Below are 57,671 nucleotides of genomic sequence, written 5' to 3' on the forward strand. Positions count from 1 at the left end.
GCTGCCATTCTATACCAATAATCTGCCACAATAGTTATTTCATCCTTTGTGATCCACCGTGTTTCATACATCCTAAATCCCCTTTACACATTTTTTTAACAATGGATATTAAACTTTCATATCTAAGTCAAACTTATCCAATATCGCTGGACAACTTCATTTGTGTCCGAGGATAGCACTTCATTTTCCAATATGCCCCCTACTTTTTGAATTGTTTTTGCAGAAGCAATATTGGTTTTATCACATGTAATCAATACTTTCTCCATCCCAAACTTTTTGGCTTCTATTAAAGAAAAGTGTAGTTGCTTAGTAGCATATCCCATCCTTCGTAAATCGGGGTGTACGCTATAACCGATATGTCCGCTTTCCATCATCAGTTTCGGTGTTAATTGGTGACGTATATTCACTAAACCGATTAACTCTCCATTATCAATACTAAGAAACTGTGTTGCGGGAACTCGATTAGGTGGTAAGTTTTCACCTATTTCCTGATCTTTCACTTTCTCAAGCCACTCTTCAAACTCCTCAAAGTTTTGTAGCGAGGAACCCCCATATAGATGCTCTCCTGAATAAAAAAAAGCTTTCCGATATGCCATGATTTGTTCTTTATAAATTAAAGATGGTTTTACTAATTTCATCATTACCAACTTTCTTCCATTAAGTATTTTGTGTAGTTGAAATTATGATTTATAGATTTCTAGATAAACGAACCATATCCCTACACTGTATCCCATTCTCGAAGATTTCTTCTGGATAGTTTCTAATAAAGAAGTCTTGATCAATACTCGTCATTCTAAAACCACATTTTTGATAGAAAGCCAACTGTCCTATACTTGAATTTCCTGTACCAACATCTATGGTTTTATATCCATTCCTTTTAGTAGTTTCAATCGCATGCATGACTAAGCTTCTTCCAATTCCTTTCCCTTGATGCTCGTCTGAAACAGCAATATTCACCAATTCCATCGTGCCTGGACTAGTTGGAAGAACTATATACGCGCCAAGAATCTGAGCATCACTTTCTGCAACAAAACATTCTCCAGCTGTTAAATATTCCTCAACGAGTTGACGAGAAGGATCTGCTAGCAACAACAGATTCATCGGTGGGGTTTCATCCTTACCTATTCTTCTAATATTCACACTCTCCACCCCCCTATTTATTCACTTGAAAAAGCTCATAATAACGTTCATCATCTAATCCTTCTAAATCCAAATCAAATTCAAACCAATTCAATGTTGTTTGATCCATTTCTCCGACATTAAATGGAATCTCATATTCCCTAGCTATTGCTGCTATATCTATCATTTCTTCTAAATTTTCCTCTGTCATGAATGAAAAATGGTATATTTCATTCTCTAGATGAGTAGGTTGAAAGATTAATTCCCAAGCAAATCTTGTTTCATCGGAAGGCAAATTGAGATTCGCAAAATGTGTATATGGTTTAATATGAATACTCTCAATCTCACCAAACGATATCATTTCCTTCTCACCATTCCAGTTGCTCGACACTAAGCCCTGTTCTTCGTGTACTCCCCTATAATCATTGAACATGACATAATTGAATCCAACAACGAATAGAACCATCCCCGCTATGATCGTATTTAATAACCCTTTTCGTTTGATTTCTGGACTAAGAAATCGAAGCGCAAAGAGGATAATCAAAATCATAAATAGAAGGACTGACCACTCTCCTAGTGAACCTGATGAAAATTCAAATAGAATAAACTGTTCATCTATAAATGTACTTTTCTTCAAATCAGTATAACCTTGTTGTAAATTAAGAATGAGAGGGAGAATAAAAAAGAAAAAGATATAGATCAATACCCATCTTTTTCCGCGGTACTTAAATTCAGCCTTTGAAGTTCTCATTATCTGACCCAGAATATAGAGAGGAAAACTAATCAGCCATAACAGAAAGTTAGCAAAAACTAAATCGTTTCGAAAGCTCAATGCACAGCCTAAAGCTATTAATAAACTAAAAATAATGATGGCAATCCCAGCCACTTTTTTCATAATACCCCCCCTTTTCACACAATACTCGCATAATAATGTTAGCATTATTTTCTTATACTGTCATTTTACTTCCAGTCATAGCTTTGAAAACACGTAGAATAATCCTAGCCGGGAGAAGCAAACTAAGAAAAAGGATGTGTTACTATGACTAATGATGTAATTGTAGAAGAATTAAATACTCTTCTAAGAGGAACTTACATGGGTGTACGTTCTTTTGAGCATTACATACAAGAGCTAGATCATGATGATTTAAGGGCAAACTTCCAAGATATGCAGCAGGAATTAAAGCAAAATGCCTCCAAAATTGCTGAACGTATTCAGAACCTAGGAGGAATCCCTGCTGATGATGAAGGAGTTTCTGGTTCAATGCATAGTTTCATGCATAAAGTCATGTTACCTCATGATAAGACCAAAATCATCGAGGATGCGATAAAAGGAATCGATAACTATGGCATACATTATTCAGAGGAACTTGTAAAAGGGGATTTAGATACAACGAGCAAACAGATTGTTGAAGATGTTATTAACACAAACAGAGGACATGTTGAAAAATTAAGGCAACTACTCCATTAATGGCCATCAAACTTTTGGTGGTCTTTTCTATATCTACCGCACTTTTACAAAAAATTAATTAGAGCTTTACAAAAAACAAGAATTTACCTGCCTTTATTTAAGCCATATATATCCTAAGTTATGGGGAAATTACCCTATTTCTATTTCTTCGTTTCATTTATCCGTACTTTGTACTCCCTCAAACGCACAAACCACATCCTATTTTTTCCATAAAAACCAATCCTTTTATCTATTTTTTGACGTTAACACTACTTTAATAGTGTTTTCATTATAAATTTACCTTCATCTTATAACTTAGTTAATAGATTCAAGGCTTCATGCTTTGACATCCTATTAAACTATTACATTTACGGAGGCAATCAAATGGAAAAGAACGGGTTAAACAGAAGAGATTTTTTAAAGGTAGGTGGCATGAGTACACTTGCGTTGACTTTAGGTACAACTGGACTTTTGTCAGTAGGTGAACAATCTAAGGCTTCAGCTGCTGGCAAAGGAAATAATCCAACTAGTGGCTTTGGAGGTTATGGTCCACTAGTTCCTGATCCGAACGGAATCCTTGATCTTCCAACAGGCTTTCATTACAGAATCCTGTCCCGAGAAGGCGAGTTAATGACAGACGGTAGCAAAATCCCTGGCGCATTTGATGGAATGGCTGCATTCGAAGGTCCGAATAATACGACTGTTCTTGTGCGCAATCATGAATTATCAAGAGGACAAGCATTTGGACGCAATCCATATGATGCAAATGCTCAAGGTGGAACAACCGCTCTTGTTGTAGGAGCGAACCGCAAAGTTCAGAAAGAATATGTGACCTCTTCAGGAACCATTCGAAATTGTGCTGGTGGAGCAACCCCTTGGGGCACATGGCTAACTTGTGAAGAAGACCGTTCTGAAGGACATGGATATGTATTCGAGGTAGATCCTCAGCAGCCAGAAAATGAGTTATCGAGAACGCCTATTAAGGAGATGGGTCGCTTCTCTCATGAAGCTTGTGCGATTGACCCTTCAACAGGCTATGTATATTTGACTGAGGATGCTAGCCCAAGTTACCTTTACCGTTTTATACCTAATGACTTAAGCCAAAAGCCTGGTTCACTCCAAAAAGGCGGTACGCTTTATGCAGCAGCAATTGAAGCTGTAACAGATCCAGCTGCAAGCAATTTCAAAACAGGTCAAACATTTAAAATCGTTTGGAAGCAAGTAGATCCTCATTGGTGCCGTGAAGAGGCTGATGCACAAAACTGCATTAAATTCTCAAGACTTGAGGGAGCCTTCTTCCAAGAGGGAGTGTTCTGGTTTGATGATACCTCTGCTGGTGAAAAGAAGCTTGGACGCATTTATCGTTATGTTCCTCACACGAATACATTAGAGCTTTTCTATGAAGGAAATGATGCTCGAGACATGGAGTATCCGGATAATATTTGCTGTACTCCTTGGGGTGACCTTTGGTTTGTAGAAGATGGCGCTGGACAAGACCGCATTATGGGAGTGACCCCAGAAGGCAAAATCTATCCGTTTGGTGCCAACCGTTTAAATGATAGTGAATTCGCCGGTCCTACCTTCTCACCAGACGGAAATACACTATTTGTCAATATTCAAACACCAGGCATTACCTTTGCTATTTGGGGACCATTCCAACGCAGAAACTCTTCTCGCGCGAGAGAAATGTCCTTTGCTGCACCTGCAAATCTTGCACCAGAGATTTCAGAAAAGGTAGCTAAGGCGGCAAAGGAACAAGGGATGTCTGTTCTAGAAGCGGCAGCATTTGAGCGTCACGGAATAAACTTATAATTTTTCACATCAAAAGGAGGTTCAACTATGCTTCAAAACATTGGAATCCCTGGATTAATTCTCTTATTAGTCCTTGCACTTATTATTTTCGGTCCATCAAAACTACCTGAAATTGGCCGAGCATTCGGAACAACCTTAAAGGAATTTAAGAAAGCAACTCGTGAATTAGTGAATGGTGACGATAGCCAATCAAAAACAGAAGAAAAATCAACACTACATACAATTGATCAAACAAACAAAAAAACAGGAAGCTAACAGACAGATAGATGTAGGTAGCTCACTTACCTATCTACATCTATCTTTTCTAATGGAAGGAGGTACCTAAATGGAAAAAGAAGTAATGCAACTCACTGACCATTTAGCAGAATTACGCAAACGAATTATGATAACGTTACTTATATTTATGTTAGCTCTGATTGGGTCTTTAATTTTTGTCAGAGATCTCTATGATTATTTAGTAAAAGACTTAGATGGAAAATTAGCTTTACTTGGACCTGGGGATATCCTATGGGTTTATATGGTCATTGCAACTGTTATTGCTGTTGCTATTACGATTCCTGTTGCTGCCTATCAGGTATGGAAGTTTATCAAACCCGCTCTATCAATTGAGGAACAACGACCAACCTTACTGTTTATTCCAGCTTTGTTTTTTCTATTTATTTTAGGGATATCCTTTGGTTATTTTGTTCTTTTTCCATTAGTTCTCTCCTTTTTATTAGAAATAGCTGGAGATCAATTTGAAACATTCTTCACCGCGGAAAAGTATTTTCAATTCATGCTTCATTTGACCTTACCATTTGGATTTTTATTTGAAATGCCAGCTGTTGTTATGTTCCTTACCAGACTAGGCATTATTAATCCAGCAAAGCTAATCAAAGGAAGGAAATTTGCCTATTTTCTCCTTGTAGCCATCTCTGTACTCATCACACCACCTGACTTTATCTCGGATGTGTTAGTCATTATTCCTTTATTTATTCTGTATGAAGTAAGTATTTCTCTAAGCAAAATCGTTTATAAAAAACGAAGCTCAACTGAAGCTGCTGCGGCTTAAAGAGGAGGGAAATGAATGGTAGCGGTTTGTCCAAGACATGTAAAAGACGGACTTAATACTCTTGATGTTCCGCATATAGCTAAATTAAATAACACTCAAGAGAAATCAACCACATGTAAATGCGCATTCTGTCATGTAAGTGCGGATTACAGATTATTTAATGAAAGACCCTATAATAAGAAGAAATGAGCCAAACTGGGTTTGGCTCATTTACGACCTTCAATTTAAGTTAATAGCAAACGATTTACTGACTTTCCTTAGAACAAAAAATGCAATGATTAAATAAACCATATAGCCTATTGCTGCCCCAAAGATATTAAATATTAGCGGAATGGTTACTAGTAGAATTTTCACAAAGGCTCCAGCATACCAATTTGTAATAAGAAGAAAAGCAAGCAAACTTACAGAAAGCAAAATCAAAAATCCCAATTTGTGATTGTTGAATTTTTTTGTCACAATCACTCCTACCACCCCACAAACAAGAGCAGTGACAATTAATACAATGATATACGTGATATTAAGAGATTGGATATCCAAATATGAATCCTCCTAACTTGAAAAGCAATTCTCTAATAATATTCATCTACTTTCTTAAATCTCCTGCTATTTATTAACGAATAAAAGCCGACATCTGATTCGATAAAGCATCCTTTAACCACCTCGGATGCATCGTTAATAAGTCTTGCGGTAGGTGGCCTAGATCAAAAAACTTTATTTCTAACGACTCATCTGGGTGACATTGAAGTTCTCCCCCAATAATCTCAGCAAGAAAACAAGTTGTGATAAAGTGCACGATTTCACCATTTGGATATTCAAATACCTGTGATAGAGGATCCGAATATACACCAATCAGCTTCTTTATCCTGATATCTAGATTTGTCTCTTCTTTTACCTCCCTAATCGCAGCTTCGGAAACAGTTTCCCCAATTTCTATATGCCCAGATGGAATTCCCCAAAGACCTACATCTGACCTTTTTTGCAACAATACTTGATCCTTCTCCTTATTCAAAATAATAATTGCTACACCCGCTTTTAAAGCATCAATTTTTTTCATATAAACCTCCTTATAAATAAAAAAGGTCCAAAGAGAAAGATGTCAACGCATAACAAATACGCTGAACCTTTCCCCTCGGACCTTTTATGTCAATAGGTGCCTTTTACTTTTGTAAAAGAAATAGCCCTCGGTCACTGCCCTACCTTTGGTAGCGGAACCCTAGCTACAAATTTCCAGTTCACTTTTATATTACAATTATTTATTTAACGGAACAAGTCATTCTAACTCTTTAATTGTGTAATTTAGGTAATTTGATTGTGATCGTTGTTCCTTTATTTTCGACACTCTCAACTGAGATTTTTCCATTATGATTATTTTCAATAATATTCTCAGTCATCATCATACCCAGACCTGTCCCATTTTCTTTTGTAGAATGGAAGGGAGTCCCTAATTTTTGTAATTCTTCTTCTGACATCCCTTTCCCACTGTCTTTAATCTTTAGGATAATCTGATGTTCTTCATTATGTACTTCGATGAGAACTTTCCCACCATGATCTATGGCTTCAATGCCATTTTTAATTAAGTTCATCACAACTTGCTTAATTTGGTGTGGTATGCAATACAATGTAATGGGATGATCCTGAAACTCTGTCTTAATTTCAACATTATTTAAGGCAGCCTGGGGCTCCATTAAAAAGATAACTTGTTCAATAAGCTCAATTAAATTACAATCTGAGTATTGTTCTTTTTGGGGTTTTGAAAAGATAAGTAAGTCTTTAATGATAGATTCAATGCGATTGAACTCCGAATTCATGATAGAAATATATTCTTCGTTCACCGCCGGATTTGAAGCAATTAATTGTAAGAAGCCTTTAAGTGAAGTCAATGGATTCCTTATCTCGTGAGCTATTCCTGCTGCCATTTTTCCAACTAAGGATAATTTCTCCCATTGAAGAAGTAATTCATCCGTCTTTCTTTTTTCTGTCATATCGCGGAAGGTCAATACTGTTCCAACATGCTTGCCATGCTCGAACATGGGATTTACGGTGTATTCTACAGAAAAGCTAGTCCCTTCTTTCGTCCAGAAAATATCATCATCAATAAAGAGTTTGCTTCCACTATTAAGAGCATGATAAACAGGACAGCTAGTAATTGGGACAAATTCTCCTTGTCTATTAGTATGATGAATCAATTCATGAAGGTTGTTCGTTTTGAATTCTTCAATCGTAAAACCCGTAAGATTCTCCGCAGATTTGTTCCAAAAAATCACATTGGCATCAAGATCAATACCATAAATGCCTTCCGCAACGGAATCTAGGATTAATTGATTGATATGGCTTACTCTTTGTAACTCCTGATATACACTCTCTAAATTGTCCACACTATTATCCCTTTTCCCTTTATTTAGTCTATTTCAGACTAACACTAATTTGAGAATTTTTCCAATTAATCTATCTTTTGATATTGTCTGAAATACATTTTTTACAATTCATTGTTTTTCATCCGCAATATTCCATATATTCTGTTATTATATATCTAATACACTTATTTATTTTTCTAGGAGGGATTATCAATGGATGTTTTAACGGTATTTATTGATTTAACTAGAAATATTAAAGGATTCTTTTTTAATGAAGATGGTGCACTTGATAATACCAGAGTTGTTTGCGGTTCAGCAGTTGTTTTATTATCAATAGGCGCCATCTGTTATGGGCTATATGTATATTAGGAAAATAAACGTTAGAATAGTATAGGGAATTTCATATTCGTAGTCACAGTCTATAATCCTGCCTTTGCAAAAATAAAAAAAGAGCTGCCGAAACAGCTCAGAAATTTTAAATAATTTATTTTTTTACGACTGGAATCCAAATCTCTGTTTTTACTGAAGTTGAATTTAAATCTCTACTTTTAATCGACAAAATTTCAGGTCCTTTTGTTACTTCATAATTAGAAGTTGGCAGCCACTCAGAATAAATTCTCCCCCAAGTTTCCTGTAAGGTGCTAGGGAAAGGACCAGTGGATTCAAATACCGCCCATGTGGAGGCAGGAACTACTAGATTTGAAAAGTTTTCGGGGCATTCTTCTGTTGTTGCCACCCCTATATACTGATCAAGCTCTCCCTTTTCTTCCATTCGTCCTTCTGAGAAATTTGTTGATGCTTGTATCATCCCTTCAGGTTCAATATTCGAGAGTTTCTTTAATTGTTCTATTCTTTCCATAGTCAAGGATTGCCACATTTTTGTGATTTCTGGATTTTCTCCTTCAAACTTAATTCGAACCCTTTTCATGATACCTACTATGTTAAATGCCTCTTTTTGTTCGATTCGGTAATTCATCTCATCCCCACCTCTAATTGATAGTTGAAAGGTCATTAGTGGATAGGCTTTTAAGTGCATTCCATTGATTCTTGATTCAGAAGGTGTTACTCCATGTAAATTGTGAAAGGCTCTAGTAAAAGAGTCCGGAGAACTATATCCATATTTAATTGCCACATCAATGACTTTTATATTACTGTTGGTGAGCTCAAATGCGGCCATACTGAGACGTCTTCTGCGGATGTATTCAGATAATGTAATCCCTGCGAGAAAAGAAAACATCCTTTTAAAATGATATTCAGAACACTGTGCAACCTTTGCCACCATGTTGAAATCAATTTCGTTTGTAAGGTTATCTTCTATATACCTCATTGCATCATTCATGCTCTTAAGCGTATCCATTTCCCAACCTCCTTTCATCTATAGAATAGCAAGAGTTGACATCTACCGTCCGACATTTGATGCACTGTTTTGTAGCATCAGACTCATCGTTACTATTATTTATAAGTACGATATTCTAGCATCACAATAAAGCCCTACTAATCCATCTAATGATTAACTGCCCCAGTATAACAATAAAGAGAGACTGGATCACTATTGATATCCAGCCTAGATTGTATAATTGTTTCAGAAAAATATAGTTTATATCCTATACAATTGTGTGGAATAATAGTATAAATTCAAATCATTTTATACATATTCTCATTTTGGAGGTTACATATGAGTTCTGTCATATATTTTTTATTAAGTGTTATTATTTGTTTTTCGCTCTTATCTCTAAATGTATATATTACCAATACAAGTATTAAACGTAACTACAAAGAGTCAACAATCGCATTTTTTTCAGCAGTTATATGTGGCAGTTTACTTTCACTAACCACCTACTTTATGTATATATCTGCAAGTAAAATCGAAGTAACTTTTGATAATCTACTGCATTTATTAAGGGCGAGTTTACTCAGCATGCTTTTTTACTTCCCTTGTTTTTTTCTACTAAATATTATGTCAAAAATTCCGATTAAACAATTCAAAAAAAGAAATAAAAAAAAACAGGATGCATCTACCTATTTGGCATTAAGCATAGCCCAAGCCTTATTTAACTTAACATTCAGCACTTTATTCATCAGTTCATTAGGTGTTCCAATAGTCTTCATAAAAGAACTGGTAATTAGTTCACTTATCCTATTAGTTGCTGCTATTTATACGTTAATAAGAGTTTATCAACATCTTTACATTGATAAATTGGTATTAAAAAGAAACGCATCCAAAATTATCGTGTTTTTTTTATTTCTATTGTTCAGTATTTCATTTAATTCTAGTATCTATATTTTTATCATTAGTTTATTGTTCAAAACCAGTTTTATCATGGGGACTGTAGTATTAACTAGTACCGTAGCATTGTTTATATTAACCATTTATTATGTAGAAAAGCAGCTCTTATATCAGCAAGAACAGTTAGAGTATAAAAACAATATATTAGACATCAGTGAGCAACAGTATCGTTCTATTTTTGATAATACGCCAAATGCGGTGTTCACTCTAGACTTAGCAGGGAATTTTACGGCAGTTAATCCAGCTGTTTTTCCTAAAACAGGATTTACATTCAAAGAACTTGCACATTCTAAGTTAACTGATTTCATTATCGATGAGAAAAAAGAAGAAATACAGCTGATTCTAAATGACGTATACAAAGGAAAAAATGCTAATTTCGAGACTGTAATGAGAACCAAAAATAACCAATTTATTCAACTAAAAGTTACTGCTCTACCTATTAAAATTAATAACAAAATTACTGGAGCCTATTTCATTGGGCAGAATATCACAAAACAACTTGAAATGCAGAAACGAATTCAATTGTTGGCGTATCATGATGATATTACAGGATTATTAAATAGATCAGGATTTTACCAGAAAGTAGAGAGTCATATTAAATCGAATACCCTATCTGTAGCTCTAATATTAGATATCGATGGTTTTAAGGACATCAATAATCACCTCGGGCACAGTGTAGGAGACGAGTTCTTAAAGCTGATTGCCAATCGATTATCAAACTCTATGGGTTCAGATGAAATCATTGGTCGAATAGGAGGAGATGTATTCGCAATATATCTTACAGGCAATTATCCTCAGCACAAAGTTATAGAATATATTGAAAATATTCAACGAAAAATGAAGGATCCATTTACGGTTCAAGAATCTATAAAAGAAATTTCATTTTGTATCGGTGTCGCTTTTTATCCGAAGGATGGAGTTGACTTCTTCACCTTATTTAGGCATGCAGACATGGCCATGTATCGAGCAAAACAATTTGGTAGAAGTCAATTCATTCTCTATTCACCTGAATTGGAGGAAGAAAAACTAAAGCAAATCAACATGCTTCAGGAAATGAAGTTTGCTCTTCAAAATGAGCATTTTTCACTAAATTTTCAACCTAAGCATAGCTCTATTGACCACAAAATAGTCGGTGTAGAAACATTAGTAAGATGGTATCATCCCACAAAGGGATTTATTCCGCCCGATGAGTTTATTCCTCTTGCAGAAAAAAATGGTCTTATCATTCCAATCAGTAATTGGATTATCCAAGAGGCATGTAAGATATTTTCTAAATGGCTCAAGATTTATAATGTTAACTTTCATTTATCCATTAATATATCTCCAGAGCATTTCCTAGACGAAGATTTTATAGATACATTATTACAGCATTTGCATAAGTATCAAATACCAGCAAATATGATAGACCTAGAAATAACTGAAAATGTTGCCATCGATAATACAGAATTGACTAGCACAAAAATCAATCTTCTAAAGAAAAATGGAATTCAAGTGTCCATAGATGATTTCGGCACTGGCTATACCTCCTTAACCTCTTTATCTAAATTTAATTTAGATCGGATAAAGATTGATCGTTCCTTTATCAATGGTTTACCAAACAATCATAATGATGTAGCCATTGTACAATCTTTACTATCCGTAACTAAACATCTGAATATAATTGTAACGGCTGAAGGAGTAGAAACCGCAGAACAATTGAACGTTCTGCGTGAGTGGGGCTGTGATGAAATACAAGGATATTATTTCAGCAAGCCATTACCACAAGAAAAACTAATTGCATATTGGCTTGAATTTCCATACAAATGAGATTGAAAATAAAAAATCCGAAGGTGTTCCTGAAAAAGGGAACACCTTCGGATTTGGATTAATATCAGATCTATCCTGTGTTCCCTAACAATTTCAAGGCTAGGGCATCAAACTCGGCCTTAAATTTTATTAAAGGCTTGACTAATCCATCTAATAATTAATTGCCCTAGTATATAAATGATAGCTATAAATAGAATGGCTCCATCTCTTCCAAAAGGTTTAAACCAACTCCCATCATCCTCTATAAAGAGGTATCCTAATATCAAAGAGAGGATTACCATTAGTATGTTAATTCCGAGAGCGGGAATCAGTCTAAACCTTCGCAACTGTACTCCGGTCATTATAGTGAAAAATAGAAACAATGGAAATAAGAGAGTAGCCTCCTCTCTTTCAAGATAACTATTATATTCATAAAAATGAAACAAAAACGGAATTGGAAGTAACAAGGATACCATCTTAATCATTTTCACTTATACAAACCCCTTTAGAACTTATTATAGTTGATAGATCATCTTGGTACTATTACTTATCCACTTGCCAATCCCCTATTATAAATTGTCCAATTTTTTTAATATTTTTCTTAACAAATAGATAATATAAATGCAAAATGGAATACTCCCAAATAATATCAATAGTTCTAGAGCACCTGCTATAAGATCTAATGGTGTAATAATACTCATTGAACTGAACCTCCACTTACTAATTAAATAAATACCATCTGTTCCACCCCGAAAAAAACTTAAATGAGCACAGATAATCATATATCAATTTGGGTTTTTAATATATTTTAATTCGAAGTTGTCATTTGAGTTTTATTCCTACTTTTGTAGAAGAATAGTACCCACCATACTAATAAAAATAAATAACCTATAATTGTAAAAACAGACCAACTAGCTCCCTGTTGTAATTGACTTACTAAGTGTTCAAATTCATTCATTTCTTCTGCTCTACTAATGCCATTTACGATGGAAACTATCGGAATTGTTAAAGCAATTACAATAGCTAGGACGGACAATATCTTACTTTTCACTTTTGCAAAACTAAATATGGCAGTTCCTATTGTTGTTACTAACAATAAATAATATATAACCCAAAACCAAGCAGGAAGGGTTTCCCCATACATGTCATCGCCTCCTAATGTTTAAAGCAAATAACCAAAAACAACAGTCTTTTAGAAAACAACCTATGTAGATTAATAATTCCTCTAGTAAAATCTGTGAAGGATCAAAAATAGACTATTAATCTAAAAACCTATAATCCCTCTCTCGAATTTCAAATTAATACCATAACTGTATCAACGACCCAATTAATTGTCAATATTTGCGGAAAATTTGATATTCTAAAACCACATATTCATCACTTTTTTATATGTGATTAATGTCCTGGTATATGAAATAATCCTCTTGTCCACAAAAAAGTCACATGACTATGCTACGATTGAAGTCCACGTTTAACTCAATTACCCACTCGGATAAGTGAGGACATAGTCAATGAGACTATTTGATAGGAAACAAGGGGTAAGAAGAACTTAGCGGTGCTAAAGATTAATTATTATGGAGGGATCACTATCTATAGCTATTGTTTCCTTTGTACAAGCTCCGCTTTTCTAAACACTTTTGCCTTAACGATCCGTTTCTCATCCATCTCCTCCACATGGAAGACAAAATTCTGGTATTCTATTGTTGGTTTTTGGTTCAAAGTTGGGATATAACCAAGCTTGCCAATTAAGAATCCGCTTAATGTATCATATTCTTCTATAGGAAGTTCAATATTTAGAAGATTCTCTACTTCGTATAAGTTGGTCGTACCAGGCATGATATAAATATTGTTTTCTAACCATTGAATGTGTTCATCATCCATCTCAGGTTCATCATATTCATCAAAGATATTACCAACAATTTCTTCAATTAAATCTTCTATTGTTACAATACCGTCAGTTCCTCCATACTCATCAATAGCAATGGCTAAATGTACATTGTTCTTTTGCATGTCTTTAAATAAATGGTCAATTTTCTTTGATTCCAGTACAAAATATGGGTCACGCAATAAATCCTTTAGTACAAAACGGTCTACCTCACAATTTTCGATAAACTGGATTAAATCCTTTACATGCAAGATCCCAACGATATTATCAATATGGTCTTCATACACAGGAAACCTCGTATATTTTTCAGCATTAATAATCTGAAGAGTCTCTTTTAACTGGTATGAAATAGGAATCGCAACAATATTTGTTCGGTGTGTCATTATATCTGAAACAGTCTTATTATCAAATTCGAAGATATTATTGATCATCACCTTCTCTGTTTCCTGAATCGTACCTTTCTCTTTACCTACATCAATCATCATTCTTATTTCTTCTTCTGTTACATTCTCATCCTCTGCATTTGGGTCAACCCCAAAAAGGCGCACAATGATATTTGTTGACCAAGTTAACAATTTTACAAATGGGGCAGATACCCTTGATAAAATCGTTAAAGGTACGACTGCGATCATGGAGATTTCCTCCGCTTTTTGCAAAGCAAGTCGTTTTGGAACGAGTTCTCCTAGAACTAATGTAAAGTATGATAAAATCAGTGTAATGACGATAACAGAAATGGTTTCGAGAAGCGCTTCTGATAACGGAATGCCCAATGAATATAGGGTATTAGCTAATCTTCCTGCAAAGCTTCCTGCTGCAAATGCACTGGCTAAGAATCCAGCTAGTGTAATCCCAATTTGAATTGTAGCTAAAAATCGACTTGGCTCAGATAGAAGATTGTATAGCATTTTTGCTTTCTTATCTCCCTTATCCGCCATCATTTTTACTTTATTATCATTTAATGAAATTAAGGCGATTTCAGATGCTGCAAAAAATGCATTTAAGACAATCAGCACCCCAAGTACCACTATTTCTATACCCAACGATAAACCCTCCAAGTTGTAATAAATCCTTATTTTTTCTTTATTTTCCTTTAAATACTCAGTTATTATTCAAGCGGAGAAAAGGAGTCCTTTTAGTGGATCACTAAAGGTCTCCTTCAACATACCTAGCTGTTTAATTTAACCTCTTCATCAGCAGATGCTTCTACTTTCTCCTTAGACAAGAACCAACCTCCAACAGCAATTGAAATTAAGACTGCATAGAATATAATTTTCCAAGTGTACGAATGAGCAAAGCCATCTGGAATCATCGCAATGTCAGGGTGTGATAATGTTAGAACCGCTAGCTTAACCCCAACCATTCCAACAATTAGGAAAGCTGCTATTTCGAGAGAAGGTCTCTTTCTCAACAAATCCACGAAAATATTAGCAGCAAATCGCATAATAATTAATCCTATGAAACCACCAAGGAATATAACGATGAAATGTCCTGCGTTCATTCCACCAATATCTCCAATTGGAAGGTGAGGTAATGTTACAGCTAATGCAACAGCAGCTAAAATTGAGTCAATAGCAAACGCGATATCTGCTAGCTCTACCTTGATTACTGTTCCCCAGAATCCTGATTTCTTTTTATCCTTTGCACTTTCATCTGTCTCTTTTTTCTTAATTAACGTTTTTCTTAAGATATGATTAGCCGCAATTAACAATAAATATAAAGCTCCTATTGCCTGTACTTGCCAAACATCAACAAGAAAGGAGATCATGAACAATGAAGCCAATCTAAAGACAAATGCTCCGGCTAATCCATAAAATAATGCCTTTTTCCTTTCTTCTTCAGGCAGGTGCTTTACCATGATTGCTAATACTAAAGCATTATCAGCCGCTAATAAACCTTCTAATAGAATTAAAACAATTAATACCCAACCATACTCCAATAATATTGAAAATTCCAATTATAACTACCCCCTAATTATCTAACTTATATTTTTCTTTTAATGATTGTGGTGCGATTTTCACCATTCTTTCTATTACGAATGTTGCAATGACAACTTCATCGTTGATTCCCAAATAGGTGAAGAAGTCAGGAATCAAATCAAAGAGGAAAAATGCATAAGTTAGAATGATAAGTGCTCCAAGTGCCTTACTTCTTTTGATAGTAATAAGTATTAAAAAAAGGATGAGTTTCCAAAATTTCAAAATGAACTTCATCCTTTTTAACAATTTAATCCAAAGTATACCTTATCAATTAAAAATACCTACCTCGTATATTAAACGATTTGAATTAGATCTTGGTCTATACTTTTAACGCCTTCCTTAAAATGTAACCTTGTTTTGAAACGATAAGTTATTTCAGAATCAGACGGTAACAGCTCTGATGGAAGTTTGAAAGAAAACGGGATTTCATTAGACTCTTCTGATTGAATAAAAGTAGAAGTCAAGATGGTTGTAGAATCTAAGATTGCTTCTTCTTCTACCGTTTCTCGAATCCTTACAAAATCACATTCTATTCGTTTAAGCTGTTGTTCAATAATTCCTCCTTTTAAATAGAAATAACCCTTAATATGTTCACCAGAAGTGTAGGATTCTTTAGATAAGACAAGATCAATTTTTGCTGAACCTATTCCTAAAAGAGACATGTATTTCCTTAGTATCAATTTATATGCCCTCCATATTTATTTTGTTTTGTTTGTTAAAATTCGATCTTCAATTCGCTTTTCAATTTGTTCAATTCGTTTTTTATCTCTTAATAATTCTTCTTTGTTTCTTAGAATTAACATTGATAATGATTGATGGCTTTTCTTCATTTTAAGTACTCCCCTCGATCAAATTGATATTTCCAAAATCAGTGTATCTAGCTTCTGCTTTGTATGTGTGAAGCCATTTTCTTTAACATTTGTAGCCAATCTTACTGTTTCCTTCGATATAGCATCTAGTAATATCTTGCATTATTCATACTGTTAGTCTCCTTGTCGAAGTCTAAAATATAATAAAAAAACCTTTACCACATAATTGGCAAAGGTTTTAAAGATACAAAAAGACCTCTACCGATTGGTAAAGGTCTTGCTAACAACGTCATGGTTGCCAACAAAGCCGAGAGTTATACACTCCGAAATGACGACTCTGCTGTAAAAGCTACTCCCCTTTAGGAGAAACATATTTAATTGATTAAGATTATAATAAGTTATAACTTATGAACTGTCAATAAGATTTTTAGATCTTGATTTTACGATTGAAAAACCGATTGATATCGGAACTACTGCTGCACTTCACACTTCTTTTGCCGGTTGGATACCAACTATTTAGCAGTAGGTACCGACTTTTTAGCTTAGGGAAGTGGAAAGTAACAGCTACATAAACTTGTCCCAACAATAAAATTACGTTCCAACGCCCTTCCTCCGCTCCATCCCCCTCAATCCCTTCTCCTACAAGGGCTCCCGCCATCTTTACCATTCCACTCTGAATTCCTCCATAAAATAATTACGTTCCAGAATAGACAGAGCAGAGGGGATACCGAATGAGTGTCTAATCTATCTTCCGCTTGAAAAATTAACGAAAAAACGCCTGGAACCACTCGACTCTATTACATGTGGAAACCAACTGAATAGGTATACCCCTGTAACTTTCCTCTTCCCTCACCAAATCCCCCTCAACCCTACTCCCTCTTGACTCTACGCCCTCTTCACTTCGTTATGTAATGGAACTAAGTTCTTCCCTAAACTCCCCGTTTTTCCCCTCTTTTTTCCGTTTCGGGTTGTATAGAATATTCGGACATTGTAACTAAGTTGGTACCCGTAATGGAGAGAAGAATCAGGATAAAAGAATGGAAAAACTAATGAAATGATATTGAAAAGGCATGAAAAATCCTACGGATTTATACGAAATACCTCTCGAATTTTTCCTCTTTATTCCTCCCCCTCTTCCTTCTGTTATCCTTATTGGACAAGGGATTGAGTGGATATTGGAAATAAAAAAAGACTGAACCCTGGTATCGGATTCAGCCTGAATTTGTATTGATTTTTGATTGAAAAAACCGATTGAATAATGATTGAAAACCATCCGAGTACATATTGTATCTCCTGTTCTTCTCATCGTTCTTTTCCCGCTCAGAAACCAACTTAGTTACAGCAGGGAAGAACAAAGTTACTTGCGAACCGAGAAAGTTACAGGGGCATATAATAGAAATAAGAATTAAAGAGCAAAAAAGAAATTGTAATAGACTTTGTAAATGAAAATCCTTTTAAACAATAATACTTATAACCCACTCTTTTCCAAAATTCTTTTATCCGTCGGGAGTTTTGCAATCACCTCTTTATTAAATTCAGAAAGTAGGCTGCCTATAAGGTTATTGAAATATTCCTGTAAAAAACCATCCTCATAAGTATATTTAAAACATGCTTCACATGCTTCATTAAAACCACTTAAAGCATTAAACCATAATATATATCCATATTTTTTATATTCAATTTCTCTACCAAAAAGACCTTTTCTCCACTCAGATGTATCTATAATGTCAATTTCACTTGTGTCATACTCGAAGTAATCATAATGTTTTACTTTACCACCAGAACCAATGATCTTATTATCTATCATATCTCGAATTTCCCAATTAACATTTGAAGAGCAATCTTCAAAAGAAGAAAGGTCAACAGAAATTAGCTGTTTTTGAGCAGTAGCACTTATTGAAACCTTTGGATACTCTAACTCATACTTATCAAAAATTGCTTGAACATTTGATTTGAAATCATTAATAATTGATTCAATCTGATGCTGGTACTTCTCACTTAGATCATTACTAATCCTTGGATTATGCCCTGTCGATAGATAGTTTTGGCAATTATTATAGAATCTCCATAACCTATTTTCTGCAGCTTCCCTACTTTTACTTTCAGAGGTAAATCTATAATCCGAACTATAATCAGTATCAACACTTTTAAAAACAGTCTCTTGTTTAAGAGTTTTCCGTTTTACTTCTTCTATTAGTTCGATTAATTCGTTCTTAACAGCGTTATAAGGATCAGCACAATCTTCACTAAATTGTGGGCAGTCTTTTAAAGCTGAGGAAATAATGACAACTTTTTCACTAATCTTCTTTCTAACCAATTCTTTAAATGGTTTAACCGCTTCATCCACCCATTCATATATAGGGCTCCCTAGTTTAAGCGAAACCTCAAAAGGAATATATTCCCTAAATTTTTGTTGAACTTCATGCAGGTCGAACCTATACCTATCTCCTAACTCATCACAATTTATATAACTATCAAAATAAGTTGCAGGTTTCACATCTTTATCCCAGACATCTAATTTCTCAATATTTCTTAACTTGTAACAGTAAGCATCCCCATCATATCCATTATCGGGACCTACTTCAAAAAGTGTAAAGTCTCCTGGTAAAGAAACCTGACCGTTAGTTATATCTTTTGCCCTTACTTCAATTTCCGTTAAAATCTTAGAAATTTCTTTGCAGACATCATAATAATAGTTCCCTTCTTCTTCTTTATAATGGGAAAATCTTGATAGCTGCTTTCCCTTATAACTAATTAGTACGGCTTGAGTTAAAGTTTTTCTTTGGGAATACATTGATCTTTCAAACTCTTTGAATCCTTCATTGTGTGCCTTATCATATGTAGAATATTCGTAATTTGAAGAGCAGTTACCAACAGTTAATGGAGGAATATGTTCGTTCTCTTCAAAATTGAAATCATTGGTGTTAGGGCTATTAACCTTGTAACCTTTCAATTCCTCACCTATCAATTTTTTCAAAGCCAAAACACTTGTGATTCCTCCATCTTTTGTAATGTCATCACTCACGACTGATATTGATTTAACAGGGCATTTTTTAATCACATTTATCAATGAAGTATATTGACTATCTGTAATCATACCCGTGCCCGCTGGTATAGCCTTCCCATTTGGCAATTCTTCAAATAAATTGCTTTCAACAAAGCAATAGCCACATGCTACGCAATTATCAGATACAGTAATTCTTTTCATTATTTAATAGATCCCCTCAAATTTTCATTTTGTTATTTATTTCTTCCAAAAAACTGTTACCATGTTGAATAGCCTTTATTAACTCCTGAGTAATATTTCCTTCCATATCAAGTATTGGAGTATCTATAATCTTTTTCACGGTAGTAGCAGCATTTATACAGGTCATTAATTTTTCTTTATCCTGTTTTGTATATTTCTGTTTGTCTATCCCTTTTTCACTAATTATAGCTGAGGTTGTATCAATTGTTTTTATTAAAATCACATTTAGCTTTGCTAGTAGGTCAGATATTTTATTGACCCTTACTTCAATACTTTCTAATGCCACACAGATTGTTTCAGCTTGTGCTAAAGCAACATCAGCTTGTCTGTTTCTTATTGATGCAAGTCTAGCATTCATTTCGGCCTCTTTAGCAATTACCCCTGAAATCCCACCCTTTATGAAATATGCAGATAACATTTGCTCAGTATTTAATTCTTTTCTATCCAAATCGAACCATGAATTTATGTAGGAGGAATCAATTGGTGTAGACATATTCATTACCAATTCTCTTATTCCATCACCTTGATTAAACTCTATCTGCATAATTTTTTTATGAACTTCAATAAAAGTAGATATGGAGGTTTTCATAATCCCCCTTTTTCTATTCCTCAATTTTTCTATTGCATTTGTTGTTCTTTTTTCTTGTTTATTCACTTTAATTTCTGCGTTTACATGTTTTTCAAACGCCTGTATATTCCTTTTTTCAGCAAGTGCGTTATGCTTATCAGCTTCAACCATATTTTTTATAAATCTTATCACTCTATATCACCTACAACTTTAAAATAGGGGTTTCGTCCATAAAGAAGTCATTGAACTCTTCATAGGTTGTAAAACTAACATCTTCCCCGAAAACTGATAGAATTTTGTCAAATGCAGTTGCTACACCATTTACATCATCATTTAATGCTGAAATAACCATTTGGTCGAATGCTGCACTAAATACCATGTCCCATCTTTCAATTTCTTGTCCGATGTATTCTTTCAATTGATTCCTTTGCTTTTCCATTTCCTTTAGTGCTGAATTTGCAATTACATCTATTCTTGACTCCAAATCAGCAAATTCATTTAATGATTTGTAGGTCTGCTTAAATTTATTTGCTAATTTATACACTTCAACACAAACCGTAGAAGCTAACAACGAACCAACAAAAGCCCCTACTACAGGAACCGGGATTAGAGCCTGACCAATTAATGCTCCTTGAATTCCACTAATCATTCCTACTCCCTTTTCGCCGATTTGTTCCATAAATTGCCCTGAATTGATTTCGCCATTTAGATAACTTACCAACGAATTTTTTACAAGAAGGGAAATGGTAATGGTTTGTGTTATTATATTGGAATTTCCAATAGCCTGTAATGCTTTTGTTGAGCTATTACTAAACGTATTGGTAAGGGCGGTAGTCGTCAATCTTATTGCCCCACCTGAAACTGCAGTAACTGCGAAGGCTTCTCCCGTTTCCTTTATTGCTTCTTTCATTTCTTTTTCACCATTAGCAACCTTAACAAGGTTTTGTACTCCTATTAAAGCTAGGGGTATTGCCGAGGCTTCCAAGGAGCCTTTTGCTCCTTCTATAAATTCACTACCAATATTCTGAGCCCTTCTTAAATTTATCACTGTTTCAATGGAAGCACTTGCTTTTATATGGTCTCCGACAATTTTCGACTTTTCATTTAAGCCATGACCATTTCCTTTATCAAATGCAACCGAAATATTACTGTCGTCGGATTTACTTCGATTGAATCTACTCCCCGTGATGCGATAATTTTGCTTTATATTTGTTACTTCCTTAATATCCTTATCACTCAAAAAAGGATCTTTTTTTAGTCTATTATGTATAGTTTTTACTGGTACTATATGATCAACATCGGAAGTGTGATTTGTATATTCTTTTCTTCCATACTTGTTTAATGCCGCTGATGTGTTACTGTGTAGAATTTTTCCTGTGTAATAATCAGTCTCAGTCTTTTTACCATCGAAAAATTCCTCCTTATACTTTCTTCTTTTAGTAATATCATCATACTTGGACCTATCAAACTCTTTAGTTACTCCCAAGTCCCCTTTATTACCATTTCCCTCACCCATGACATCTAGCTCCTTCTTCCGATTTTTAATCTTTATTCCTACGTAAATCCCTTATTTCATTTTCTACCAGTTCCAATTCACCTTTAAGCCTTGCTATTTCTTTTTTTAGACACATTGATTTTTCCAGTAACTCAAGCTCTTTTTTTATTTCCTCAGATTTTTTTTTGCCACTTGATATTTCTGTAGTGGCATTTAACATATTGGTTTGGAAATTTTTGTTCGCTATTGAATTAAAAAAATTACTTCCACCAAATATGCCGTTGTATAAACTATCCATAGAGTCCATATTGGCAGCCATTTCTTCTGTGAAAGTCTTAGTACCTTTTTCCTCCAAAATAAACCTTTTTAAATCATCTTCGGAAATACGATACCCCACTCTGCCTCCAATGTTTTCAGCTTTTAACTTTTCATCCCTTATCCATCGCCTAACAGTTTCTTCGTTCATTGACAACACAGAGGCTACTTCTTTTACACTGTATGATTTTAACAACACAATCACTCTCGAATCATTCGCATTATTACAAATAATATATTAGCATTTTATGGTACTTGTCTCAACATAAATGTAGTAACAAAATTAATAATAAATGAATGCTATTGTCTATGATCTGCCTATATAATAGTTTTTTCCTTAAAATAAAAGAAAGATCATTGAAAAACTATTAGATTGGAAAGAAAAGATTGAAACCCCTATTGAACAAGGAACTGGCGTATATATGTCACATAAAAAAGACTGGATCACAATTGGATCCAGCCTGATATAAGATGAATTTCGTGATTAAAAAATCACGATAAATAATGATTGAATACATATTAGCTCGTCCACTTCTCATAGATACCTTGCTGTTTGGAAATATAGAAGTGGAAACAGAGAAATATAACAGATGAGATAACCAAAAAGCGATTTATTCTTCCTCTCTATGCTTTTCAAAAGATTGTTTTATTAGGTACATCGCATCCTCAATGTCAGAAATACCAGCAACACCAATCTCAACATCACCATTTCCCCATCTGCCTAAGTTCGTTACATCTTTACAAACACCTTTCGGGTCATGAATTTCATTGAATGACATGTTTAGACTTAAACGCAGCCTGCTTTTTTGCGGAACGATGTCCACAAAGTTCGTTGTCGTTTTATAGGCAATATACAATTTCTTGAACTCTTCCCTCACTGAACTGTCAAGGTTGCATATTCTTTTTCTAAGTTGTTCAAACAAATCCAACATGGCTCCTGTTAATTCCGGAAAATCATCAATTGTATAAGTGACATTATCATTGCCATCAGGCTTTGTCTTGTACTTTATAAGGGTGTCCTCTGGTAATTTTGGAAATTCCCAAACCAATACCGCCCGTTCAGCAAGCTCCTCTGCTCTATTTTCAATTTCATTGGAATTCCATGTATCGAGTTTTCTCAAACTTTTATTTAGGCGTAATGGGCTGTCAGCGAATCCACCATCCATATCCCTTTTTTCCCTAAATGGCTTATCGCTTAGTTCTGAGTTGTACCGAGTCAAAGTCAAATTTCCTAATGTATGAAGATATGTCTTTTGTACTTCTTCCCAATTATCACCCAGATCTTTTCTCCACTCTGCAGACAAGTTTTTATTCTGAGGCATGATATGTTCAATTGTATAGCTTTCGATGTCTACAATTTCCTTTCTCTTGTAGTTTTCTAATTTTCTTAACAAATAATTACGATTCCTAAAGTTATATACATCTTTTATTGTGAGTTCCTTCATGAATTCCTCATCATTAGGAAATCTCTTATAGGAGTCCTTTAAAGCAAAAGCAGCTTGCACACTCTCCAAATAGTTATCTTTTTCGATTTCTTTGTTTAACGTGGCAAAGGTTTTGTTTAGGGAGTTTGTTGGTACGCCACAGATTGCTCTACGAAAAACATAGGATTCAACTAATTTTAGAATTGAAATAAATTCATTTTTGGACACCCTTTGTTTATGGTAATCATCATAAACTTCAAGAAGAAAAGGATAAGAAACATCGACCTTTAATACATTGATGTCTTTTAAGGTGTTATTAATTTCTTGATCCTTTTCCGTTTGGAAAGCCAAATTCACAAAGTATTTGGAGTATTGGTAAACCTCTTTTAAAACATCATCAACTCCGGCATTTTGCCGCTCAAAATACTCCTTAAAATCTGAGTATACATCTCTTATCTTTGGAATTCTCCCTGTCTTTACTGTTAGATAATCCCGCATGAACCTGTCAAATAATGAAGATTCGCTTAAATTACCAAAGCTCTTTTCCATCGGATACCAATAATTTTTATAAAGTGCCTCTTGTTCTTTTGGTTCAAGTTTCATTAACACATAATTGCGGATTAAATCCGCTTGGGACAAGTCGAGACCTGTTGAATTCAAACTTTCAAAAATCAGTTGGGGATTGTCATGATCACGATCCAGCGATATATCAACAACAATTAACTTTGATATACCTCGATAAAGAAGATTGAGATCAACACCGCTGTTTATTATTTGATCCAAAAAGAAATTAAAATTCTCAACTACCCTTTGCGAATATTCATCTGGAAGCTCATTATTGTCTATCAAACTTAGCAAAGTCTCTTTATCCGTTTGAGTCAGAAGTAGTTTATAATACAATTCATCTTCCTCTTCATTATTCACCAAGTAGTAATTTGTTATTTTCTTACTCGTTATATCAAACTTCTGATCACTTTCTTTTATTGCATTTCTTAGTGCAATCATCAACAGGGTTAACGTAGTCATACGTTGTTGACCGTCAATCACAAGTAATTGTGGCACAGCAGAAATTTGATATATCCCTTTTTCGATATAAACAATTGACCCAACAAAATGACCTTTTATATCTTCATCACTTGCTGCACGTAAGATGTCATTCCAAAGTTGTTTACATTGCTCTATAGTCCAACTATATTTCCGTTGGTATATCGGGATAATAAATTGTTTTGTTCCTTGAAGAAATTTTAGTAAATTTGTTTCAGATGCTTTCACTTTATATCACCCTTTATTTACCATAATTTTTGTCTATTATAACAGATGGATCAATTTGGTACTGACAGTTGTATTATGCGATAAAAAAAAACCGATACTTTACTCAAGTATAAATGGGGCAAGATTTTATCAAATCTTCAGCCCATCTTACCACATCAGGATTAGAACTTATGTACATTTCTTGATCTCCTCTTCCAACTGGCTGTAGCTCTACAGTACCGTTAGAAAGTATTTTCCAGACATCCATTTTAGGATAGAATTGATCCCTTTCTTCCTGAAAGCATGAAGGAAGTTCCCAAAGCGACTTATTTTTTGCTCCTTCTTTTGTAAGGATTAGTTGCTTGTCATAATTAAAACAACCCCATCCTGGCTTACTCTCACATTTTGTGAATTTTGGAGTTGCTATGTAAATGGAATTGAACTTGTCGCCATATTCATGTTGATCCTTAAAATGAGGATGGTATTTCGCCCAAGAAGGTAATGTGTCATCTGCTGATATGTCTATTACTTTACCCACTTCTAAGAAACCAAAAATGGCGTGAATGTTAGGGGCTTGGGGGACATACCTCCAACGCTCCTTCGTCTTTTTTGCTTCTCGAAACCAACCAAAGTAGAGAAAAATATCACCCTCTCCAACCCCTTCATCCATTAGTCTTTTTTGCGATTTTCCACTTTGTCCGAATAATCCTCGCCAGTTTTTGTCTCTACTTTCTTTCACATCACTTTTTAAATCTGGATCTAAATGAGCTTCTGAATAAAACTTAATTCCCATATCTTTCATTACTGTCAAATAATTTTCATCTTGATTTAATCGAAGATCCTTATAAAATACATCTGAATCCGCTCTCGGAATTGGTAATGAAATAAACTTGTTATCAATAATGGGACTTGGCTTTCCACCCGTTGTTTCATCAAATCCCTTTCTGCTTAATATTACCTTTCTTCCCATCTCACTCCTCCTGCCTCTTTCCATAAGGGATAAATTTGCTCTACTTACTCGTTATTATTACATCTCCCTTCGTTGCTTTCCTTTAGAGTTTAGAACTCTTTATTTTCTTTTCTTTTCTTTTCTGCTAATTTCACACGTACACTGGCATATTCTACTAATCTCTCAATAAATTCCGAACCATCCTTTATTGAAATCGAACCTTGTGCTGGTAATGAGCCCAGAAATATTTTCTCATCCACAATTAGTTCAGGTGAAGATTGCTTTATATTTTCAATAACTTGACGATTTGTAAATCCATTACGCCGCCCATTATGGAAAATTTCATATGATTTTTGCTCCTCAGAGATTGAAATAAACTGATCAATATTTAATTGTAGAATGTTTGTAGAAAGTCCTGAATTATCAACAGCAACTATTAGATAAGTATTTCCATTTCGATTTCCATATACAGGGTCATTCACCATTACTGCTGTACCAAAAATTCCAATTCGATAGATTGAATGTTTTCCACCTAAATCTTTTACAATAAAACTTCGATAGTAACCTGGAAAACCTCCCCCACTGGCGTTTCCAAATGAAAATATCCCATTTGATAGATCTTCAATAATTTCTGTCCTATAATTGCTACTAATATTTACTTCACCACATAAGATGAAATTTTGCAGTTCTGAAATAAAAGGGTGCATATCAGTAGGAGTACCCTCACCAATATATCCTTCATTGAGTAAAAACTTTACATAACGGTCATATGTAGCTAATTCATATGGTAATCGTCGTAACTCACGAAACTTCGTATATTCAACCTTTCCCTTTAGTAACTCCGAATATGTATAAAGTTCATTCGTTAAAGGGACAGTATTTCCATTCTTCAATTCGTATAATTGCATGTGTTGACCATTGGAAATCCCTATATATTTTGCTTTAAGAATTTCATTGTATGATTTGACTTGCTCTAACGTATGATTGGTCAATTCAATATGGGTGGCTTTTATTTCTAAAACTATAAGGGCATGCTCATTACCATCCCTATCTTTATGCCAAACTACTATATCAGCTCTTTTCTTTGATGTTGAATCAACTTTGCTAAGAGCAAATTCTGTACTAATCGTATCTCTAGGTATTTTCATATCTTCAATTAATACTTCAATTATCTTTTGCCGTACCTCTTCCTCTGGTGTATACTGCAGCAAAATTTGACGGCATGGATCAAATATTAACTTCTTTCTACCGTTTTTATATATTTTCATATATTTCTTCCCTTTTATAGAATTTAATTGGATAACGATCAACCATTCCTACATCTATAAATTCAACATATCCCATTGCCAGAAAACCTAACTCAGTTGTAATTGTTGTATGAAGCTGCCTCGATATGTCATAAAGAATCACATTATCTTCAAAATCAGCAGAATGTAAAACAAGGAAAGTGGTTAGCATAGGCTCTTCTTTTTCCATGCTCTCATTTACAATGGCATACACTCCATATGGATTATTTTTAAATAATGCCTTCAATTCATTTTTGGTTAAATGATTATCAATAATTTCATATGTTTTCTTCCGTATTGTTATATCCGCAGGAAACATTAAATCAACCCCTTCTAGGAATATTGTACCAAATCCAACAATTGAATTATGAATATTGGTATAATTTTTGTAACAATAGATCTTCATATTTCCTAAATGGAGGAGAGCATAATGCAAAAAAGAACTGTGAAACTAATCCAAATTGATTGGGAGGGTCCATTCATATTGAATGAGTTGAATCTCTTAACCGATGATTCTCATGACTATGGGATCTATCAAATCTACGGTAAACACTTAGTCTATGGGAAAGATGTTTTATTATATATAGGAAAGGCTGACCAGCAAACAATTGGGAAGCGAGTGTCACAAGAAAATTGGTGGAATACAAACGATTCGAATCACCTTAAAATATATGCTGGACGATTGGCAGGAAAAGACACTCCTCATGAAGAGATTTGGTCGAAGGAAATTGACCTAGCTGAAAAACTTTTGATCAATGTACATAAACCAGCATACAACTCAAAAAGCCTCACTTCTATCCCAGATGCTGAGTTACAGGATATTCATATATTGAATTGGGGGGATTATCGGGACTTGCTTCCAGAGATTTCGGGGTTAAGATGGACCAGCAAATTAGACAACGATCATTATGAAATCTATGGCATCATCACGACCGAATAACTACTCATTTGTAAAATCACTAAATTTTTTATATGTGAAAGTTGTTATTTATGCAAACATCAATCCTATGTATGTTCAATAACTCAGAAATAACAAAGAAACGAAAGAAAAACTCACAGTCATTTAAAGGACAAAAGAATATTTCAAAAACTATATTTTAATGATTAGAATATTACAGTTTTGTAGGAGGCTATTATGGCTTTAAAATATAAATGTTTAATCTTGGACCACGATGATACAGGAGTAAAAAGCACACCAGATATACACTATCCATCATTTGTAGAGGCTCTTAAAGACTTGCGACCAAATGATAAACCTATTACCCTTGAAGATTTCGTTAGATACTGTTTCAATCCAGGTTTTTCTTCTTTATGTAAAGACATTATTAAATTCACAGAGGAAGAACAAAATCATCAGCAAGTGGTATGGAAAAAATATACCGAATCAACTGTACCAGACTTCTATGAACTGTTTGTAGAGACTATTCAAGAATTTAAAAAACAAGGTGGAATTGTGACGGTGGTTTCTCATTCTGAGAGGAACCGAATTAAAAGAGACTATTCTATTCATTGTGGATTTGAGCCAGACGCAATCTTTGGATGGGAACTTCCAGAACATCAGAGAAAACCACATCCATATCCAATTAAGGAAATATTAAAACGATTTAATCTTAAAGTAACTGAAGCACTGATGTTGGATGACCTAAAACCCGGATTGGAGATGGCGAAAAGTTGTAATGTAGATTTTGCTGCTGCTGGATGGTCTCACAGTATTCCTGAAATCAAGGAACAAATGAAATCGAGATCAAAATATTACTTTGAAACAGTAGAACAATTTAATCAATTTATCTTGTGTAAATAACAAAACGCTGGGATTTTACTCCCAAGCGTTTTAAGTGCTAATTTATCTTATAAAAAACATGGCTTTTATAAATACGATTGAATAACATCATTAACTTCTTCATAAAACTCTGCTTTAATAGCAGCTTTTCTTAACACCTTCCATGCCTTAATAACCTCTCCCTCCTCTTTCATCTTATTTATAACATGCTCTACTCTTCGTACACGAAAGTCCTTTTCTGATTCACAAACTTGTTCAATAAATGCCTTTGTTTCTGGTAGCCTATCCAAATGTTTTTCTAATAAGGCTCTTTCACCAATACCGTCTCCAAGTGTCTTAACCGTGATTCTTATTGGCTTATTACCAATGTTTCTAAGCTCAATTTCGACCATTTTTAACTTATTTAATATTTCTTGATCCCTTTCCACCCAATTCACTCGGTTATATATAGATTTTTCATTTTGAGGATTCGGGGAATTTCTGTTTAGCCACTCTCTATCATGTCGGTACAAGGAGGCGTATACCGCTGGGCTTAACCTTCTGAGTTCCGTCTTTGAAAGATTAGGGAAATTCTTTTGAAGTTGCAGCCATTCAAAACGACGTTCTTTTACTAAATCATTCTTTTTAAAGGCTTCCCCATTTGGGGCAATTTTGGTATTCATTATCTTTTCATACTTAATCACCGTATTTGGGTCAACACCTAGCCGCCTAGCAATTTCACGATAACTCATGCCTTCCTCTATCAATGATTCAAGCTCTTTTTTCCAAAGGAAACCAAACTCCATTATTCGTGTATATTTGTAACGATCCTTTTTCTCTTTGTCCTTCCCCTTCCTAGTATAAGAAAATCCACAATTGGGACAAGTAAATCTCCCAATTGGTTTCTTTGTTTTCTCACACCTTCTGATCGTTACCGCTTCAATGATGCTCCTCCTATGTTCTGGACATATAACATTTAAACATGGCCAATTCGGTTGACCAAATGGATCATTTTCATGAGTAGTAGTTTCAAATACTGCATTCACATCCAAACCAAGGAAGTTTAGCAACAATATGTGATGATAAGGGTGAAAAGACTTTCGATGTTTACGAGAAATACTGGATAACCATTGTCCATCATCCACATAGAGACTTTTCAATAATTGCTCAGAGTAATATTTTCGAAAGGCATCTTGCAACTTCTTCTGGTTCACCCGACCATTAAAGTTAGCAAATCCATTTTTGATTAAATGATGACGGTAAAATCCAGTAAAGTGGGAAAAGGACTGAGATTGATATTGTCTATTTAGTAAATATTCAGCCTGAATGATGACATCCCTTAACTGTTGTAGAGCATCTCCATTTATTATCTTCACTTTGCTCAAATCACAGCTACTTGTAGTCGGCAATATGAAAGCATGTTTATTAGAATGGATAATTGGTACCTTACTATCCTCTAACCATAACCCATGTTTTGAACAAATGAGCTGCCCAGGTAATTGGTGTATACGGTGCCAGTACAACTCACCATACATAGAAAGATCTTCTTTAGCACATTCAGAACAATATTTTAGATATTGATTTTGAGGAATAGCACTTGCCATAATCCCCGATTGCATGTAAATTCTCTTTCCGTCATCACTTATCATAGATTCATAAATGGATTGAGCCTTTTCTGTTGGTAAGAACACTGTATAAAACGGGTACATCGTATGTGCCTCTATAAGTGCCTGTGCAGTTAAGGTCGTGTTTTGTGGTAAATGCTGAACAAGAGATTTAATCCCTGATGGCAAAAATGCTGTAGCACTTATCGTCCTCTTACCAAACAAGTCTTCCAAGGTATGTTTCCAAAAGACATTACCAGATCTGATGTGATAACGGGCAATGATACTATATAAAAGCTCATCTGGATACGGTGTTGGAAATTGTATAATCATGATACATCACGCTCTGGATAATCTTGCTTTATTACACCAGCATTTTGTAAAGCATGATACGCAGTTAATTGTTGTTCTTTACCTTGTTTTATAATAGTTCTTAGGTCATTTTCATTTACTACATCATTACTTTTCTCAGTATTATTTAATAACAGGAAAGCATCCTTTACGATTAGAAGGAGATCCTGAGATTGATTGCTATTGCTTTCTGAAACAACTCTTTGTACAGTATCACTAGCAACTTCGTTATCAATTCCAAGCATACTTAAATGGAAAACAGCATCATCCAGTAATTTTGATTGTTCATTTTTTCGTTTTACTCCTTCTTTTAGGGAATCCATCACTTGTTTTTGATTAACTATAATTTGTTCTTGTTCCATGAAATCCTCAATGTTCGGTAGTATCAAATCATCGTATTTTGCTAATTTACTAAAGTCTTTACTCTTTAGTGTTTGCAGCATCGGTTGGACCATTTTTAATTCCTCTTGAGCAACTTGTTTGATTAAAGGAACCGTTACTTTTTCCTTACCACTGCTAATGGCACGTAGTTGGACCATCATGTAGAGCTTAATGGCGATGTCGGCAACTCCCTGAGACTCAGAATATAATGTTGAAGAAAGCTCTTCAGTAAGAGAAACTTCTTCATTTGTCCATTGATATTTCCACATCCCCTCAATAAATAAATCCCAAACAGCATCCTCTTCAAAGCGATCCCACATAACATTCCCCATATTAGTGCTCCTTCGTGCTTGTCTAAACTGAGATTGCAAAACATCCATAGCCTTTGGAGTTCCGACCATAATAAGTGGGATATTTATCGTATTAATCAAGGCAGTAAAGAAATTTAATACTTGTGTGGATCTGGAGCTTTTCACGCCCTTTAGATGCTGTAACTCATCTAAAAACAGCATACCTAGGTTAATATTCTTAGCAATTTGAGCCATGATGGGCATTAACTGACTGGTCGACAATCTACTATTCGCATATCTATTAAAGTAATTCGAGCCTAGCAATAGATCAACTTGATACATAAAATCATAAATGATAGTTTTTACTGAACCATCAAAGGGGGTCTCGATTTTTAAATATGTAACTTGAAAATGGTTTAATGGTTTACCATTGTACGAAACATGAGAAATCACTTGTGGAATGGTTTGCAATATCCTCTGTAAAGTTCGGGTTTTACCTACACCTGAAACACCTACTATACTAAGAGTCTGGCCTGTTTGGATGATTGAGTTATCAAAAGATTTATTCTGTATGTTGTTCCAGTTATCCACAAATCCCTGTGCATAAGTTCCACTTACAGGATTTCGATAAATATAGCCAGATCTAATTAACCGTGAAATTGATGACTCTATTTTTAGATGGATGGGGATGGCTTGAAAGTAATGCAGTAACCTAGAAATCAAATGTACCCGTTTATGGTTTTCCAAATTTCTTTCTTCCTTGTTGTAATGTGGATACATACATAAATGATCTATTATCTCTTCCTGAGAATAAATCGGGGGCAAAGCCTCAATAAGAGGATTGCCTTGATATTCTAAAATTTCCTGTTCCCTATATTCAGCAACTTGAGCCTTTGTCCCATTATTTAATTCAACTATCTCCATCATTAAGCACTTCCTTCTGCTTTTTACGAAATATATCTAAACCATTTTTTGGTTCAATAGGAGAGCTAACTGACTTTGTCACTTCCTGATTAATTACTAAAACATTATTAGCTCCTGGCTTTCCTTTCATTGTCTCCCGCTCTATTTGACGATTTTCTCTTATATTCTTTATATCTTTAGGTACCTTACTATTTAGAGTTTGGCTTTTGGCTTCTTCCTTCGCCTGTTTAACAATTTCTTCTATATCCTGAGCAAGCTGAATCGCTCCATTCATACCACCTTCCTCAAAATCGGTTTCTTGTTGCCGCCTATTTTCCTTGAAGCTAACTATCTCTTCCAATTTTGCATTGTGATACATTTCATATTGTTCAATTAAAGAACAGACTTCATATTTCAGCCTATCTATCCGAATATAAATATTTGCCATACTTTGAGGATCATAATGTACATCTATTTTCCAGTTTCCTTGAATACGAGCTTTAGAAAACCATCGTTCTTTTACTGCTTTAGGGCATGTATAATAAAGACCACAAAAGTGTATTCCTCTTGGGTTCACGGTTGCTTGAGATTTTGGATAGATATTGCTTCTAATTGCATCTAAAGGCATAGTCCTTAGCAAACCTGTCCCTTTACGTAGTCCCCAATTAAAAATTTCTATCGGTATAGGAGGAACCTTTTCTTCTATCATACTTTGAGTTAAAGGATAGTCTGATAGATAATTATGATTGTTATAATATAGAACGGTGCGGACTAAAACCTGAGTGTATTCTTTTAGGTTTAGCACCGCTTTTTTTCTATAATCTTGTCCACCACGTTTCATATAATCCTTTTGTACAGCCCCTGGAAGAAAAGGAGACAGATGGTTTTGCAGAATACTAAAGAAAACCTCACAAGTTCCTTTTAGCTCTGGGCGATAACTTCCAGTATTCTGTATTTTAATGTTCAGATCCTCTACCACTTGCGTCAATTCATTAGAAATCAATTCACTTCCACGATCTGCTAAAATGGTATGTGGAAGGTAATGAATAGGCCACTCATTTTCATCAATATCCATATCTAGTGTTCGTTTGCAAAAGTCCTTTTTATTTGCAAAAGTGTTAGCAAGGGCGATCCTCAAAGTATTACCTGACATATTTTCGATGCCAGCATATACTGACACGATACATCTGGAGAAAATATCCACTGTTAAATAGATTAAGGGACGGCCAATTACATTATTCCTATCCAAACTTGAAACCAAGTATATATCACCTACTGTTCCGTCAATGGCATATGTACCAATCCCCATCGAATCTTCCGTTGCTGACCCGGTAATGCCACGATAGTTTTGTAGAAATTCTCTCCTTCCTTCCCTTTTATGAATGGCATCCTCTGGCTTGTACAGTTTCCGATACCAATAATAGAATTGATCATATGAAATGATGGGCTTTTTAACGTCTAACACCTTATAATTGGACTTTTCATCCTTTACGGAGAAATATTCTTTCAACATTTGTTGATAGGCATATTTTAATGAAGGCTTCGAACGGATAAAGTAATACTTTTCTAGGCTTATTCTAATGATTTTCTTCCATTCATCATTTATTGATTCCCTTTTAATAGAAGAAGAATATACTGATGGCCTTCCAGTTTTCTTTGAGTAAACCCGCTCACCAGTTTGCTGGATGCCACAACTATAGTAGTCAGGTAATAGAGCGTTTTTAACCATACCTCTTGACCAAAACCTTTTTAGATAATGACGAACTGTTTTTGAGGTAATTCCAAACTCCTTACTTGCAGTTTTAATTAATCCTGCCCTACGTTTCGGAATAAAGATATTAGGTATTAAATAGATTTGATTAATCACCTTCCATGCTCTTTCACGTTTTTCTATTTCTGTTTCTGATAGATTTCCTTCATCTACATGAATAGCCCAGGGGTCATGATCAACCTTTACAATCTCATCACTTTCAATGGATAACTCTATATTGTGTATTTCCTCACTATATGGAAAAGATGGTGGATCAATGTTAACTAGATAACAAAGGTCATGCTCATTATCAATCCAAACTATTCTCTGTATCTGATTTTCATTTTGTTTGTTTTGCAACAGATCATTAATTGCCAACTGCATGCTTTACTTCACCACCCTGTTCATTTGAAACTTCGACATGGTAATCTCCAATTTGATTTGTTAAATAGATTTTCTTGGTTAAATCCATTTTTACTTCTTTAATCGCTATCAGATGTTTAAACAGAATCAGCCCCAAACCTTCATCTAATTGATATGTTTTCTCTATTCTGGTAAACATTCTTTGAAAGGTTTCGGAGGGATTCGACAAATACTCAAACATATCTGTTTTTAGAAAAGCTAAATTAGAAATTAAGTCTGGGTAATCTCGAATATCATAGGCATTTAATGCCCAACCAATATTTCTCGCTAATTGCCTATTAATTTCCTTTTCTGTGACAATTCCAAAATCAATACCATTTTTTTCGAAATACCTTCTTTGCAACTCCATCCTCTGAATTGTTGACTTTTTTTCAAGCTCTTGTGATTGTTTAATTATTCTTGCTTGATAAAATGGCTCACCCTTATTTCCTTTCCTTGTAACCAAAAAGGAAACTGTAAAGATATGTGGAACTTGAGTCTTCAAATCAAACAACTTTTTTACAAGATCCTCATCCACTGATAGATTCTGGTCGTGAAAATCCAATAGAGGGTACTGCTCACGTATGTCAATTACTTGATCGTCAAATTCCAAAAGGTAGAAGTAATATAGCTGCAAATCACTTAACAAATGATGAACTCTTTGAGTAGTAACACTCCCAAATATTCTTGAGCTTCTACTTTTACTACTAATATCCTGAACCAGTAGCCAGGGTTTATAGTCTTTTCCTATTCCTTGACCACGTTTTTCCTTTAGAAATCTATTGATCGTTGTTTCGTTCCATTCTCTAATCATTTGATATTCCCCCATTCCCTCTTTCTTGAAGAACAATGTGCACATTTTCAATTGCTGAATCAACAGTTATTTTGAATTCACATTTAAAAAGGTTAGAGAACTCATACCAACTATTAAATGGAGAATAATTTTTATCCTGTGGATTGTTGGTGTAACATAACTCATCTTTTATTAAAGTTAATTGCCTACGAATTAAATAACGCAAGAACTGCATACCTGTAACTCTTTGGAATTCAACCGAAAAATTCGCAAAAGAATATCCCGTTAATTTCTCCACATGCTTATTGCAAATTTCATCGTGATAATGCTCATCAATGTATTGAATGACAGCATTAATTTTATCCATCGTAAAATTTCCCTCCTTAAATAGAAAAAGGCATTTGTTGCATTGACTTTTGTCAAAACGGATTGTTTTTTTTCTCCGAATAACAAAGTCAGCAACAAATGCCTATTTTTTTTATAAATTAACCTGTAAGTACAATTCATCAAGATCCTCTTGCAATATACCAAGATACCTTTTAGTTTCCGCAACGGATCTATGATTTAGGGCTATACATATGTAATCAAGGGATATTCCTTTCTTAAAAGCAAAGAAGCCCCAAGTTTTCCTCATGCCGTGTGTTCCAAATCTTTCTTTTATTCCTACCATATCACATGCTTCATTTAACATCGACGCAGCATATTGTCTTGTAATAGGCTGATTTGTTCCTTTTCTACTGGTGAAAAGGAAGTCATCCTGTTTTTTATCAGGAAACTCTTTCATAAACTCTTTAATACTTTTCGCTAAGTTTGGCGTAATTGGAAAACGTTTATATTTGCCAGTCTTCTTTTCGTTCACTTCAATAAACTCTGTTGGCTTTCTATCATCCCATACTTGGCTCACTTTCAACTTCAGGATGTCGGAAATTCTTAGAGCTGATGAAATACCAACCATAAAAAGCAAATAATCTCTTTTATTTTTTCCACGAAGGTATCCTTTGACTGCTTCAAGTTGTTTTAAATCCCGAATCGGTTGAACAACCTTCACTTTTGTTCACCTCCTGTATGAATCTTACATATTCATTGTATATTTCTACTTGTGTAAGATTCAACAGCCTAGAGGCAAAATACAAAAATAAAAATGCTGATTTAATAGTGTTCCTTTGTTTACTCCGCAGGGTTTTGTAAAGTAAAGAATCCTCACTAGGATTCTAGCGAAAAATAGTTTCAAAAAGACTTTTAGATTCCAAAACTATTACCTTAGTATTCTCATTAATAACATAAAAAGTTTCGTCCTCAACAATTAACCTGAATGAAGGGTTAATTTGCTTGAATCCATTTTGAAACAGGAAATCGGACATATTCTTATGATTTTCTTTTAAGGATCCTTCCATATCTCTCAACGTTCGAAAGATATGATCTGTTTTCGTTGTGTGATTTATATTGGTTCGAGCAGTTGTTATACCACCTCCAATTAACCCATAAACATCTCCATCAATTTCCACTAATGAAAGGCTGCCCGCTTTCCTCATTTCTGAAAAATCTTTATCTGTCATTTTTCTTTCTAACGAAAAGGCACCTTTATATTTATATGGTTCAAGCAAGTAAGGCCAATTTCTCTTAACTATTCGCAACAATTCTTGCTGCGAAAATTCTGTTCCATCAGGTAATTTATGTTTGGTTACATCTATAAAATAGACATTATTATTGTCAATCATGAAAAATAATAGGTAGTCTGATCTTTCTACAAATTTCTTTCCTTTTTTCGGCATACTTAAATGCAAATGATGAATCCCCCAATCATATAGAAGTAAATCTTTTTGTGAAGGCTTAATACTTTTTTTACTTAGAAAAATACTTACATCTTTCCCATTCTTAAACCTATTTTTAATATGATGTAAACATTGTTTGTAATAATCATCTAATACGCCCCCACTTAGCTCCTTTGATACTTTAACGTTTCTTATTTTAGGCTCAATTATTTTATCCTTTAAATTGAAAAACCGGGATAATAAAGTATGGGCATCTCCATTAGGAGGGTTTATACCTTTTTCCTTATAAGCCTGCAACATTATTTCTGACAGGTCCTTAACGAAATCCACCATTTATCACCTCTTTAATTAGATATTACAACAACTCTAAGAACTTATGAACCAATTGATAACAGTATTAATATACCTGAAATTAAATAACAGAAAGGATAAAGAGCATAATATCTCCTTACCCTTTCAAAAGATTAACTCGCTTTTTCATCGCTGATGTTTGACATTTTCGTTGTAAGTACATTCCGTATAGAAAACCTCAACCCATCAATCTCTTTTAAGGTCTCCTTCGAAATAATACCTTTGTTCAAGGATGTTTCCAATAAGCTGTCGAGCCCTTGTAACGCCTTTAATGAATCATTGAAGAAACGAAACTTTTTGGGTATATACAATTGATGAGCTTCTGCGATATTGGCAACACATGAAGTGGAACATTGTCGCATGCCATATAAAAGATCTTTTTCCCGCCAATATTCTCGTTGCCTTGTAATCTCATAGATCCTTTCCACCAGCAATAGAGCATTCTTGTATGCACCAAAATTATTCACATTTGGAGTATAAGGGTTAGGCAAATCTATCCCCTTTCCCTCATTATCCTTTAAGTGACATAGGGTTTTGGTTAAGATGGATACCACTTGGTTTACCAAACAATCCAAATCATCATATTGCTCTTGTGTTATATATTTTTGCCCCAATGAAATTTGTAACCATGCTGAAGTTTCTTTTGCCGACCCAATGCTCATACTATATTGGGAAAACTTTTCACCAATATATATCTGTTCTCCTATAGCGATTCTTTCTTTTATTGATTTAGCACTCCTATGAATTTGGTCGATAACATGTTTCTTTTCATATGAGGGAAAACTTTTACATAGTTCAATAATCTTTTCTTCGAGTTCTTTGGCCTTCTTATAACCGATGAATTGCTTTACATCTCTTACATCGAGGTGTTGTTGTTTTTTGGTTTGTTTTTCTTTTTTTACAGGTACTGGATTTAATGAATATTGGTTGAGTGGTGTTGTAGCAGATTCATTCGAGGGCTGTAGATAGGGGATGCCATCAAGGTTATCGTAAATTTGATTGGCTCTATACTCATTCAAATAATGATCAATCAGTATTTTCTCACCATCAGACATATCTTTCAAATCTTTTAGAACCCAGATTAACCCTCTGTCTGCAAGTTCCTTTAAGCTAATGTCAATATCAAAGATACTGTAATTTTTTAATTCTCGGTTCTCTCGATATTTTTGTTGAATTTGTGTAATGACTTGATTCAACTTAAATCATCTCCTTAATCTATCGTGGTAAAAAGGAGATAAAAATCTTGAACATAGCTTCTTATCTCCTTTTGAATTTCACTAATTAGTGGACCTATTCTATTTGTTTTCATGAGGAAGAAAAAGTGTTTTATCTTTTCCATTATTGTTACCTCATTTTAGTACCTTTCTCCTTGAAATAATCACCTTTGAGGTTCTACCAAGTTTGATCCCTACTTAATTTTAAGAATCAAATTGTATGTGCTCAACTTTTGGATCCTAAACCTATTCAAAGAACATCGGTTCTTCATCTAATTCAATACATAGTTCATTCAGCACAGCGACTGCTTCTTCGTTACTTAAAGACTGATCTTGTGCAATAATTCGGTGTAACCTACAATGGACTTTTTCACAACTAGGGCAATAATCGTATTCAGTTACTGCAAAAACAACTAGGAGTCTACCCTCTTCTGTTAGGAAGATTTCCTTTTCCATTTCAATATTGCCGTCTATACCTTCTTGCTGAAATTCTTCTGAATTATACAGAAGATAGCCCATTAGAACATCACCATCGTTTCCAATGTAAAATTCCTCCTCATCATAATTCCAATCGTCTCCCGTTGCATTTTTGGGAACTGGTTCAAACTCTAGGTTGTTTTGTCCATTTATCAGTAGTCTTTCGATTGTTTCCTCCATTGTTAGAGAATTATCTTTTTCCTCAGCAGTTTGATAATTATCAAATTTTACTACGTTATTTTTCATTTGTTTATGTCTCCTTTTTTCTTTTTGGTTTCCTTCTATAATTCTATTGTATATAGTCACCGGGGTTAAAAAGTTGCCTGCCAAGTCACAATTAGACTTTTTTGAGTAATTTTTTATAAATGATAAACGCAACTAATTTGTAATAGGTTAAAATTTGTATAATAATAAGTGTCTTTCCGGAATAGAATACTAGACCCACAAGAAAAGGAAGTTGCTATGCAACTTCCTTCATATCTTCTTCTATGGTTTGCAGACCATAAGTGAGGGTTATATACTGTTCATCCTTGAAACCATGTAATGTATAGAACTTCTTACCATTTGATGGTTTTACTTCGATGTTGAGTAGTTTTTTAAAAGTTTGGGGCTTGAATCGGCTGGCATCCAGTTCAAGTCCTTTTTCCTTGAGTTTTCTACCAAGACATTTTTTCAAGAAATCACTCACTTCATCACTGAGCTCAAACGTAAGTCTTTTTTTACTATTCTTGAATACTTCATCTAACACATCCACCAACTGAACTTGTAAGGTTACTTTTTTTCTTCCTCTAATGTCCTTAATCTCCTCAATGGCTTTTAGGTCATCAACATAGCAATATGTTTTGGACTGTGATGGCTTTTGATGGGCTTTAAACACTTTGCTAACCACTTCATAATCATGTTCTGTTTCAAGAAAGTAATTCAAGTCCTTTTTACTTCCACCCTTTAAGATATTACGAACAAGTTCAAGTTCTCCATCTTTTCTCCCTGCCATATATTCTTCCTTTAATTGATTGAAATAGCTTTCATTGGAGGCTAATTGCTTAATGATGCTTTTAGAATCACCTTTGATTTTATTGTTTTTCAGTAATTCATTTTTGTTCACCGTTACGGATTCATTCGAATCCGTAAACTGGCACCTGAATTTAGCCTCCAATTCTTTAATGAGGGAACGATAATTATTGTAATTGTTGTAAGTTTTTATCATAATTCCCTCAGATTCAATTGCTGGGTAGTTGATACGTATACTACCATCATTATCCGAATATACCCCGCAGTTGCGTTCTATTTCATCCAAATCACCGATAACAGGAACATCCTCACCCCGTAACATTTCAATGTATTTCTTGGAGTTTTCAGCCTTCCTTTTCTGCTCTTCCACATAGGCATGGTATCGGAAAACATTACCTTGTTTATCTGATGAACTTTCTTGGAAGAAAATCTTGAAAGCCTCATATGACTCTACTTCCTTACTTACTCTATAACGATTAGACATCTGCACCAAACGTGTAAATTCATGATTCATACTGGAACTACTACAGTACACCCATGTTTCAGCCTGTTCATTGAATCCTGATACAATGCTAATTCCAGCACTCATCGCTGTTGTTCCAAGGATAACTTGAACATCCTCCGGAATAATCCCTGATTCGATAATGGACAGCTCTTCTTCACTCCTAGCTTTCTCTTTTTTGGAATAAACACCAACCCCTTTAATTCCCTTCTTTTCCAGGTCCTTTTTATAGTCCTCGATCAACTTTTTATTTTCAATGAATACCAGAAGTTTTCTCGTTGGATTCTTTTTGATTGCTTCTCTAATTAGCTTTAGCATCATTGAGTCGACTTCATTGGTATCTTTGCCGGACAGGACTTTATATCCAGCCTGACGAAAAGGTTTTTTTCGATTCTTTTGTGTAACCTTGATAACCAAATCATAAACACCTTCAATGGTTAGACTCTCGGGGGTGGCTGTCATGTGTAAAACTACACCACCATTTTTCATATGCTCTTCTTCTTCCGCCAAATACCTTTCGATGGTATCGGACTTAAACGTTGAGTCATTAGCTAACATATGGCATTCATCGAGAATCATGATACGATGGTGTTTCAAAACTTCTAACGTTGCTGCAGCATAACCACTTCGGCTCACTCTTTCCCCCTCTACCAGCTTCATGTCAAGAATTACATGTGCATGATCAGGTGTTGTAAGGAACTTATCATTAGCAGCAATCACGCTTTCTCGTTGCCCCTTAATCATTTCATCGGAACCCGTTAAGACGGCTGACTTTTCCGTTGTAAAGTTTTCCTTTAGATTGTTAATTAGGTTTCTCCTTGGAATTGACATGATTGAGTAAGATAAACTACCGATACTTCTGTAGGTCTTTTTGAGAGACTGTAATCTATCATTAAATTCATCAAGTACATCCAAAGTGAATTTTGACTTTCCAATTCCGGTATCCCCAATAAACAAAATACGTTTTCCAGGATTATTCAGTACCAAATCCTTAATTTCCCCACAAACCTGAACATTGTTTGAAAGATAGCCTTCAATCTCCCATTCCTTATCAATTCTCATTTCATGTTTCTCACTTAGTTGAAAAATTCCTTTTGTGTCAATACCAAACGTGTGCAAATCATAAATGAAACTCCCCATCGTCCTTTCACAGTATCCATACCTTTCGAACTTATTGAATTCTTCACGATAGGCTCCATTTCCATCATCAATGATTTCACATAGCTGATATGCTTGATCCCTGTTAATTAATCTTTCAAGCATCATGCTATAAAAAGTCTGTAAGAGATTAGACCATTCTTTGTAATCATCAATAAATGGCATTTCTTCAAGAGCCTTAACAATAGCATCATAGTTAACCCCAATTGTTTGGAATTGATTATTGAAGCGTTTGTCGGCTAATTTTCTTGCGACTTGTTTATCACCAACTTTTCTTTTATTGGTCTTCATTTTTTTCTTTTCTTCATGGAATTCGTCAACATAAGGCTGGAGGTTTGTCGGTTTTTGTTTCTTGTTAATGTGGACCTTTTTACCAGAGGCATAAATTAGCTTTAGCAAATGTTGGCTTTGGTCAAAGGAAATACCTAGTTCTTGTTCCCAATACTCCATTCTTCTCTTGTACGCATAAGCCCAATGCTCATACGAACAGTTTTCTAATGGAATGACCCGTTCATATACGTGGTATCGGGGATCGCTGAAATCATCACTACTTGAGAATGATCTTTGAACCATATAGAAGTTTTTAAACAACTTCTTTTCTAGCTCCTTTTTTCTTTCATAGGATAAATGCTTTATGTCATCTATATCGTATTCAATAATATTTGACATAAGGCCTTTTACTTCATCCCTTTTATTTGGTGAATCAAAATAGTTTACCACAAGATGTGGTGTACCAGTTTCTAGGATATTATGTGCAAATTCGTATTCATCCATATGCCTAAACTCTGTTTTGTTTCCGATATTTACGGATTTGAAGTAGTTTTGCATTTTTGCTGCATCAATTTTTGATGGTTTTGTTTTGTATCCGTGAGTGTATGGAGTGATCAGTAGATCGGTTTGAGGAAATTGAGGAGTTTGTGAGGATTTAGTTTGGGGTGCTTGACTCATTATTTATCACCCCCAATTGAGGAATTACTTATTCCTTGTAAAACGCTGAGCCAATGTTGAACCTGGTTTAGCCCATATTTTTCTGTTAATCTAGCGTAATGCTTCAAACCCTCATAAATTTGTTTTGCTTCTTTTGGTGACTTTACGTTTAACTCAACAGCCTTCTTTGTGTAAAACTCTTCACGGTATGACTTATTTGCTTTTTTCATATCTATCACTTCCCTTTCATTTGATACTTTATGATAGATAGGTTTTGAAAAGATATAACGCCATTTTTTGAATTCCGTGTTCGAGCATGGTTTGAGCTACCAACCCCTAAAATCTTGTTTGGGTTTTTATCAAATTTGGCTGAGTATAAACCTAATAGTGACAAGTTTTGAGGTTTTGTATTAAATACAGACACCATTTTTCGTCACTGTTTGGTAGATTTGCTTGAACTCTGCATACTTTCGTAAATAAGACCCCACCACTCACCTTTTAAGGGTGGCAAATAAAAAGGAACCAGCAGCAACCGATTCTCCTAACTCATTAATAAATAAATAAAAAGACAGCCCCTGATACGGAAACTGTCCCTTTACATTTCTTTTACTATCTCTTCATCCAAAATCTTCTTTCGCTTCTCCCAATCAGGCATAAGAGTATAAAGCATGTTATAGAACTTTTCACTGTGATCATTGTATTTAAAATGGATTAATTCATGTAAGATTACGTAATCAATACAATGCTTCGGGGCCTTTATTAGTTCAGTATTTAGTTGAATGATGTTTTTATCTGTTAACGCTGATCCCCAGCGAGCTTTCATCATACGAAGGGTAAGAGTTGGTTTTTCAATACCATATTTCTCTACCAATGGTGAGAGTTTATTCATGGATTCATTAAACACTTTAATAGCCTTTTCCCGGTACCAATTATCCATTAATTGTTCTTTTCGGCTGTAGTTGTTTGTTTCCTTTACCAACAAATAAATAAAACCCCGAAAATACTTTACTACTTCATCATCTTCTACCTGCTGAACACGCAGCCGATATTGTTTACCTAGATATTTAAAAGATTCGCCACTTACGTATTCTCTTTTACTTTGGTAAATTGGCTGAACGTCTTCGAAATGCTTCACATGTTTTAGTATCCACGATCCTTTACCCTTTACAAAATCATATATATAAGTAAGGGGGACCTTTTCGTTTGCTGAAACCTCTATTGTCATATCAGGCTTAATATTGAGGTTAACATTCTTCACATTTTTTCGTTGTATTGCAAAATCTATTGTCTTATTGGCGTATTGTATTTGATGTCTTTCCATGTTGTTCACCACCCTTAATAGCGTCTAAGAGCAATGGTTTTTATCTGCTCAATAATCTTATCAATTGTATCAAAATCTAGGTCAATTTGATATTTATTAGAAAAGTCAAAGAGTAGATCGTCTAGGTCTTGTGCAATTCTGTTATGGATTTCAAGGTTATTATGCCAATCAACCTTCTGGTGTTCTTTAACTACTGCATCCATCTTTAAAGCTAAATCACCGATAGGATCTGAACCATAAGATGAATGACTTTCTTTTATTTGTGCCATCAAATCTTTCGTTACTCCATAAAAGGCTTGAGCATTTCGGTTTTCTTTAATTGCTTCTGGATAATCTTCGGTTGATTCTCCCTTTCGGTAATCTTTCATGATGTCTTTCATTTTGTTAAGGTATTCTGCTTCCGATATGCGTTTATCTTTATATTCTCGAATTGCTTCTTGAATCCTTTCAGAGAACCTCTTATAGTATGCAGGATTTTCATCCCACTTAGCTCTGACACTTTTTGTTAAACGAGTTCGGATGGCATCAGCCTTTGCCCGTTTAGATTCCAGCCTTTCTAATTCTTCTTCGAATGCCTTTTCATTTAATATATCTACAGGGTTTGTAACTCGGATTACTTCTTCTGCTGAAATATAGTGATCCATTAACATCTGCATTTTAGCTTCATATTCTTTATGATCAATTGTATCTGAATAACGATATTTAACATTTTTCCTAAGCTCCTGAAAAAACTTTAGATCCTGTTTGTACTTATTCAATTCTTCTGATGGAAGTGCATTATAGATTTTCTCAGATTCCAATGCAATTCCCAAGTTTCTTCCGAAGTTACTTAGAACACCATAAAATGTTTCCCTTCGCTCTTCATCCTCTAACCAGACCTCGAATTCTTCCAAATCCTGTTTGTTCCTTACTGGTGCAAAAATTTGTAAAAGATCTGAATGGTACTGCCTCAGTGAACCAATAATACTGATAACATCGTAGATAGCTCCATCCAAATCTTTCGGATCGAAATTTTCTAAACCAGAGCCTGAATACATTTGCATCGCCTGGTCTAGCTTTTCCAAAAGGCCCCGATAGTCAATAATAAACCCATATTCTTTTCCTTCATAAAGGCGATTAACCCTTGCAATTGCTTGTAGGAGTGTATGTTCTCTCATTGGTTTATCAATATAAAGCACAGTTGCCCTAGGTGCATCAAAACCAGTTAGCAACTTGTCTACAACAATTAGCAAGTCAATATCGTTTCCATTTACAAATTCATCTTTGATGGCATCTTCATATCCTTCAGGTGTTTCATACCGATTCATCATCCGCTTCCAAAATCGTTGTACTTTATCTTTTGACTCCACATCAACTACTTCATGCCCTTCTCGTTGATCTGGTGGAGAAATAACAACAGCACAATTCAAATCACCTAGTTCTTCAAATGCCTCTAAATACCGTATTCCCTCAATTTTACTATTTGTGGCCAGCATTGCTTTAAATCGACTACCTTGAGTCTTATAATTAGTTAGGAAATGCTCATTTATATCAAATGCAATCATGCTTAAACGTTGATTAGAAGAAGCAATTCTCTCAAACTGACTCCATTTATTCATGACTGCTTCCTTCTGTTTGTCGTTAAGGTGTCTAGTAATCATCTCAAGTCTATTATCAATCGCTTTCTGATTAACAGACTGATCTACCATTTTGCCCTCGTAAAGTAGAGGCACAATCGCTTTGTCCCTTACACCATCAGCAATCGTATAAGTATGAATGAGCTTACCAAACTTGATCATTGTGTTCTTTTCTTTTTTCATTAAAGGCGTTCCTGTAAAGCCCAAATAACAAGCATTAGGGAAAACCTTTTTCATTTTGATGTGAAGCTCCCCGTACTGAGTTCGGTGCGACTCGTCAACAAGGACAAAGATGTCCCTTGATTCTATAGGGTTTTGCTTTGACGATGCTGTATCAAACTTATGAACCAATGTCGTAATAATATCTGCATTATTATTGTTAATTAAATCTATTAAATGATTGCCTGATGTAGCCCTGTTGGCCTTTAATCTTGTATGACGAAAGGTTTTATGAATCTGTTTATCCAATTCAACACGATCCGTAACCACTACTACCTTGGGATTATGCTCCCACAATTCAGAAAGAATATATTTTGCAAGCATTACCATTGTTAGTGATTTACCTGAACCTTGTGTATGCCAAATGACACCACTTTGGCGGTTCCCATTTTCATCTTTCTCTTCAATCGTTTTAATGATTTCTTTGATTGCAAAGTATTGCTGATAACGGGCAACCTTTTTAACATCTTTATCAAATACAATGAAAAATTGGGTGATTTCTAATAAACGTTCTGGATGATATAATGAAATGATATTTTTATCTTGAGTGGTCGGTAATCTTTTCTCTAAGGCTTTACTTAACCAGGCATTCAACCACTCTTCTTTTTCTTCCTTCCAAACCGACCAAAACTTTTTAGGGGTATTACAGGTCGCATATTTTGTTTCATTTTTATTCGTAGACATCACTATTTGGGCATACTTAAACAATTGCGGAATATAATCTTTACCTTGATTCCGAATCATTTGACTGATTCCTTGTTCCATGGATATAGATGCTTTTTTACATTCAATTACTGCAAAAGGGATACCATTCACAAACAGCACAATATCTGGACGGACTGTTCCACGACCATCCATCCGCTCTACCTCAAATTCTTCTACAACATGAAATATGTTTTTTTCAATATTAGTCCAATCAATAAACTGAATAGTAAAGGATTTTTTAGAACCATCAGGTAGAAATTCGGTATATGTTCTACCATTCATTAGAGTTTCAAAAATTGATTCATTTGTTTTTACAAGTCCATTTGACAAAGGTTCATCCAAATCACGAATTGCTTGTTGAATATTAATATTACTGAATTTATATGTTTTTCCTTTATACTCATAGGAGTTCATTGAATGTAGTTTTTCAACTAACACATCATTTAGGAGAACATTATGCAAATTTCCTCGTATATGATTAGCTTCCTCTGACTGAAGTTTTTGATAACCTATTTCCTGAAGTAATTCGACTGCAGGGATTTGGCTACTTATTCGTTCACCGTAAATCTCTTCAGTTTCCATATTCACACCTCCGTTTCTAAGATAAAGATGAAAAGGTTTTTGGTACTACACCTATACCCGAACCTTACCTATTAGAAGTTGTTGCATAAGGCCCTTCTTTTGAAGTTTTATAGCTTCAAGTTCCTTCTCTAAAAGATCTAATTCCTTTTTACCTGTTTGTAAAACAAACATAATTCTATTCTGTTCTTCTATTGATGGGAAAGGTATTCTTATTTTAGAAAAATCGTTCCACCTTAAACTACCTCTTCTATCTACCGATGCTGACATCATTGTTTCAAATATCCTTCTATAATTTTCGGTCTTTAATAAAGCAAACAAAAACTCATTATTAATATTGCTTTTGGCTCTAAATACTGTGTACATAGGACTCACCAGACCATAATCATAATCTCTTTGCAGGCCTATTGATCCCTCTTCAATATGATTAGTTGCATATGCAAATTCATTTTTTGAAACCACTTTATATTTAGATAAACCTGCACTAAAGACTTGTTTTCCGAAGTATTTTAACGAATCCACTAATCCATCATATTTTGTACAGGAAAGAACTACATATTTGTTATTATTTTTATTTACTGTAGTCACTTGGTTAGCTATTTCGCTAATTTTTACAAACTTCCAATCCCTTGGAATTATAAATCTCTTAACTTTCTGATACCCATTAGGCGGGAGTCCTTTATTAATCAATATTTTTCTTTTATCTAATTCTTGGTTAGAGCTTCCTCCATCTATATCACTAATACGAATATGTCCCCACAGCAACCTCTGCATAAGCCCTTTTTGTTGCTTGCCTTTCTGTTCTATCAGCTTTTCTTTTAATTCAATGGATTTATCCCAAACTTTTAAAATATTTCCGATTCCCTCACACACCTTATTTTCTAATGGTAGGTATATAAGATCATTTAATATGTCACTTCTTGAAATACCAGGAATCAGACCAGTGGAATCCGAATTATAATGTTTTTCTCTCATCTGAAGATTGTAATAAATAAAGTCCCTTAATTTTTCAGGTGTTCTAATAGCCATTAACTGTCTGCCTATACCATATTCCCCATCAGATATTATTACTTTTCCAACCCCAGAACCTTTTACTGTTATTAAGATGTCACCCTCTTTACAGACAATTTTAGGTTTATTTGTGTATTTTGTTATAATAATTTGACCGTTATGAAAATCAGCAGGACCTGATATATATGGAATACCAATTCCCTCAGTATTATAATTACTAGAATCTATATGCTGACCAGAAAATAATTCAATAACCTCACCCAATTTAATTTTTTTCCATCCAATATTGTTAACAACAGTCGTCATCGTTTTCCATCCTTTATAATCCTAGCTCTTTCAAATACTTTTCCATCTGTGCTTCAACTTCTTGAAGTTCATCCTTAATATTTGCTATATTACTTTTCACTTCAACCATGTCAACAGGTTCTTCTTCTTCAAAAGTATCAACATACCGAGGGATATTTAGGTTAAAGTCGTTTTCTTTAATCTCATCAAATGTTGCTACACTCGAAAATTTTTCTTTGGTTTCCCATTTCTCATACGTAGAAACAATTTCCTCTATATCTTTCTCTCGTAGCTTGTTCTGATTTTTCTCTTTCTCATAATGGTCTTCTCCTGACGCATCAATGAATAGAATATCTTTTCTCTTTCGGTCTTTTTTAAAAACCATAATACATGCCGGGATTGGGGTACCATAAAATAGTCCTTCTGGTAAGCCAATTACAGCATCCAACAGGTTCATCTCTAAAATCTGCTTACGAATTTGTCCTTCACTTGCTCCACGGAATAAAACCCCATGTGGAAGAATGGTAGCCATACGTCCATCTTCTGCCAATGAATAGAGCATATGTTGCACGAAGGCATAATCGCCTTTGGAACTTGGTGGAACACCCTATTCAAATCTGCGGAATGGATCAAGACTTCCCTCCATTTTAAATTTCTTATCTATGTTCCCTTCACCCGCAAATCCCATGGCCCATTTGTCAAGGCTGAAGGGTGGATTTGCAACTATTACCGAGTGCTTCATTAATTTGCCGTCTTCTAAATGTAATGGATTAGCTAACGTATCGCCCCATTCAATTGTTGCATCATCAATACCATGTAAATACATATTCATGAGAGCCAATGAATGCGTCGCTCCATTTCGTTCTTGTCCATAGATTGCTATTTTTTTATTTGGAACCTGATTTGCAACTTTAATCAGTAGGGAGCCTGATCCACATGTCGGATCGTACACACGATCATTTTCTTTAGGTCTTACCAAACGTGCCAAAAGTTCGGATACTTCCGCAGGTGTATAGAACTCCCCACCCTTTTTTCCAGCATCCGAGGCGAATTGTCCAATCATATACTGATAAGCATTCCCTACAACATCTTCATCTCCAATTTGTGATGGCCTTAAAGATAGCTGATTGAAATCCTCTAACAAAGAACGTAGAATAGCATTTCTTTCTTTTGCCTTCCCAAGAATAGATTCGCTATTGAAGTCGATATTGCGGAATACACCTCGAAGTTTTCCTGTATTCTCATTTTCAATTCGTTCCAACGCTTTATTAATGATTTCGCCAATTTCAGGATCATTTCTTTTACTATATAAATAACCAAATGTTGACAGTTCATCTAAAACAAATCGTTCCCTCGACATAGCTCGTTGAACACGCTGCTCATCGCCGTTATAACGCTCTGTATACTGCTCTACCTTCTCCTTATACGAATCACTGAGATACTTAATAAACAGCATTGTAAGGATATAATCCTTGTATGTACTGGAGTCTATTTTGCCCCGAAATGAATCAGCTGCTTGCCATAGTATTCTATTAATATGGTCCTGTGTTACTTTCTCTTGCATTTGCTTTCCTCCTATTTTCCCGCAACTCTCTTGTGATGTTCATTCACAAACCTCTATTAATCTAAAAATGCAACCTCTCTAATTTATCTGTAAAATAATAGTATTTATTTACTACTTATCCTCTTAATTATCGCAAAATAGACGCTGATTAGCAATTTCATTCCTATTTTTGGTATCTTGCAACAGTATTTAGCTCGAACCATGAACCTCGCTTACTTTTTCCTCCAAACCATTCTCGATACCTTGTGCTTCATAACCTATTGTGGTTGGTTATCTCTCAATTCTGAAATCTTACGAACTTTAATATGCTGGTATGACATTAACTTTAGGATTAATACAAGTCATCCCCTCCAAACGGGTGCCTTACTGAGACTTACTTAATACACCCTTATAGCCGTTCACAGTCAAGGGGGCGTTTTTCATAGGAAGACTGAAAACTACATTTTGAAAACAATATTAATGGTTTATGATTCGAGAATCCTACTTATCTGAAAATTCATCCAATAAACCGATAATAAGTTATACATTTGAAGCATTCTCAATTCCTTGAGATAATGCAAACGGGTGCCTCACTCAGACCGCCTATTACACCCCTATAGCCGTTCACAGTCAAGGGTGCGTTTTTCATAAGAAGACTGAAAACTAGATTTTGAAAACAATACTAATGGTTTATGTTTCGGCAATCGTATTTTATTGAATTATCGGTTAATTCACTCTTAAAAAAAAGGGGCTACCGAAAAATAAATAAGTAGCTCCTCTTTCAATTACTCTAATCAGTAATTTTTTTTAGTTGATCTTTGTTTTGTAAAACCTGTTTAATGTATTCCTCTGCCCAACCTTCCAATCCAAAACCATTGATAAGTATGTTTAGCTTAGTTGTCAGTTCACAGCCTCTGTAGCCCTTGATAAGTCTGAAAATGAAACTAGGTGAGAGGTTTGTCTTATCAGAAATATCCTTTAAGCTATACCCTCTTTGACCCTTTAATTCCTCAACGAATTCACCGAAGTTATTTTCAATCATCTCAATAATGTCTTTATTTCCCTGTTGCTCCATTATCATTTCCTCCTATTAATTCACTGACACTATGTTCAGTTCCTGATTTGTCATAAGACCTTATATACTAAGCACCAGCACCATCAATTACTACTTAATAGAGCAAATTATTTTCTATTAGAAAGGAATATTTTTTTAGGAGAAATCTAGTATAAGAGGTAAGAAGAATTAAAGGGGGAATGATTATGGATACACAAAAATTCATGAGTTTATCCGCAATTGAGAGAGTAGAATTAGCTAATAAGATGTTAAGTGAAGAGACAAACGACCACCTGAAAAACGTGGCTTCTAAATTAGGATTGTCTGAGTCTACTTTCTCAAAAATCATGAGGGATAACGCATCTTATCAGTACAATAAAACTAGCAAACAGTACGACCGAATTATGCCAATTGAGGAGTATAAGAAATATCTCCAATCGGGTTCTGACGAGGACAAAATGGAAGAAACATTGCAGTTTCTTGGTGAACATCTTGAAGAGCTGAAGCAACTACTACATGGATATACGAATCAATTGATCTTGGAACCAGGGATTTATGATCCAAACAGCAAGACTATCACAAAGACCATACAAGTTAACGGTGATATTTACCAGCAATTCTCTGAATTGCATTCCAACCAATTTTCACATTTACGACTTCGAGATATTTTCAGTAAATGTCTGCTTGATTTCATCAAAACTTACCAACCTGAAAAGACCCCTGAGAATTAATCATCAGGGGTTTCAATTGACATAAAAGGGTCAATTATCCCTTCCTTCAGTCCATACTCTTTTTGTCCGACTTTTTCTTCCTGAGAACTTCAATGTCTACAACATTTATTGCATCTGTCGGTTTGGTCGCCTCTTCTCGCTCTTCTTTACCGTCAACTTCATCTTTACTTTGTTTAGTCAAAGATCTATATAACTCTAATTTTTTATCATCTAAGTCGAAATATTTGATTATTTTCTCAATAACGTGGATTGGTGGCTTTACACGTCCTTTTTCGATTCGAAATATATAATTCGCAGAGGTACCAACGCCTGATCCCACTTCCTCTAAGTCCAACGAGCGTTGTTCCCTTTCCGTTTTTACTAACCTGGATATATCTAAATTTTCATAGTCTATTGGCATGTTACTTTTCCCCCTTAAAGTCGTGGCAAACAGGCATTTCATTACTACTTAACTGTGACTAAATCTTTGTTTTTCTCTTCTAAGTCTGCAACCAACATAATGTTTTGTATTTCTTGATAAATGTTCTTTTCTCTACAAATTTCAGACACCTTCAACCCCTCATCTTCATATTTCTTTAGATTATTAACAATTTGGGGAAATACTTTTGTGGTTAAGATCTTTAAGCGATCAAGATCATAACCTTTTTTTAAACAGGGATATAGTGTCTTTTCAGGAATATATAAAGCAAAATTTAGTGCGTTTAAAATATTGAACATCAAGGAATCAGTAATGACTCCTTTCCGTAGCCATCCTCTGTTTTCCAAATTTCTTTTCACCAATGTTACACACTCTTCATCCGAGCGTACAAATTGGTAAAAATCAAATAAATCCTTCAATATAAAACGGGTTTTATCAAGATCAACTTTGCCATCGTTATGTTTTTTTACTAGGTCACCTTTACTGCGAAGGTAACTTTGAAACTTTCTATGGTCTTTATTTATAAAGCTCTGGCTTATAGAGTCTACTTGGAATATACCTGCTATATGCAAAACTGTAGCGATGTCCAAATCATACTCATCGCTCTCCTTATACTTTATTTTGTAATCAGGAAGGATTTTTTTCACCCATTCATAACGGTCCAATTTTTCACCCCGGCTAATTTCCTTCGTTGGTGTACTTGAATTCTTTCCAATTATAATATCAACTATTTCATCTTCTGGAACTTCAAAATAAACTGCTATTATTACGTAGCTATTCTTACCACCGTACTTTTCCAATACATTTTTGGTGTGATTGCCATTATAAACTCCTTCCCCATTCTTAAAGAAAATTGTAGTAGTGCCATCATCATTCTTGATATATGACTCGGCAGTAATATGGATGCCGTTATTGATATATATAAATAGCTCCGGCTTATATCGAAGTGTCTTTATCATCTTGGGAACATATTTATTTTTCTTTCCCATGTATTCTCTTGGGTTCGGTTTATTTGGAATATCCTTCTTCAATTCCATCAAAGCCCTGCCTGATACTATACCTATTAGGATTTTTTTACCATTTACCATGTATTCTCTAAAGTCCGCATCAATTGTAACGGAAATTAAGTTATCTTTCATTTTCCTAAACTCCTTCTATTTGCCTTTATTACGCTTCAATCCTCTTCACCCGAATAACTATTTGCTATAAACGGATAATGATATATCTCAATATCCCCATCAATAAATCCTCTTCTTTGTGCAGCCTTCAATGTTTGGTACATATTTTCTCGACCAACAACATTATCCGTGTGGATGTAGACTCTATTTGCAGGTCTTATTCCTTTTTCACAAATGTATTTGACCAAGTCATAGCCAGTTTTCCGAAGGTTTCCACTATTGTCCATTCCTAAGTCATGATCTAATGAAAAAATATGAATATAGGTATTCATTATTACTGAGATTGCTTCTTCTACTGTTCTAGCCCCTATAAAACCCTTGGGAATATCCCTTAGATCATCCAAATAAAGATTGCCAACCCCGTTCTCCTGAAGCAAATTTAGAGTTTCAATCTGGATATGGCCATCCCAACCGTGATAAGCACGTTCGACACAAGTTGCATCTACTTTTGCACCCTTCTCTAATAAAAGACTTGAGATTTCTACAAAATCGAAAAAACAGGCTGTAGATAAAGGTGTTCTTCCAAGGTTATCTTTATAGTTAATTTCAGCATCTTGTTCAATGAGCTTTCTTACAATGCTCACCCTATTATGGAAAACTGCCCAGTACAACAAACTTTGTCCATTAACCTCTTTATTAGCCTTGTGATTTTGCAGATATTGTCCTATGCCAGAAACGTCATTTTCCTTTAGCAATTTCAAGAAATCTATGACTCTCATCTCCTTTTCCTTTTCTATTTATTTGCACCTTCCCCTTCGACACATTTTTGTTTAGGCCTTGTTAAAAACTCTATCCCTACACAAGGAAAAACCCTTTTCTCCGGCCTAAAAACATGTACATCCAACAGCTCTCTTCCACTTCCTTCAATTTGCCTTTTCTTAATTTCTATCATTTCGTCTATAAGTGTTTCGCTACAAGAGAGTGCAGAAATTTGTGTACCGGCCCACTTCCAAATATCTGGTGATTGTTTTTTGATTACATCCGTCATATTGTTCATTTTTATCCCAACCTTTAATTTCATATCAATTTCCATTGGGAAGACTATTGTTCCATCCTTCCACAACCAAAATTCTAATAAATGCTTTCTAAACTAGAACTTTTTGGCTTCCCGCTTTCTTATATCTGTTAATAGTCTCATTTACTTCATTCACTTTTTCCTTTAACCGCTCTATTTCTACGAGATCGTTCAATGCGTTTTCTTCCATTTCTATCTTTTTCAAACACATGTTTAAATAAATATTGATATAATTAAGTTTCTCTATCATTTCCATTACACCGTACCTTACAGAATCAACTCTGGACATACCTGGTATTGTGGTTGACAGATCGTAATAATACAAAAATTCATCTACATTCATACTTCCTTTGGCTTCATTGCACGGGGAGCAGGCAGGTACACAATTCGAGAAGGATGAAATTCCACCTTGGCTTTTAGGAATAATATGATCAATTGTAGTAGCTTCATCCCCGCAGTAAAAGCAACTATTCCCGTATCTTCTAAATACCAGTTTTCGAAACGTTTCTTTATCAAAATATTTACGGATCAACTTAGGATTCACAATATATGCAACCTTCTCGTCTACCATTTGAGCTGCCTTTTCATAAGAAACAAAGGAACTATACCTATGACCTTTTGACATCTTCCCCCTCACCTCAATTTGTTCCCCTTTTTCAAGTTCTAGGATTTCGATTTGTCTTGCTTTCACCATTTCATTTCTTAACAGCTTACAATTTTTACAATATGACCTCCGTCTTTGTTTATCCTTTTTAGGAAAATCTGTTATAGGTAGTTCTTTACCACATATGCTACAAGTCTTCAAAATCCTCTACCTCCCTTTTCCAGTGACTATTGGCAATGGTAATTAAAAAAGCCCGCACTTCCCTATTAAAAGAATGCGAGCTTTTTTAGTGTTATGAAATTATTTTGAATAACAAATTTTAGATTCATGTTTTTTCCTACTTTCCTAGTTCCGCCTTAATTTCTGAACAAGCATTCAGGAATTCAGCATTTATTCTTAATGCAAAGAATTGATCTTTACTATCATAATTTCCCGTATCTGTATTTAAACAATTTCCTGTTTCACAGCCAGGAAAAAGAGAAGAAATTATCAGAGGGCTTCCACCTTCGCCTCTTATTTTAATTTGAATCATAGAAAGGCCATATAAAATATGGCGAATCTCTTCATAAGTCATTTTCACTAACTTTGAAAACTCCTCCAAAATTACATATAGTTCTGTTTCATATACATACTCTGGATCTAATAACAAATCAAACAAGACATCATTAAATAATCTTTCTTCTTTTTTGCTTACATAACTACATTTTGCTTCAAAGGATTTTCCCTTTTCTGAAAGCTGTTTTGTGTTATTTTGTATATATCTTTCTATACATTTTCGAAAGAGACCTAGACCTCCTTTAAAAGGCAAAAGTTCCCTAGGCTCAATAGTTACCGTATTTTTAAATAAATCACTTAAAGTATCTTCAAATGATTTTTCATTCATTGACTTCCTCTCCTAACACGATTGCATAAATGTTTTCAAATCAAACATACTTGGTCATGCAAAAAACAAAAGAAAAATCTTTACATTTCTTTTGAAAATACATTGACTTTAGTCAAAGGTAATGGTATATTATTAATTTACACAAATTCAAAATAACACATTTTTGTAGTTTAGCCAATAAGAAATTGAAAAAGAACATTGTAGGAAATTTTCTTGACCACACATCCTTGAGGATGACTCGATGGGTAAAAAGAAAACTACCAGTCTATTCTAAGGAATACTCAACACTTTTCATTACTGGAAAAAGTGTTGACACTTCAATTTAAAAACTTTGATTTACCAAGGGTTGAACATTGAAGAAGTGTTAACATTTCATGCAAATTTCATTGTATTTTATCTGTCGAGTGTTAACACAATAACAATCACCATCTCAGAAGAGAATCAACATGGTGTCACAAGAGAAATCCTTCTAATTCACTTACTTTCTCTGATAAAAATCGTCAAACAAAAAGAGATTAAAAATTGAATAGAAAAAAAGAAAAGGAACGAAATCCTTTCAGAATCCGCTCCTGTCTTATCTCTAGTATGTTATAACTCCTTGAATCTCCCACCTTCATACAAGTATTGCCCTTCAGCAACAACAAAAACTTTTCCTGAATCCCTTTCATCACACCATTTTTGCTCTATTAGATCATGAATAGAAGCTAGTTCATAATCATACCCAATCATTTCATTTTCTTCACCAAATAAGTCCCCGTTATCATACAGGTAAACATATTCAGTACGTAACGCTATTCCTTCTTTCTCCAAAAATTCATTTTCAAATTCCAGTACCATTTCAACGAGCAATTTAGATACTGCAAAATCAGGAAATTCTTGGTGAATTCTTTTCAAGATAAAGTCCTCTACCTCTTCCATATTGATTATCGGTGCATTCATTTTGTTATTCATTTTCATTTCCTCCTACGGATAGTGTTTTTAGTCTCTTAGCTGTTGTTCATCATTAGTGGTATCACCTTGGTATATCCACAGTACGTTCCCCTAATCCCAATGTTTTCTTCCCCTTCAATTCATTGCTTTTCTCACCTTTCTTGAATTCACTATTGCGTTGCTTTATGATTCTATTGTATATAGGCAATGGAATATAAAGGTTGCCCAGCAAGTCACATATAGAACTTTTTTGGGAGGAAGATAGAAATGAGCAATAATCTTGATCCAGAATTGAAAGAGGAATTGGACTTGTTTATAGAAAATAATGTAATAGCTTCAAGAGTAAAATCCCTTAATATAATAAAAAAAGCAGGAGTTTCGCATGAACCAACAACCTCTTTTGGACACGCCTTCGGAAATTTTGATTTTACAGCAGATTTAGACGCAAGGATAAACAAGGTGAAAAGCACCCAAACATTAGGTGAATATATCGAAGAACTTTATCAGAAAAAGCGAAAAGATGATCCTAATGTACTGAGAAAGGCTGGAATTGATAGAGCATATAAATATAAAGTTGTTAATAACCGAATCCATCCAACGAAATCAAAATTATTATGCTTTGCTATTGCTTTTGAATTAGACCTGGATGGAACAGAAAAACTATTGAACAAGGCAGGATACACTCTTACAGAAGAAAATAATGTTTTCGATTCCATTATTGGTTATTTCATAGAGAAGGGTTATTATTTCGGTGCAGATATTGATATTTGCTTAGAGGAATACGGTCAACCTACAATCTTCTCAGTTGCTTGAAAAACAGAAGAAAGGTTTTGCGGAGAGGGAAGAAATCTCTCAAACATCACTTCCCTCTATC

Annotated in this window: 55 protein-coding genes and 1 pseudogene (1 of these 56 only partly in view); 11 read left to right on the plus strand and 45 right to left on the minus strand. The window is 34.6% G+C overall.

The genetic code is table 11. From position 1 onward, the window contains the following. The 4 genes in view from F7888_RS12125 to F7888_RS12140 are tightly spaced (at most 51 nt apart) and all read right to left on the minus strand, a layout consistent with a single transcriptional unit that may run on beyond the window. A protein-coding gene (locus F7888_RS12125) for a GNAT family N-acetyltransferase (RefSeq protein WP_191779829.1) crosses the window boundary here: on the minus strand, nt 1-71 show its start. 403 nt of this gene lie to the left of the window's left edge; 71 of the gene's 474 nt are visible here — the first part of the coding sequence; the start codon lies at nt 69-71; its stop codon lies beyond the left edge, outside the window. Between the two features lie 51 nt (nt 72-122). Further along, complete coding sequence (locus tag F7888_RS12130) at nt 123-638, minus strand: GNAT family N-acetyltransferase (protein WP_191779830.1); 516 nt, start codon at nt 636-638, stop codon at nt 123-125. Nucleotides 639-687: 49 nt separating this feature from the next. After that, nucleotides 688-1,140: a GNAT family N-acetyltransferase gene (locus F7888_RS12135; RefSeq protein ID WP_191779832.1), complete on the minus strand. Its 453-nt coding sequence runs from the start codon at nt 1,138-1,140 to the stop codon at nt 688-690. Between the two features lie 13 nt (nt 1,141-1,153). After that, nucleotides 1,154-2,014 (minus strand): hypothetical protein, encoded by an 861-nt coding sequence (locus tag F7888_RS12140; RefSeq protein WP_191779834.1) that lies wholly within the window; start codon nt 2,012-2,014, stop codon nt 1,154-1,156. 144 nt (nt 2,015-2,158) lie between these two features. Here F7888_RS12140 and F7888_RS12145 point away from each other — a divergent pair, with 144 nt between their 5' ends. The 5 genes from F7888_RS12145 (at nt 2,159) to F7888_RS12165 (ending at nt 5,618) form a co-directional block, all read left to right on the plus strand. Next, nucleotides 2,159-2,587, plus strand: a complete 429-nt coding sequence (locus F7888_RS12145; protein WP_191779836.1) for a DUF2383 domain-containing protein — start codon at nt 2,159-2,161, stop codon at nt 2,585-2,587. 363 nt (nt 2,588-2,950) lie between these two features. Continuing rightward, a complete protein-coding gene (locus F7888_RS12150) occupies nt 2,951-4,378 on the plus strand; it encodes an alkaline phosphatase PhoX (protein ID WP_191779838.1) in 1,428 nt (475 codons plus the stop codon). Between the two features lie 27 nt (nt 4,379-4,405). Continuing rightward, nucleotides 4,406-4,633, plus strand: a complete 228-nt coding sequence (locus F7888_RS12155) for a twin-arginine translocase TatA/TatE family subunit (RefSeq protein WP_191779840.1) — start codon at nt 4,406-4,408, stop codon at nt 4,631-4,633. Nucleotides 4,634-4,703: 70 nt separating this feature from the next. Further along, entirely contained in the window at nt 4,704-5,429 is a 726-nt protein-coding gene (gene tatC / locus F7888_RS12160) for a twin-arginine translocase subunit TatC (protein WP_191779842.1), read from the plus strand. Nucleotides 5,430-5,444: 15 nt separating this feature from the next. After that, nucleotides 5,445-5,618: a hypothetical protein gene (locus F7888_RS12165; protein ID WP_191779845.1), complete on the plus strand. Its 174-nt coding sequence runs from the start codon at nt 5,445-5,447 to the stop codon at nt 5,616-5,618. A gap of 30 nt (nt 5,619-5,648) precedes the next feature. On the opposite strand, the gene F7888_RS12170 is transcribed toward F7888_RS12165, so the two are convergent. From F7888_RS12170 to F7888_RS22935, 3 genes are all read right to left on the minus strand, one after another. Continuing rightward, the gene (locus F7888_RS12170; protein ID WP_191779847.1) at nt 5,649-5,966 is read right to left on the minus strand and encodes a hypothetical protein; all 318 of its coding nucleotides are present in this window, start codon (nt 5,964-5,966) and stop codon (nt 5,649-5,651) included. A gap of 73 nt (nt 5,967-6,039) precedes the next feature. Continuing rightward, the gene (locus tag F7888_RS12175) at nt 6,040-6,483 is read right to left on the minus strand and encodes an NUDIX domain-containing protein (protein WP_191779850.1); all 444 of its coding nucleotides are present in this window, start codon (nt 6,481-6,483) and stop codon (nt 6,040-6,042) included. A gap of 229 nt (nt 6,484-6,712) precedes the next feature. Then, nucleotides 6,713-7,804, minus strand: a complete 1,092-nt coding sequence (locus F7888_RS22935) for an ATP-binding protein (protein WP_191779852.1) — start codon at nt 7,802-7,804, stop codon at nt 6,713-6,715. A gap of 192 nt (nt 7,805-7,996) precedes the next feature. Here F7888_RS22935 and F7888_RS12185 point away from each other — a divergent pair, with 192 nt between their 5' ends. After that, complete coding sequence (locus tag F7888_RS12185; RefSeq protein ID WP_191779854.1) at nt 7,997-8,152, plus strand: hypothetical protein; 156 nt, start codon at nt 7,997-7,999, stop codon at nt 8,150-8,152. 115 nt (nt 8,153-8,267) lie between these two features. On the opposite strand, the gene F7888_RS12190 is transcribed toward F7888_RS12185, so the two are convergent. Next, a complete protein-coding gene (locus F7888_RS12190; RefSeq protein ID WP_191779856.1) occupies nt 8,268-9,140 on the minus strand; it encodes an AraC family transcriptional regulator in 873 nt (290 codons plus the stop codon). Between the two features lie 318 nt (nt 9,141-9,458). On the opposite strand from F7888_RS12190, the gene F7888_RS12195 reads away from it, so the two are divergent. Beyond that, a complete protein-coding gene (locus F7888_RS12195; protein ID WP_191779858.1) occupies nt 9,459-11,876 on the plus strand; it encodes a GGDEF domain-containing phosphodiesterase in 2,418 nt (805 codons plus the stop codon). A 787-nt stretch (nt 11,877-12,663) separates the two neighbouring features. On the opposite strand, the gene F7888_RS12200 is transcribed toward F7888_RS12195, so the two are convergent. From F7888_RS12200 to F7888_RS12265, 14 genes are all read right to left on the minus strand, one after another. Beyond that, nucleotides 12,664-12,999 (minus strand): hypothetical protein, encoded by a 336-nt coding sequence (locus F7888_RS12200; RefSeq protein ID WP_191779860.1) that lies wholly within the window; start codon nt 12,997-12,999, stop codon nt 12,664-12,666. A 452-nt stretch (nt 13,000-13,451) separates the two neighbouring features. After that, entirely contained in the window at nt 13,452-14,780 is a 1,329-nt protein-coding gene (locus F7888_RS12205; RefSeq protein WP_191779862.1) for a hemolysin family protein, read from the minus strand. 125 nt (nt 14,781-14,905) lie between these two features. Continuing rightward, the gene (locus tag F7888_RS12210) at nt 14,906-15,694 is read right to left on the minus strand and encodes a TerC family protein (protein ID WP_191779864.1); all 789 of its coding nucleotides are present in this window, start codon (nt 15,692-15,694) and stop codon (nt 14,906-14,908) included. 13 nt (nt 15,695-15,707) lie between these two features. After that, entirely contained in the window at nt 15,708-15,938 is a 231-nt protein-coding gene (locus F7888_RS12215; protein WP_225228762.1) for a YkvA family protein, read from the minus strand. 71 nt (nt 15,939-16,009) lie between these two features. Continuing rightward, nucleotides 16,010-16,396 carry a sporulation protein gene (locus F7888_RS12220; protein ID WP_225228763.1) on the minus strand — a complete coding sequence of 129 codons (387 nt, stop codon included), beginning with the start codon at nt 16,394-16,396 and terminating at the stop codon, nt 16,010-16,012. Nucleotides 16,397-16,414: 18 nt separating this feature from the next. Next, nucleotides 16,415-16,546, minus strand: coding sequence for an FbpB family small basic protein (locus F7888_RS12225; RefSeq protein WP_191779867.1), 132 nt, complete (start codon nt 16,544-16,546; stop codon nt 16,415-16,417). A gap of 1,447 nt (nt 16,547-17,993) precedes the next feature. Further along, on the minus strand, nt 17,994-19,733 hold the full coding sequence (locus tag F7888_RS12230) for a ferredoxin (protein WP_191779869.1): 1,740 nt from the start codon (nt 19,731-19,733) through the stop codon (nt 17,994-17,996). Between the two features lie 16 nt (nt 19,734-19,749). Beyond that, nucleotides 19,750-20,532 (minus strand): hypothetical protein, encoded by a 783-nt coding sequence (locus F7888_RS12235; RefSeq protein WP_191779871.1) that lies wholly within the window; start codon nt 20,530-20,532, stop codon nt 19,750-19,752. A gap of 10 nt (nt 20,533-20,542) precedes the next feature. Then, on the minus strand, nt 20,543-21,826 hold the full coding sequence (locus tag F7888_RS12240; protein WP_191779872.1) for a hypothetical protein: 1,284 nt from the start codon (nt 21,824-21,826) through the stop codon (nt 20,543-20,545). A gap of 55 nt (nt 21,827-21,881) precedes the next feature. Next, entirely contained in the window at nt 21,882-22,346 is a 465-nt protein-coding gene (locus F7888_RS12245) for a helix-turn-helix domain-containing protein (RefSeq protein WP_225228764.1), read from the minus strand. A 415-nt stretch (nt 22,347-22,761) separates the two neighbouring features. After that, the gene (locus F7888_RS22940) at nt 22,762-24,846 is read right to left on the minus strand and encodes a GmrSD restriction endonuclease domain-containing protein (RefSeq protein WP_191779876.1); all 2,085 of its coding nucleotides are present in this window, start codon (nt 24,844-24,846) and stop codon (nt 22,762-22,764) included. Nucleotides 24,847-24,949: 103 nt separating this feature from the next. Beyond that, nucleotides 24,950-25,795: an Nmad3 family putative nucleotide modification protein gene (locus F7888_RS12255; RefSeq protein WP_191779878.1), complete on the minus strand. Its 846-nt coding sequence runs from the start codon at nt 25,793-25,795 to the stop codon at nt 24,950-24,952. 89 nt (nt 25,796-25,884) lie between these two features. Then, on the minus strand, nt 25,885-27,042 hold the full coding sequence (locus F7888_RS12260) for a type I restriction enzyme HsdR N-terminal domain-containing protein (RefSeq protein ID WP_191779880.1): 1,158 nt from the start codon (nt 27,040-27,042) through the stop codon (nt 25,885-25,887). Next, the gene (locus F7888_RS12265; protein WP_191779882.1) at nt 27,029-27,379 is read right to left on the minus strand and encodes a hypothetical protein; all 351 of its coding nucleotides are present in this window, start codon (nt 27,377-27,379) and stop codon (nt 27,029-27,031) included. Before F7888_RS12265 ends, F7888_RS12260 begins: the two co-directional genes overlap by 14 nt. A 111-nt stretch (nt 27,380-27,490) precedes the next feature. Here F7888_RS12265 and F7888_RS12270 point away from each other — a divergent pair, with 111 nt between their 5' ends. Further along, complete coding sequence (locus tag F7888_RS12270) at nt 27,491-28,000, plus strand: GIY-YIG nuclease family protein (RefSeq protein WP_191779884.1); 510 nt, start codon at nt 27,491-27,493, stop codon at nt 27,998-28,000. A gap of 195 nt (nt 28,001-28,195) precedes the next feature. After that, entirely contained in the window at nt 28,196-28,861 is a 666-nt protein-coding gene (locus F7888_RS12275) for an HAD family hydrolase (protein WP_191779886.1), read from the plus strand. A gap of 65 nt (nt 28,862-28,926) precedes the next feature. Here the strand turns inward: F7888_RS12275 and F7888_RS12280 are convergent, their stop codons facing one another. From F7888_RS12280 to F7888_RS12355, 16 genes and pseudogenes are all read right to left on the minus strand, one after another. Further along, a complete protein-coding gene (locus tag F7888_RS12280) occupies nt 28,927-30,756 on the minus strand; it encodes a TnsD family Tn7-like transposition protein (protein ID WP_191779888.1) in 1,830 nt (609 codons plus the stop codon). Then, complete coding sequence (locus F7888_RS12285; protein ID WP_225228765.1) at nt 30,753-32,372, minus strand: ATP-binding protein; 1,620 nt, start codon at nt 32,370-32,372, stop codon at nt 30,753-30,755. Before F7888_RS12285 ends, F7888_RS12280 begins: the two co-directional genes overlap by 4 nt. Further along, nucleotides 32,356-34,482, minus strand: a complete 2,127-nt coding sequence (locus F7888_RS12290) for a Mu transposase C-terminal domain-containing protein (protein WP_191779890.1) — start codon at nt 34,480-34,482, stop codon at nt 32,356-32,358. The genes F7888_RS12285 and F7888_RS12290 overlap by 17 nt, the downstream gene beginning before the upstream one ends. Beyond that, entirely contained in the window at nt 34,466-35,314 is an 849-nt protein-coding gene (locus tag F7888_RS12295; RefSeq protein WP_191779892.1) for a TnsA endonuclease C-terminal domain-containing protein, read from the minus strand. The genes F7888_RS12290 and F7888_RS12295 overlap by 17 nt, the downstream gene beginning before the upstream one ends. After that, nucleotides 35,307-35,660 carry a helix-turn-helix domain-containing protein gene (locus tag F7888_RS12300; RefSeq protein ID WP_191779894.1) on the minus strand — a complete coding sequence of 118 codons (354 nt, stop codon included), beginning with the start codon at nt 35,658-35,660 and terminating at the stop codon, nt 35,307-35,309. Before F7888_RS12300 ends, F7888_RS12295 begins: the two co-directional genes overlap by 8 nt. Nucleotides 35,661-35,771: 111 nt before the next feature. Next, nucleotides 35,772-36,341: a tyrosine-type recombinase/integrase gene (locus tag F7888_RS12305; protein WP_191779896.1), complete on the minus strand. Its 570-nt coding sequence runs from the start codon at nt 36,339-36,341 to the stop codon at nt 35,772-35,774. 163 nt (nt 36,342-36,504) lie between these two features. After that, on the minus strand, nt 36,505-37,398 hold the full coding sequence (locus F7888_RS12310) for a hypothetical protein (RefSeq protein ID WP_191779898.1): 894 nt from the start codon (nt 37,396-37,398) through the stop codon (nt 36,505-36,507). Between the two features lie 131 nt (nt 37,399-37,529). Continuing rightward, nucleotides 37,530-38,612, minus strand: coding sequence for a four helix bundle protein (locus F7888_RS12315; protein WP_191779900.1), 1,083 nt, complete (start codon nt 38,610-38,612; stop codon nt 37,530-37,532). 264 nt (nt 38,613-38,876) lie between these two features. Beyond that, complete coding sequence (locus F7888_RS12320) at nt 38,877-39,353, minus strand: hypothetical protein (RefSeq protein WP_080848945.1); 477 nt, start codon at nt 39,351-39,353, stop codon at nt 38,877-38,879. A 214-nt stretch (nt 39,354-39,567) separates the two neighbouring features. Next, nucleotides 39,568-42,726: a DEAD/DEAH box helicase gene (locus F7888_RS12325; protein WP_191779902.1), complete on the minus strand. Its 3,159-nt coding sequence runs from the start codon at nt 42,724-42,726 to the stop codon at nt 39,568-39,570. Next, entirely contained in the window at nt 42,726-42,935 is a 210-nt protein-coding gene (locus tag F7888_RS12330) for a hypothetical protein (RefSeq protein ID WP_080848947.1), read from the minus strand. The genes F7888_RS12325 and F7888_RS12330 overlap by 1 nt, the downstream gene beginning before the upstream one ends. A gap of 365 nt (nt 42,936-43,300) precedes the next feature. Then, the gene (locus F7888_RS12335) at nt 43,301-44,026 is read right to left on the minus strand and encodes a M48 family metallopeptidase (RefSeq protein ID WP_080848948.1); all 726 of its coding nucleotides are present in this window, start codon (nt 44,024-44,026) and stop codon (nt 43,301-43,303) included. A gap of 14 nt (nt 44,027-44,040) precedes the next feature. Further along, nucleotides 44,041-47,148, minus strand: coding sequence for a type I restriction endonuclease subunit R (locus F7888_RS12340; RefSeq protein WP_191779904.1), 3,108 nt, complete (start codon nt 47,146-47,148; stop codon nt 44,041-44,043). Between the two features lie 51 nt (nt 47,149-47,199). Continuing rightward, nucleotides 47,200-48,462: a restriction endonuclease subunit S gene (locus tag F7888_RS12345; RefSeq protein WP_191779906.1), complete on the minus strand. Its 1,263-nt coding sequence runs from the start codon at nt 48,460-48,462 to the stop codon at nt 47,200-47,202. Between the two features lie 13 nt (nt 48,463-48,475). Then, nucleotides 48,476-50,005: pseudogene (locus F7888_RS12350) on the minus strand (type I restriction-modification system subunit M). Nucleotides 50,006-50,774: 769 nt separating this feature from the next. Then, nucleotides 50,775-51,059, minus strand: coding sequence for a hypothetical protein (locus F7888_RS12355; RefSeq protein ID WP_080848952.1), 285 nt, complete (start codon nt 51,057-51,059; stop codon nt 50,775-50,777). Between the two features lie 185 nt (nt 51,060-51,244). On the opposite strand from F7888_RS12355, the gene F7888_RS12360 reads away from it, so the two are divergent. After that, nucleotides 51,245-51,769: a hypothetical protein gene (locus tag F7888_RS12360; RefSeq protein ID WP_191779908.1), complete on the plus strand. Its 525-nt coding sequence runs from the start codon at nt 51,245-51,247 to the stop codon at nt 51,767-51,769. Nucleotides 51,770-51,815: 46 nt separating this feature from the next. Here the strand turns inward: F7888_RS12360 and F7888_RS12365 are convergent, their stop codons facing one another. The 7 genes from F7888_RS12365 to F7888_RS12395 all read right to left on the minus strand — a co-directional run bounded on the left by F7888_RS12365 (nt 51,816) and on the right by F7888_RS12395 (nt 56,818). After that, entirely contained in the window at nt 51,816-52,169 is a 354-nt protein-coding gene (locus F7888_RS12365) for a helix-turn-helix domain-containing protein (protein WP_191779910.1), read from the minus strand. A gap of 44 nt (nt 52,170-52,213) precedes the next feature. Continuing rightward, nucleotides 52,214-53,326 carry an AIPR family protein gene (locus F7888_RS12370; protein WP_191779912.1) on the minus strand — a complete coding sequence of 371 codons (1,113 nt, stop codon included), beginning with the start codon at nt 53,324-53,326 and terminating at the stop codon, nt 52,214-52,216. 35 nt (nt 53,327-53,361) lie between these two features. Continuing rightward, a complete protein-coding gene (locus F7888_RS22945; protein ID WP_191779914.1) occupies nt 53,362-54,084 on the minus strand; it encodes a cyclic-phosphate processing receiver domain-containing protein in 723 nt (240 codons plus the stop codon). Nucleotides 54,085-54,098: 14 nt separating this feature from the next. Further along, entirely contained in the window at nt 54,099-54,398 is a 300-nt protein-coding gene (locus F7888_RS12380; RefSeq protein ID WP_191779916.1) for a hypothetical protein, read from the minus strand. Nucleotides 54,399-54,450: 52 nt separating this feature from the next. Beyond that, nucleotides 54,451-55,185, minus strand: a complete 735-nt coding sequence (locus F7888_RS12385; protein ID WP_191779918.1) for an HNH endonuclease — start codon at nt 55,183-55,185, stop codon at nt 54,451-54,453. 136 nt (nt 55,186-55,321) lie between these two features. Then, nucleotides 55,322-55,867 (minus strand): hypothetical protein, encoded by a 546-nt coding sequence (locus F7888_RS12390; protein ID WP_191779920.1) that lies wholly within the window; start codon nt 55,865-55,867, stop codon nt 55,322-55,324. Nucleotides 55,868-56,455: 588 nt separating this feature from the next. Next, entirely contained in the window at nt 56,456-56,818 is a 363-nt protein-coding gene (locus F7888_RS12395) for a hypothetical protein (RefSeq protein WP_191779922.1), read from the minus strand. A gap of 246 nt (nt 56,819-57,064) precedes the next feature. On the opposite strand from F7888_RS12395, the gene F7888_RS12400 reads away from it, so the two are divergent. Next, a complete protein-coding gene (locus tag F7888_RS12400; protein ID WP_191779925.1) occupies nt 57,065-57,610 on the plus strand; it encodes a hypothetical protein in 546 nt (181 codons plus the stop codon). Nucleotides 57,611-57,671: the final 61 nt, after the last annotated feature.

The organism is Litchfieldia stipae, assembly GCF_014837155.1.
Lineage (GTDB): Bacteria > Bacillota > Bacilli > Bacillales > Bacillaceae_L > Litchfieldia.

Bases quoted from the DNA above. Each gene is read 5' to 3' on its own strand.
- F7888_RS12130 (WP_191779830.1), bottom strand. From the start codon at position 638: ATGAAATTAGTAAAACCATCTTTAATTTATAAAGAACAAATCATGGCA.
- F7888_RS12140 (WP_191779834.1), bottom strand. From the start codon at position 2,014: ATGAAAAAAGTGGCTGGGATTGCCATCATTATTTTTAGTTTATTAATA.
- F7888_RS12145 (WP_191779836.1), top strand. From the start codon at position 2,159: ATGACTAATGATGTAATTGTAGAAGAATTAAATACTCTTCTAAGAGGA.
- F7888_RS12150 (WP_191779838.1), top strand. From the start codon at position 2,951: ATGGAAAAGAACGGGTTAAACAGAAGAGATTTTTTAAAGGTAGGTGGC.
- F7888_RS12155 (WP_191779840.1), top strand. From the start codon at position 4,406: ATGCTTCAAAACATTGGAATCCCTGGATTAATTCTCTTATTAGTCCTT.
- tatC (WP_191779842.1), top strand. From the start codon at position 4,704: ATGGAAAAAGAAGTAATGCAACTCACTGACCATTTAGCAGAATTACGC.
- F7888_RS12165 (WP_191779845.1), top strand. From the start codon at position 5,445: ATGGTAGCGGTTTGTCCAAGACATGTAAAAGACGGACTTAATACTCTT.
- F7888_RS12175 (WP_191779850.1), bottom strand. From the start codon at position 6,483: ATGAAAAAAATTGATGCTTTAAAAGCGGGTGTAGCAATTATTATTTTG.
- F7888_RS12185 (WP_191779854.1), top strand. From the start codon at position 7,997: ATGGATGTTTTAACGGTATTTATTGATTTAACTAGAAATATTAAAGGA.
- F7888_RS12190 (WP_191779856.1), bottom strand. From the start codon at position 9,140: ATGGATACGCTTAAGAGCATGAATGATGCAATGAGGTATATAGAAGAT.
- F7888_RS12195 (WP_191779858.1), top strand. From the start codon at position 9,459: ATGAGTTCTGTCATATATTTTTTATTAAGTGTTATTATTTGTTTTTCG.
- F7888_RS12200 (WP_191779860.1), bottom strand. From the start codon at position 12,999: ATGTATGGGGAAACCCTTCCTGCTTGGTTTTGGGTTATATATTATTTA.
- F7888_RS12225 (WP_191779867.1), bottom strand. From the start codon at position 16,546: ATGAAGAAAAGCCATCAATCATTATCAATGTTAATTCTAAGAAACAAA.
- F7888_RS12230 (WP_191779869.1), bottom strand. From the start codon at position 19,733: ATGAAAAGAATTACTGTATCTGATAATTGCGTAGCATGTGGCTATTGC.
- F7888_RS12255 (WP_191779878.1), bottom strand. From the start codon at position 25,795: ATGGGAAGAAAGGTAATATTAAGCAGAAAGGGATTTGATGAAACAACG.
- F7888_RS12260 (WP_191779880.1), bottom strand. From the start codon at position 27,042: ATGAAAATATATAAAAACGGTAGAAAGAAGTTAATATTTGATCCATGC.
- F7888_RS12265 (WP_191779882.1), bottom strand. From the start codon at position 27,379: ATGTTTCCTGCGGATATAACAATACGGAAGAAAACATATGAAATTATT.
- F7888_RS12270 (WP_191779884.1), top strand. From the start codon at position 27,491: ATGCAAAAAAGAACTGTGAAACTAATCCAAATTGATTGGGAGGGTCCA.
- F7888_RS12275 (WP_191779886.1), top strand. From the start codon at position 28,196: ATGGCTTTAAAATATAAATGTTTAATCTTGGACCACGATGATACAGGA.
- F7888_RS12280 (WP_191779888.1), bottom strand. From the start codon at position 30,756: ATGATTATACAATTTCCAACACCGTATCCAGATGAGCTTTTATATAGT.
- F7888_RS12285 (WP_225228765.1), bottom strand. From the start codon at position 32,372: ATGATGGAGATAGTTGAATTAAATAATGGGACAAAGGCTCAAGTTGCT.
- F7888_RS12290 (WP_191779890.1), bottom strand. From the start codon at position 34,482: ATGCAGTTGGCAATTAATGATCTGTTGCAAAACAAACAAAATGAAAAT.
- F7888_RS12295 (WP_191779892.1), bottom strand. From the start codon at position 35,314: ATGATTAGAGAATGGAACGAAACAACGATCAATAGATTTCTAAAGGAA.
- F7888_RS12300 (WP_191779894.1), bottom strand. From the start codon at position 35,660: ATGGATAAAATTAATGCTGTCATTCAATACATTGATGAGCATTATCAC.
- F7888_RS12310 (WP_191779898.1), bottom strand. From the start codon at position 37,398: ATGGTGGATTTCGTTAAGGACCTGTCAGAAATAATGTTGCAGGCTTAT.
- F7888_RS12320 (WP_080848945.1), bottom strand. From the start codon at position 39,353: ATGAAAAATAACGTAGTAAAATTTGATAATTATCAAACTGCTGAGGAA.
- F7888_RS12325 (WP_191779902.1), bottom strand. From the start codon at position 42,726: ATGAGTCAAGCACCCCAAACTAAATCCTCACAAACTCCTCAATTTCCT.
- F7888_RS12330 (WP_080848947.1), bottom strand. From the start codon at position 42,935: ATGAAAAAAGCAAATAAGTCATACCGTGAAGAGTTTTACACAAAGAAG.
- F7888_RS12335 (WP_080848948.1), bottom strand. From the start codon at position 44,026: ATGGAAAGACATCAAATACAATACGCCAATAAGACAATAGATTTTGCA.
- F7888_RS12340 (WP_191779904.1), bottom strand. From the start codon at position 47,148: ATGGAAACTGAAGAGATTTACGGTGAACGAATAAGTAGCCAAATCCCT.
- F7888_RS12345 (WP_191779906.1), bottom strand. From the start codon at position 48,462: ATGACGACTGTTGTTAACAATATTGGATGGAAAAAAATTAAATTGGGT.
- F7888_RS12355 (WP_080848952.1), bottom strand. From the start codon at position 51,059: ATGGAGCAACAGGGAAATAAAGACATTATTGAGATGATTGAAAATAAC.
- F7888_RS12360 (WP_191779908.1), top strand. From the start codon at position 51,245: ATGGATACACAAAAATTCATGAGTTTATCCGCAATTGAGAGAGTAGAA.
- F7888_RS12365 (WP_191779910.1), bottom strand. From the start codon at position 52,169: ATGCCAATAGACTATGAAAATTTAGATATATCCAGGTTAGTAAAAACG.
- F7888_RS12370 (WP_191779912.1), bottom strand. From the start codon at position 53,326: ATGAAAGATAACTTAATTTCCGTTACAATTGATGCGGACTTTAGAGAA.
- F7888_RS22945 (WP_191779914.1), bottom strand. From the start codon at position 54,084: ATGAGAGTCATAGATTTCTTGAAATTGCTAAAGGAAAATGACGTTTCT.
- F7888_RS12380 (WP_191779916.1), bottom strand. From the start codon at position 54,398: ATGGAAATTGATATGAAATTAAAGGTTGGGATAAAAATGAACAATATG.
- F7888_RS12390 (WP_191779920.1), bottom strand. From the start codon at position 55,867: ATGAATGAAAAATCATTTGAAGATACTTTAAGTGATTTATTTAAAAAT.
- F7888_RS12395 (WP_191779922.1), bottom strand. From the start codon at position 56,818: ATGAATAACAAAATGAATGCACCGATAATCAATATGGAAGAGGTAGAG.
- F7888_RS12400 (WP_191779925.1), top strand. From the start codon at position 57,065: ATGAGCAATAATCTTGATCCAGAATTGAAAGAGGAATTGGACTTGTTT.